This window comes from Paenibacillus sp. UASWS1643 (assembly GCF_008693195.1).
Taxonomy (GTDB): domain Bacteria; phylum Bacillota; class Bacilli; order Paenibacillales; family Paenibacillaceae; genus Paenibacillus; species Paenibacillus amylolyticus_B.
Genome location: NZ_VXKZ01000107.1, coordinates 1 through 57,671, shown reverse-complemented (window position 1 = coordinate 57,671; position 57,671 = coordinate 1). Strand labels below are relative to the sequence as shown.

General features: G+C 48.7%; 49 protein-coding genes, 2 tRNA genes and 1 pseudogene (1 of these 52 running past the window's edge). 20 read left to right on the top strand and 32 right to left on the bottom strand.

Annotated features, from left to right (window positions below; genetic code table 11):
* Positions 1-255, top strand: partial view of an MFS transporter gene (locus tag FE296_RS13655; RefSeq protein WP_150365266.1) — the 3' portion only. Its footprint begins 954 nt before the window's first position; only the last 255 of its 1,209 coding nucleotides appear in the window; the start codon falls outside the window, past its left edge; the stop codon is at positions 253-255.
* A gap of 143 nt (positions 256-398) precedes the next feature.
* Here FE296_RS13655 and FE296_RS13650 read toward each other — a convergent pair whose 3' ends face one another.
* A complete protein-coding gene (locus FE296_RS13650) occupies positions 399-767 on the bottom strand; it encodes a VOC family protein (RefSeq protein WP_124118045.1) in 369 nt (122 codons plus the stop codon).
* A 116-nt stretch (positions 768-883) separates the two neighbouring features.
* A complete protein-coding gene (locus FE296_RS13645) occupies positions 884-1,945 on the bottom strand; it encodes an oxidoreductase (protein WP_150365264.1) in 1,062 nt (353 codons plus the stop codon).
* A gap of 156 nt (positions 1,946-2,101) precedes the next feature.
* Here FE296_RS13645 and FE296_RS13640 point away from each other — a divergent pair, with 156 nt between their 5' ends.
* Entirely contained in the window at positions 2,102-2,965 is an 864-nt protein-coding gene (locus FE296_RS13640) for a LysR family transcriptional regulator (protein ID WP_150365263.1), read from the top strand.
* Positions 2,966-3,118: 153 nt separating this feature from the next.
* Here FE296_RS13640 and FE296_RS13635 read toward each other — a convergent pair whose 3' ends face one another.
* The 4 genes from FE296_RS13635 to FE296_RS13620 form a co-directional block, all read right to left on the bottom strand.
* Entirely contained in the window at positions 3,119-5,185 is a 2,067-nt protein-coding gene (locus tag FE296_RS13635) for a methyl-accepting chemotaxis protein (RefSeq protein WP_124118048.1), read from the bottom strand.
* Between the two features lie 233 nt (positions 5,186-5,418).
* The gene (locus FE296_RS13630) at positions 5,419-6,525 is read right to left on the bottom strand and encodes a Glu/Leu/Phe/Val family dehydrogenase (protein ID WP_017691060.1); all 1,107 of its coding nucleotides are present in this window, start codon (positions 6,523-6,525) and stop codon (positions 5,419-5,421) included.
* Between the two features lie 286 nt (positions 6,526-6,811).
* Positions 6,812-7,441, bottom strand: coding sequence for a sporulation-specific diadenylate cyclase CdaS (cdaS, locus tag FE296_RS13625; RefSeq protein WP_105601592.1), 630 nt, complete (start codon positions 7,439-7,441; stop codon positions 6,812-6,814).
* A 214-nt stretch (positions 7,442-7,655) separates the two neighbouring features.
* Positions 7,656-9,170 (bottom strand): DUF6359 domain-containing protein, encoded by a 1,515-nt coding sequence (locus FE296_RS13620; RefSeq protein ID WP_223868882.1) that lies wholly within the window; start codon positions 9,168-9,170, stop codon positions 7,656-7,658.
* Between the two features lie 224 nt (positions 9,171-9,394).
* On the opposite strand from FE296_RS13620, the gene FE296_RS13615 reads away from it, so the two are divergent.
* The 3 genes from FE296_RS13615 (at position 9,395) to FE296_RS13610 (ending at position 10,872) form a co-directional block, all read left to right on the top strand.
* On the top strand, positions 9,395-9,688 hold the full coding sequence (locus FE296_RS13615) for a hypothetical protein (RefSeq protein ID WP_150365260.1): 294 nt from the start codon (positions 9,395-9,397) through the stop codon (positions 9,686-9,688).
* A gap of 153 nt (positions 9,689-9,841) precedes the next feature.
* Positions 9,842-9,997, top strand: coding sequence for a hypothetical protein (locus tag FE296_RS32735; protein WP_167483798.1), 156 nt, complete (start codon positions 9,842-9,844; stop codon positions 9,995-9,997).
* Positions 9,998-10,314: 317 nt separating this feature from the next.
* Positions 10,315-10,872: a GNAT family N-acetyltransferase gene (locus FE296_RS13610; RefSeq protein WP_150365259.1), complete on the top strand. Its 558-nt coding sequence runs from the start codon at positions 10,315-10,317 to the stop codon at positions 10,870-10,872.
* A gap of 159 nt (positions 10,873-11,031) precedes the next feature.
* Here FE296_RS13610 and FE296_RS13605 read toward each other — a convergent pair whose 3' ends face one another.
* Positions 11,032-11,808, bottom strand: coding sequence for a Crp/Fnr family transcriptional regulator (locus FE296_RS13605; protein WP_223868873.1), 777 nt, complete (start codon positions 11,806-11,808; stop codon positions 11,032-11,034).
* Positions 11,809-12,181: 373 nt separating this feature from the next.
* Here FE296_RS13605 and FE296_RS13600 point away from each other — a divergent pair, with 373 nt between their 5' ends.
* The 6 genes from FE296_RS13600 (at position 12,182) to chrA (ending at position 16,393) form a co-directional block, all read left to right on the top strand.
* The gene (locus FE296_RS13600) at positions 12,182-12,613 is read left to right on the top strand and encodes a GAF domain-containing protein (protein ID WP_074093163.1); all 432 of its coding nucleotides are present in this window, start codon (positions 12,182-12,184) and stop codon (positions 12,611-12,613) included.
* A gap of 108 nt (positions 12,614-12,721) precedes the next feature.
* The gene (locus FE296_RS13595) at positions 12,722-13,372 is read left to right on the top strand and encodes a response regulator (protein WP_017691068.1); all 651 of its coding nucleotides are present in this window, start codon (positions 12,722-12,724) and stop codon (positions 13,370-13,372) included.
* Positions 13,365-14,480, top strand: coding sequence for a PAS domain-containing sensor histidine kinase (locus FE296_RS13590; protein ID WP_124118053.1), 1,116 nt, complete (start codon positions 13,365-13,367; stop codon positions 14,478-14,480). The genes FE296_RS13595 and FE296_RS13590 overlap by 8 nt, the downstream gene beginning before the upstream one ends.
* Positions 14,481-14,750: 270 nt before the next feature.
* Positions 14,751-15,245 (top strand): chromate efflux transcriptional regulator ChrS, encoded by a 495-nt coding sequence (gene chrS / locus FE296_RS13585; RefSeq protein WP_036616550.1) that lies wholly within the window; start codon positions 14,751-14,753, stop codon positions 15,243-15,245.
* 12 nt (positions 15,246-15,257) lie between these two features.
* Complete coding sequence (chrB, locus tag FE296_RS13580) at positions 15,258-15,845, top strand: chromate efflux transporter ChrB (protein ID WP_124118054.1); 588 nt, start codon at positions 15,258-15,260, stop codon at positions 15,843-15,845.
* A gap of 2 nt (positions 15,846-15,847) precedes the next feature.
* A complete protein-coding gene (chrA, locus tag FE296_RS13575) occupies positions 15,848-16,393 on the top strand; it encodes a chromate efflux transporter ChrA (RefSeq protein WP_017691072.1) in 546 nt (181 codons plus the stop codon).
* Between the two features lie 259 nt (positions 16,394-16,652).
* Here the strand turns inward: chrA and FE296_RS13570 are convergent, their stop codons facing one another.
* Positions 16,653-19,025 (bottom strand): Ig-like domain-containing protein, encoded by a 2,373-nt coding sequence (locus FE296_RS13570; protein WP_150365395.1) that lies wholly within the window; start codon positions 19,023-19,025, stop codon positions 16,653-16,655.
* Positions 19,026-19,236: 211 nt separating this feature from the next.
* Between FE296_RS13570 and FE296_RS13565 the strand changes: the two genes are divergently transcribed.
* Positions 19,237-19,842 (top strand): methyltransferase domain-containing protein, encoded by a 606-nt coding sequence (locus tag FE296_RS13565; protein ID WP_091019980.1) that lies wholly within the window; start codon positions 19,237-19,239, stop codon positions 19,840-19,842.
* 321 nt (positions 19,843-20,163) lie between these two features.
* Here FE296_RS13565 and FE296_RS13560 read toward each other — a convergent pair whose 3' ends face one another.
* The 7 genes and pseudogenes from FE296_RS13560 to FE296_RS13530 all read right to left on the bottom strand — a co-directional run bounded on the left by FE296_RS13560 (position 20,164) and on the right by FE296_RS13530 (position 28,524).
* A complete protein-coding gene (locus tag FE296_RS13560; protein ID WP_124118057.1) occupies positions 20,164-21,300 on the bottom strand; it encodes a glycoside hydrolase family 88 protein in 1,137 nt (378 codons plus the stop codon).
* Positions 21,301-21,373: 73 nt separating this feature from the next.
* Positions 21,374-23,326 (bottom strand): glycosyl hydrolase, encoded by a 1,953-nt coding sequence (locus tag FE296_RS13555; protein WP_150365258.1) that lies wholly within the window; start codon positions 23,324-23,326, stop codon positions 21,374-21,376.
* Complete coding sequence (locus FE296_RS13550) at positions 23,319-25,322, bottom strand: heparinase II/III domain-containing protein (protein ID WP_190945216.1); 2,004 nt, start codon at positions 25,320-25,322, stop codon at positions 23,319-23,321. Before FE296_RS13550 ends, FE296_RS13555 begins: the two co-directional genes overlap by 8 nt.
* Positions 25,323-25,605: 283 nt before the next feature.
* Entirely contained in the window at positions 25,606-26,262 is a 657-nt protein-coding gene (locus FE296_RS13545; protein ID WP_150365255.1) for an SGNH/GDSL hydrolase family protein, read from the bottom strand.
* A gap of 115 nt (positions 26,263-26,377) precedes the next feature.
* Positions 26,378-27,174, bottom strand: a pseudogene (locus tag FE296_RS13540) (NAD-dependent epimerase/dehydratase family protein).
* Positions 27,175-27,499: 325 nt separating this feature from the next.
* Positions 27,500-27,829, bottom strand: a complete 330-nt coding sequence (locus tag FE296_RS13535; protein WP_076319591.1) for an AzlD domain-containing protein — start codon at positions 27,827-27,829, stop codon at positions 27,500-27,502.
* Positions 27,820-28,524 carry an AzlC family ABC transporter permease gene (locus FE296_RS13530; protein ID WP_036616527.1) on the bottom strand — a complete coding sequence of 235 codons (705 nt, stop codon included), beginning with the start codon at positions 28,522-28,524 and terminating at the stop codon, positions 27,820-27,822. Before FE296_RS13530 ends, FE296_RS13535 begins: the two co-directional genes overlap by 10 nt.
* A gap of 430 nt (positions 28,525-28,954) precedes the next feature.
* On the opposite strand from FE296_RS13530, the gene FE296_RS13525 reads away from it, so the two are divergent.
* Positions 28,955-30,955 carry a methyl-accepting chemotaxis protein gene (locus tag FE296_RS13525; protein ID WP_150365254.1) on the top strand — a complete coding sequence of 667 codons (2,001 nt, stop codon included), beginning with the start codon at positions 28,955-28,957 and terminating at the stop codon, positions 30,953-30,955.
* Positions 30,956-31,090: 135 nt separating this feature from the next.
* Here the strand turns inward: FE296_RS13525 and FE296_RS13520 are convergent, their stop codons facing one another.
* Positions 31,091-32,287 carry a DUF2087 domain-containing protein gene (locus FE296_RS13520; RefSeq protein ID WP_124118062.1) on the bottom strand — a complete coding sequence of 399 codons (1,197 nt, stop codon included), beginning with the start codon at positions 32,285-32,287 and terminating at the stop codon, positions 31,091-31,093.
* A gap of 217 nt (positions 32,288-32,504) precedes the next feature.
* A complete protein-coding gene (locus tag FE296_RS13515; protein ID WP_124118063.1) occupies positions 32,505-34,478 on the bottom strand; it encodes a methyl-accepting chemotaxis protein in 1,974 nt (657 codons plus the stop codon).
* Positions 34,479-34,745: 267 nt separating this feature from the next.
* Between FE296_RS13515 and FE296_RS13510 the strand changes: the two genes are divergently transcribed.
* Positions 34,746-36,146, top strand: coding sequence for a serine hydrolase domain-containing protein (locus FE296_RS13510; protein ID WP_150365252.1), 1,401 nt, complete (start codon positions 34,746-34,748; stop codon positions 36,144-36,146).
* Between the two features lie 167 nt (positions 36,147-36,313).
* On the opposite strand, the gene nagZ is transcribed toward FE296_RS13510, so the two are convergent.
* Genes nagZ through FE296_RS34040 form a run of 5 tightly spaced genes read right to left on the bottom strand, consistent with a single transcriptional unit; the run spans position 36,314 to position 41,528 of the window.
* Entirely contained in the window at positions 36,314-38,032 is a 1,719-nt protein-coding gene (gene nagZ, locus FE296_RS13505) for a beta-N-acetylhexosaminidase (protein ID WP_150365251.1), read from the bottom strand.
* 31 nt (positions 38,033-38,063) lie between these two features.
* Entirely contained in the window at positions 38,064-39,260 is a 1,197-nt protein-coding gene (locus FE296_RS13500) for an exo-beta-N-acetylmuramidase NamZ family protein (RefSeq protein WP_150365250.1), read from the bottom strand.
* A complete protein-coding gene (locus FE296_RS13495; RefSeq protein ID WP_150365249.1) occupies positions 39,260-39,970 on the bottom strand; it encodes a hypothetical protein in 711 nt (236 codons plus the stop codon). The genes FE296_RS13500 and FE296_RS13495 overlap by 1 nt, the downstream gene beginning before the upstream one ends.
* Positions 39,971-40,018: 48 nt before the next feature.
* A complete protein-coding gene (locus FE296_RS13490) occupies positions 40,019-41,128 on the bottom strand; it encodes an ABC transporter ATP-binding protein (protein ID WP_150365247.1) in 1,110 nt (369 codons plus the stop codon).
* 49 nt (positions 41,129-41,177) lie between these two features.
* Complete coding sequence (locus tag FE296_RS34040) at positions 41,178-41,528, bottom strand: carbohydrate ABC transporter permease (RefSeq protein ID WP_411860582.1); 351 nt, start codon at positions 41,526-41,528, stop codon at positions 41,178-41,180.
* Between FE296_RS34040 and FE296_RS34035 the strand changes: the two genes are divergently transcribed.
* Positions 41,527-41,814: a hypothetical protein gene (locus tag FE296_RS34035; protein ID WP_411860581.1), complete on the top strand. Its 288-nt coding sequence runs from the start codon at positions 41,527-41,529 to the stop codon at positions 41,812-41,814. The genes FE296_RS34040 and FE296_RS34035 overlap by 2 nt on opposite strands.
* A complete protein-coding gene (locus tag FE296_RS34030) occupies positions 41,795-42,118 on the top strand; it encodes a hypothetical protein (protein ID WP_411860580.1) in 324 nt (107 codons plus the stop codon). The genes FE296_RS34035 and FE296_RS34030 overlap by 20 nt, the downstream gene beginning before the upstream one ends.
* A 131-nt stretch (positions 42,119-42,249) precedes the next feature.
* On the opposite strand, the gene FE296_RS13480 is transcribed toward FE296_RS34030, so the two are convergent.
* Positions 42,250-43,173: a carbohydrate ABC transporter permease gene (locus FE296_RS13480; protein ID WP_124118069.1), complete on the bottom strand. Its 924-nt coding sequence runs from the start codon at positions 43,171-43,173 to the stop codon at positions 42,250-42,252.
* A gap of 55 nt (positions 43,174-43,228) precedes the next feature.
* A complete protein-coding gene (locus tag FE296_RS13475; protein ID WP_150365246.1) occupies positions 43,229-44,581 on the bottom strand; it encodes an ABC transporter substrate-binding protein in 1,353 nt (450 codons plus the stop codon).
* A 360-nt stretch (positions 44,582-44,941) separates the two neighbouring features.
* On the opposite strand from FE296_RS13475, the gene FE296_RS13470 reads away from it, so the two are divergent.
* Together FE296_RS13470 and murQ are read left to right on the top strand one after the other, a co-directional pair.
* The gene (locus FE296_RS13470; protein ID WP_150365244.1) at positions 44,942-45,904 is read left to right on the top strand and encodes an N-acetylglucosamine kinase; all 963 of its coding nucleotides are present in this window, start codon (positions 44,942-44,944) and stop codon (positions 45,902-45,904) included.
* Positions 45,905-45,926: 22 nt separating this feature from the next.
* Entirely contained in the window at positions 45,927-46,832 is a 906-nt protein-coding gene (gene murQ / locus FE296_RS13465; RefSeq protein WP_150365242.1) for an N-acetylmuramic acid 6-phosphate etherase, read from the top strand.
* A gap of 151 nt (positions 46,833-46,983) precedes the next feature.
* Here murQ and FE296_RS13460 read toward each other — a convergent pair whose 3' ends face one another.
* The 6 genes from FE296_RS13460 to FE296_RS13435 all read right to left on the bottom strand — a co-directional run bounded on the left by FE296_RS13460 (position 46,984) and on the right by FE296_RS13435 (position 54,961).
* The gene (locus FE296_RS13460) at positions 46,984-47,823 is read right to left on the bottom strand and encodes a MurR/RpiR family transcriptional regulator (RefSeq protein ID WP_124118089.1); all 840 of its coding nucleotides are present in this window, start codon (positions 47,821-47,823) and stop codon (positions 46,984-46,986) included.
* Positions 47,824-47,949: 126 nt separating this feature from the next.
* Entirely contained in the window at positions 47,950-49,179 is a 1,230-nt protein-coding gene (locus FE296_RS13455) for an anhydro-N-acetylmuramic acid kinase (protein WP_150365241.1), read from the bottom strand.
* A 228-nt stretch (positions 49,180-49,407) separates the two neighbouring features.
* A complete protein-coding gene (locus FE296_RS13450; protein ID WP_223868872.1) occupies positions 49,408-51,042 on the bottom strand; it encodes an MBL fold metallo-hydrolase in 1,635 nt (544 codons plus the stop codon).
* Complete coding sequence (locus FE296_RS13445) at positions 51,039-52,709, bottom strand: ABC transporter permease (RefSeq protein WP_124118091.1); 1,671 nt, start codon at positions 52,707-52,709, stop codon at positions 51,039-51,041. The genes FE296_RS13450 and FE296_RS13445 overlap by 4 nt, the downstream gene beginning before the upstream one ends.
* Positions 52,710-52,797: 88 nt before the next feature.
* Positions 52,798-53,871, bottom strand: coding sequence for an ABC transporter substrate-binding protein (locus FE296_RS13440; protein ID WP_150365239.1), 1,074 nt, complete (start codon positions 53,869-53,871; stop codon positions 52,798-52,800).
* 73 nt (positions 53,872-53,944) lie between these two features.
* Positions 53,945-54,961, bottom strand: coding sequence for an ABC transporter ATP-binding protein (locus tag FE296_RS13435; RefSeq protein ID WP_124118075.1), 1,017 nt, complete (start codon positions 54,959-54,961; stop codon positions 53,945-53,947).
* 368 nt (positions 54,962-55,329) lie between these two features.
* On the opposite strand from FE296_RS13435, the gene FE296_RS13430 reads away from it, so the two are divergent.
* Together FE296_RS13430 and FE296_RS13425 are read left to right on the top strand one after the other, a co-directional pair.
* Positions 55,330-56,256: a LysR family transcriptional regulator gene (locus FE296_RS13430; RefSeq protein WP_124118076.1), complete on the top strand. Its 927-nt coding sequence runs from the start codon at positions 55,330-55,332 to the stop codon at positions 56,254-56,256.
* 128 nt (positions 56,257-56,384) lie between these two features.
* The gene (locus FE296_RS13425; RefSeq protein ID WP_150365238.1) at positions 56,385-57,245 is read left to right on the top strand and encodes a hypothetical protein; all 861 of its coding nucleotides are present in this window, start codon (positions 56,385-56,387) and stop codon (positions 57,243-57,245) included.
* A gap of 271 nt (positions 57,246-57,516) precedes the next feature.
* On the opposite strand, the gene FE296_RS13420 is transcribed toward FE296_RS13425, so the two are convergent.
* Together FE296_RS13420 and FE296_RS13415 are read right to left on the bottom strand one after the other, a co-directional pair.
* Positions 57,517-57,587: transfer RNA gene (locus FE296_RS13420), tRNA-Gly, on the bottom strand.
* Positions 57,588-57,599: 12 nt separating this feature from the next.
* A tRNA-Pro gene (locus FE296_RS13415) sits at positions 57,600-57,671 on the bottom strand.

Genomic DNA, 57,671 nt, shown 5'->3' with positions numbered 1-57,671 from the left:
GATATGGCTGTCTCGGGAAATCTGGTGCTGGGTCAACGCATCATCTACTCCTTAGGAAGTGAAGCGAGAGGGCGTGTGAATGGCATATTCATGTCGATCTTTTTTGTCGGCGGTGCGATTGGTTCATCTCTTGGAAGCTGGTCTTATGCTAACGGAGGCTGGAGTCTCACTACGCTGATTGGCCTGATCATGCCGCTGCTCGCTTTGGTGTATTACTTTACGGAAAAGAAAGCTGTAATCGTCAGCCATGAATAGAATGAATTGATCGTTTAATCCGAACGACCAAATAAGGGCAGACTGATCCTAAGGATCAGTACTGCCCTTATTGCTGTAATCAACACTTGGCTCCCTATGACAGAGCAAGATATGACTATGGTTAAGATGGATACATCTGCGTATCAGGCTTTACTGTGAAGGGTAACCTGGTACCCGTCCGGGTCGGCAAATGTAAAGGTTCGTCCGAATGGCCCATCTATAGGTGCAGATGTAATCTTTACGCCTGCCGCAGCAAGCTTGTCGTGAATGTCTTGCGTATCCGGGGCATGAAGCCACAGGGCGATACCAAGTCCTGGCTGAGTACCTGAACCGAGTTCGGTTCCTGGCAATAGATCACGTAGAGCAAATGTAATGGGCTTTGTTTCAAAAACCACCGCATGAGGTGGTCCCGCCTGTGAGCGTACCAGTCCGAGATAGTTTTGATAGAATTCGGCAGAGCTTTCAAGATTGCTAACCTGAAGTGAAATGAAATCGGGTCCAATTGCTGACATAATGTAATGTCCTCCTTAGTATTTGTATACCTTGATCATACAAGGACGCTCTTGCCAACAGTATGTCAGTAGCGTTCAGTCTTTTTTTGACTTTTCTTTGACTCGGTTTTCCCCTTTTACACCAACATGGGCAGATGCTTAGCTGCATCATACTCCACCAATGGCTCACCAGCATTCAATTTCTGCACCAGATCAGGGTTGGAGATAAATAGTCTTCCGAACGCGGCCAGATCTATGCTTCCCTTACCAATCGCTTGCTCTGCGGTCTGAACATCCAAATCCCCCACACCAATGATGATTCCATCCCACCGACTACGAATCCGCTCGTGAAAGGACTGCTCCCCTGCCCACGCTTTCGTATATTGATCTGTTGAGGGATGCAAAATCGTAATTCCCGTCTCGCGGAACAAGTTCAGATATGCATCGATCATTCCAGCTTTGTCTGCCCATGCATAGGATGCATCATCATCCTTTTTCTCGGAGAATCGTACCGATATTCGATCTACACTGATCTCTTCTTTCACAGCCACAATAAGATCCCGCAGGAACTGCAATCTGCCCGCAGTGTCTCCTCCGTATTCATCTGTTCTGTGGTTGGTCTTCTCATTGATAAACTGGTCGATCAGATACCCATGCGCAGCATGAAGCTCAATTCCGTCAAAACCTGCCAGAACTGCATTGCGGGCGGCCGTCAGAAAATGCTGAATCGTATCCGCTATATCCTGTGCACTCATCGCTTTAGGAACCTGATACGGCTTATGCAGCTTATGCACTCTTCCCTCTGCCGCAAGGCTGGAAGGTGCCACTGGAGTGGTTCCGATCAGATCGGAGTGGGACAACCTGCCGACATGCCACAGTTGAGCAATAATGGTTCCGCCATGTCTGTGAACAGCATCCGTTACCCTTTTCCAAGAAGCCGTCTGTTCATCTGTATATAAACCGGGGATGCCGTAAGTGCCTTTGCCTGCCAGATTCGGGTTGATGCCCTCGGTAATGATCAGCCCCACACCATCCCGCGCACGCTGCTCATAATACGCGACCATCTCATCCGTTACGGTCCCATTCTGATCATCAGCAAATCCTCGGGTCAGCGGAGCCATCACAATGCGGTTCCTTAATTGCCACTGATGAATTGTCACCGGGCTTAATAATGTTGAACGTGTATTTATGTTATCCATGTCATATCCCTACTCTCTTTGTCATTAAGGATATTGTACGGCGGCTCTTATATATCGTAAAATGATTGAAATATATAGTTGTATCTCTCAGAGAGATACCTAACATCACCATCTGCGGAAGTAATTGAAGTTAATCCACGTTCAGGAGGATACAGCATGGAACTTTCTGATATCGATATTGTTCTCGCGGTGGCGCGTTCAGGCAAAATCTCACAGGCCGCCAAAGAACTGAATTACGCGCAATCCAATGTCACTACACGCATCAAAAAACTGGAGCAGGAATATCAAATCCAGTTGTTCAACCGATTTCCCAAAGGTGTTGTACTGACCTCCAAAGGAGAACAGTTCGTACAGTACGCCACACAGATTCACAACCTTTTGCATGATCTGAAGCAGGATATGACCGATCCCGGTGAGCCTTCCGGCACGCTGAAAATCGGCATTGTAGAAACGGCGGCATCCAGCCGTTTTATGGAGATTCTGAATGAATATCAGATAACCTACCCGAAGGTGTCCATCTCACTCGTCAACGCCACTTCACCCAAAGTACTGCGCAAGAAAATAAAGGACTATGAGATTGATGGAGCTTTTATCAGCGGGGCTTGTGTGAAAGAAGGTTTGAAGGTGGAATATGAGATGCAGGACACGGTTCATATCATCTCCAAGCGGATGGATACACCACCCGCAAGCCTGTGCCAAGTATCATGGGTTGTTTTCCCGGAGGGCTGCCCGTATCGTGAAATGACTGAAGAATTCCTGCAGGAAGAAGGGTTGTCCGCACGCAATATCATTGAAGTGAGTACGATGGAAAACCTGCTCAGCTGTGTAGAATCTGGCATTGCTTTTACCATTATGCCGTGCAGCGTTATTCACAAGAAACCGGATGATTTCTCCGTATTTGATCTCGCAGATCGTTATACTCATACCACGACAACCTTTGTCCGCGGTGTGGATCGGTATGTCAGCAGTGCGCTGGATCAATTCATGAAGCTGCTGAATCAGAAGTGCATTACATTTTGATAAAGGTAACTTAGTACCCCTCTTTCAACCGCTGATCTTCTTGATCAATAAATGGACTAGAGCACATTGATCGAGACCCTAAAAAAACAAAGCAAAAGGCACTCATACAGAGTGCCTTTTGCCTTCCTTCCCTCTAAACCTATTCAACTAACCTTACTCCACCTTGAATCGCGCAGCCGATTCAGCCAGTTTTTGCGTCAATTGATCGATCGTATCGACCATGTTGGCCAACTGCTGTACCGTTGAAGATTGCTCCATCATGGTTGCTGTTACCTCTTCAACCGAAGCGGATACCTGCTCTCCTGAAGCTGACAAACTATGGGCTGACTCCAGTACATCATCCTTGTTCTGTAACATCTCCTGCATCTGTCCTGCCATCGTAGCGATCTGTTGATTAATGACCGTTACCTTCTCCAAAATTACATCAAACGCCTGACGAGTCTGCAAGACAAGCTCATCCTGTCTGGACGAGATGGTGTGAATTTCGGCAACACTTTGGTTGTTCTCGGCGACATCGGCCAGATTCTGCTCGATAATGCTGGAGATTTCCTTGGACTGGCGGGAACTCTGCTCTGCCAGATTGCGAATCTCCTCTGCCACAACCGCAAATCCTCTGCCATGCTCCCCGGCCCGTGATGCTTCAATGGAAGCATTCAATGCAAGCAGATTGGTCTGCTTCGCAATCTGGCTGATCGCTTCCGTGATCTGACTAATACTGCCCGAACTCGTTTGAAGTTTGACGGTAATCTCCGAGATCTTCTCCACTTCGCGCTCGTTCACCTCATTGATACGCATCAGCTCATTCACGACTTCATTGCCGTTGTGGAATACACTTTCGATCTCATCCGCTCTTGCCTTCACATCCTGTGCACTGCTGTTCATGGCAGCCACTTTATCACCAAAGCTGTTGAATTTGCCTGCAATCTGCTCGGTATCTTCCGATTGGGCCTCCATCGCCTTGGCAATGCCCATGGACGTCGCCGATGTCTCATCAATGGATCTTGCCGTCTGCCTGGATGTTTCCTCCAGCTCCTGCGTGCTGGCTTGAAGAACATGGATCGAGCTATTCATATCGGTGATCAGGTTTCTGTTCTGCTCCACCATGCCATTGAAGCTTTCCGCCAGATCCTTGAATTCACTGTTATATCTACCATTGGCCTTGACGGTCAGATTCCCTTGAGCAAGCTGTTGGAACAGCCCGATCAGACGAACGATAGGTCTCGTAATACTACGAGAGATCAATAATCCTACGCCAATAGCCAGAGCAATTCCGATCAATGTCACGATAACCATCTGGCGTTGCATATCCTCTAATGGACCTTTGATATCATCATAATCGTCAATAATGACCACGGAGAGATCTGCGTCAGGAATCTGATTAACACGGTAGTAGATATCATCTCGATCCATCGAAGTAATCTTGACTTTGTCGGTGGCCCTGGCCTGTATAAGCTCCATGGCATCTTTATCCTCTTCCAGCGTTTGCCCCACAACGGAAGGGTCCAGTGAATCATACATGATGATACCACTCCGACTCAGCACTTCAACTCTGCCTTGGCCATTAATTTTGATGTCGCCAAGTTGTCCAAGGAAGAAACTGCTGTCCACCGACATGGCGAACACCCCCAGAATATTGCCCTCTTCATCGGTGATGGGCTCCGAGAATACAATAATGAGCTTCTTGCCAGTCTTAGAGACGACCGCGTCACTGATGAAGGATTTCCCCTGTATGGACTCCTTAAAATATTCCCGATCTCCCCGTGACTGCCCAATGACATCCGGCATGGTTCCCGCCACCATGGTTCCTTCCTTGTCAAACACGAACAGGTCCGGCTTGCTCTCGACCTTGTCGGATATACTGTCGGTGAGAATCGTATTCGCTCTGTTGAAATATGGATTCTCATCCGTCAAAAAGGCTTCATCTGTCATTTCGTTGCTATCACGTAACTTCAAAAGTTCTTTGAACGTGTTATGTACGGATATTGCATGACTCATCTGTTGCTGAAGCTGCATCGCTGTCCAAAGCCCTTCCCCAAGGCGGTCAGCCATCACATTAATCTCATCTTTGCTTTTTCTGACCACAACATCAGATGAAATCATATAACTTGTGGTCGTTGCACCAAGCAGAACCAAAACAACCAATACACTGATCATGAAAGGCAGCTTGATTTTAAGCGACACATTTTTAAGCCTGTGTGCTACCCCTTGACTTTTCCCCATTTTCACTTCTCCCCACTTCCCTGAACCATCTGCATCTGAACGATGTACATACATTATCGGAAAAATACATAGTGGAGTTGATCAATTAGGGAGATATTGCCACTGTTTTTCTTTTTTTTATTTTGGATAACAACATAAAAAATGGCCTGTTAGATCGACACTATCCATTTTAGGAATGGACGTTGCCGTTATCTAACAGACCGTTTACAGATTTGGTAATGATTCAATACTGTTTACTTGCGCAATCTCCGGGAACTCAGCGCGTGGTGGCCATTCTGCAAGAATGTACTGCGCGTATTCTTCATCTGTTCGATCCGTCGCTCAGCCAGACGATCTGCGGCAACATAGGTAGCGATGCCCTCGGTACGTGAGCTTTCGAATATTTTCTCCAGATTGGAATAGATCTCTCCGATCTTGCTCCACGCCCGATCCGCGTTGTAACCATTCAGCTCATCCGCAATGTTAATCACGCCACCTGCATTGATAACATAGTCAGGCGCATATACGATGCCCATATCATATAACTGATCCCCATGACGGGTCTCCAGCAGCTGATTATTGGCACAGCCCGCTACAACCTTCGCCTTGAGCGTCTTGAGTGTATCGTCATTAATCGTGCCGCCCAGTGCACATGGTGCATAGATATCGCAATCCACACTAGTGATGTCTGCGGGATCAACAGCTGTTGCGCCAAAGCGATCCACAGCCTGTTTCACCGAGTCCTTATGGATATCCGTAACGATCAGATGTGCACCTTCCTCATACAGATATTTGCACAGATGCATCGCCACATTGCCGACACCTTGGACCGCTATCGTTTTACCCTCCAGCAGATCGGTACCAAATGCTTCTTTGGCTGCTGCCTTGATCCCCCGATATACACCCCAAGCCGTTGCAGGTGATGGGTTACCGGATGAACCATAGCTCGCCGAGATGCCTGTCACATAATCGGTTTCCTGATAGATCAGGTTCATGTCCTCTTCCGTTGTTCCTACATCTTCGGCCGTGATATAACGTCCGTTCAACCCTTGAATATATCGTCCAAACGCTCGAAACATCGCTTCGTTTTTATCCCGCCTTGGATCTCCGATAATAACGGTTTTGCCACCGCCCAGATTCAGGCCGGATACCGCATTTTTATATGTCATACCACGGGCAAGGCGCAGGGCATCTTCAATGGCTGCTTCTTCTGAAGCATAAGTCCACATCCGGGTGCCTCCCAGCGCAGGGCCGAGTGTTGTGTCGTGTATGGCGATAATTGCTTTTAACCCTGAATTTCGATCCTGGCACAGAACCAGTTCCTCATAATCGTGATGCTCCATTGCTTCAAACCAACTCATGTGCTAACCGTCTCCTCCAACCATTTTTGCGATCCAATCGCATTGTTCTCTATTCATTGACCATCCTCTATTGTACCCATGAATACCCAGTTTGTGCAAAATCACATCGCAATGTCAGAGAAGCATCGATCGATGTTTCTCATGTGGCGAGAGCAAAGCTGTCAAATTTCAGATTATAATTTTATCGTCTAGCAATAGAAAAACCTCTCTCCCTTACAGGAGAAAGGTATACTTCCCTCAATAGCCTCATCTTAATCGCCCCAAGTAGGCACTTGATCGTTCACATTTAAGGGAGCGTTTCAACCACATTGATTGGATGTAAATCGCCATCTACAGCAAATGAAGCCTGTCCTGTCTCCTCGGAGACAACCAGTACAACCGCATCCGTCAATTCACTGAGTCCCAGTGCTGCCCGATGACGAGTGCCTATTTTTCGTTCATGCACTTCCGCTTGCGACAACGGCAGCACATTACCAGCGGATACAATTTGATTGCCACGAATCAACACAGCCCCGTCATGTAATGGCGCACCGGGAATGAACAGTGATTCAAGCAGCGCATGGGTGACTCTTGCATCCACTGCCACCCCTGAGTGGATGATCGACTCCAACGGAATCTCCCGTTCAATCACAATTAGTGCCCCATATCTCCGGTCAGATAGATGCTGTACGCTCGATGTTAATTCGGCAAACTTCTCGGTAAAGGGTGACAGATAACAATCCAGATAAAACGACGAGGCGAGCACCTCGATCTGCTTGATCTCCGCTCGAATCTCTGCAAATTGCCCCAGCAGACAGGCACTGTCATTGTCAAACCGGGATAACGTCAGATTCATACGTTCTGCTACACGATGGAGGTCTGCCTTGAGCTTGTGTCTCATCGTGGAACTGTCACAGTCTGCTTGCCGATTCATCATACGTCGCCTCCTCCTTTAATTCGATTAATGCCTCGCACACATCCTGAATACCCATACCTTCCCCTCAGGAGCAAGTATATATACAATGACAGTGCGGTGTGAGCTAATCACGGGCTTCAATTTAACTGATATAACAAGCAAAAAAGAGCCTGTCCGCGAACAAACTTCCACGGTCAGACTCTACTCGCATTATTTGATGTCCTGTCTATTTCACTTATTGCGCTTTTCCGTATGAACCTGCCTTAAATGTAGTCGGGTCATACCATTTGTACCCTGCCGCAGGTGCAGCCCATGGCTCAAGTTGCGGCTCGGTTGATGCAGCCGGAGCTTCGATAGGAAGCAGGCTTGTGGCTGTATCCAATGTCAGTCCTGGCACTTGCGCCAGACTGGTGTAACTCTCTTTGACCGCGAGCCATTTCACAGTATTCACAAGGAACGTTGCATCATCCACTTCTTTGAATCCATCATAGGTCTTCTTGGTAGCACCTGTCTCTTCACGCAAATATTTCGGAGTCGCGTCTTCCACCGGTGAAGAGTCGCCGATAAATGCGGCTTTGCCCGCACCAACCTTTGCAATGGCTGCATAGGCTCCTTCAGCTCGTCCACCACCATTATATACGCCCTGATCCACGGCATTGCCCCACTTGGACACACCACTTGGTACATACACCAAGCCTTTGGCCTTGTTAGGGTCTATAATCGCAACAGTCGATCCCGCATGCATGGCTACAGAATTAACACCAGCCGTAATGCCGAAGGATTGTGCAGGTGCAACGATATCCGATGCATTTACATCTCCAAGAGCATTGTAACGGAAACGGACACCAAAGTTCGTCGCCAGCCAGTCTGAACTCGTCACACTCTGCATCGCTGGTGATTCTGCTTCAGCCGAAGACATGCCTTTGGCCGGATTCAGGAAGGCACCGCGGCGATAGCCGTTGAATACTTCGGAAGAATCCCAGCGGTTTTTGTTGCGGTCTGCATTATAGTGGTCGGAGATGAAGAAAACACTTCCTCCGTTCTGCACGTACTGCACCAGCGCAGCCTGCTCTGTCGCTTTGAACGGCACGTTGGCTTCGCCAATGACAAAGACGTCGTAATCTTTCAATTTATTATAGGTGATGGCTTGCTCACCGAATGTATACGGGATGCTGCGTTCCAGCTGATCTACGGCAAAGCCTGCGCTTCGCAAACCATTGGCAAAATCCGAAAATGCCCCGTCAATAATCCAGTCGGCAGCACCTGCTGTCTGGGCGTGAGTATTATCGAACAATACTTTCTTGCCGGTACCGTCCGGCAGTGTTGTGCCCGGGTTCGGTTCTGGATCAGGATTGGTTGTTCCGGAGGAAAGTGTGATGGACGTTGGGTTTTTGATTCCTGCATAGCTGTTGTAGGCACCGAGGGTTCCGGTTACGATGATCTTTTTGCCCACAAGACTGGGGTTGGAGGCCAATCCATATTGCGAACGGAAAGATGAGGGAATCTGTACATCCAATAATCTGGCGTTGGTTCGCTCTGATGCTGAATCTGCAATCAGAACATTAAAATCATTGGCATACGGAGATGTAAACTTCGCGGTAAGTGACCCGGTAGCATGTCCAACAATGATTCCTTCAACCGTTGCTGTTCCTCCACCGCTCTGGGCAGCGATGGCCTGAGATACCGTAAGTGGTGCTGCAGCTTGTACCGGACTTTGCGAACCCGGCCCCAGCAGTGCGGTTGCCATCATGATAAAGACCAGGAATGCCCCGATCCAGTGCTGCCATAACGCCTTTTTCATATTCCCTTTCTCCTCCTCCAAATTACCTGATATTGGGTTATCCTCCTTTAATTTAATTGTTCATATGCTGAATTCCTCTTTCTTTTTGTAAAGTTTATGAAAAAGTTTAGAAGTTGAGTCTATTGGCCCATACTGACTATCATTAGAATTCCATTTACCGAAGGAGTACAACGATGATGAAGTTGGTATTTTTGTTGCTCTTGTTAATTGTTCCGCTAATTATGGTTTATGTTGCTCTTCGTTCCCGGATGGTCACCCGAGTATTCCATATTCTTGCGCTACTCTGTTTCTACATTGCGGCAACTGTTATCGCTGGTGATGTGTATGCTACGAATGCTCATATGACCACATTCACTACCGAGATTCACCATTTCCTATTGAATGGCTGGTTCTTGTATCCGTCCGCATATCTCGGTGTATACATTCCCTATGTGCTGTGGATGAGCCTATTTTCAGAAAAAAGTTAAATTTGATGCGGACTTGGGATTGCATTTTGCCAGCGTTCATTGCATAATGAATATATAAACGTGATAATGATTATCATTATTGAACTTGTCTCTTTGTAACTTTCTACTGCATATGATTTTACGATTTTATAGATAAAGGGGAACGAACATCGAATGAATACAACTCTGCAAAAGGCTGACCTGCAGCTTGACGATTATTTGGATCTTCTGAACCTGGCAACCAACCTGGGTGATACGAGATGGCAAAAGGAAATCATTCGTAAGCTGGCGTATACTTATCCCTCAGTTCAATGTAAACAACCACAATAGCATTCCACATACTTACATAGCCCAATAACCCATTCTTTACATGAATCGGTTATTGGGCTATTTTTATTTTACAATATAATTGATCTAAACATTTACACGAGAAACGGAGAGGACAGAAATAACCTGGAGAAGCGGAGCTAAAAGCTTTCTGAAAGAAAGCTGCTTCGGAAGCATACACCTCGCCTTTATCCCCGGATTTTCCCCTTTGAAAAAGGGAAGCAAAAAAATCTGGGGGTAACAGCAATCGGAAGGTTGTTCTGTCATCGGAGTGGCAAGTGTAATATTCTTTAGTTCAATTGATATAGGAGTGAACAACGATGCAACTGGAGACTGACAGATTGATCATCCGGGAGATTCGGGAGACCGATTGGGAGAGGATTCATGTTTACACATCCATGCCTGAAGTCACACAGCATACGGCGTGGGGGCCGAATACCGAAGAAGATACACGAGCTTATGTGGAATTTGTGTTGGACATGCAGAAGACAAAACCACGAGAAGGCTATGAACTGGCGATATGTTTGAAAAGTGATGGAACTCTCCTTGGCGGAGTAGGTATTCACGTGATGGAGAAAACCAATGCAGAGATCGGTTACGTCCTTAATCCCGCCTATCAAGGGAATGGTTATGCCGCCGAAGCAGCCAGTGCTCTACTAGGCTTTGGCTTCAATACACTTGGTGTACACCGCATCTACGCGAAATGCCGCCCGAACAACAAGGCTTCCGAGAACGTTATGAAGAAGATCGGCATGCAGCGAGAAGGGCTATTACGCGAGCACTGGTTCTACAAAGGTTCCTTTCATGACTCTGTGATCTATTCGATTCTCTCCAGTGAATATGCACATGAACAATTTCAAAGAAACACAAAAAGCTGACTCCCATATATGGGAGCCAGCTTTTCTTTTACTCCGTAACGACCCCAATCGCCAATGGAGGTGAAGCCTTGAAGCTCATTTGGAATCCAAATCGAATTTGTTCCTCGGGAATGCAACCGTTGTTCTTCCCTCAACTCGTAACACCCGGAACAAGCTATGTTACAGTCGGCACAGCTCTACCGGACAGCTCGGGAATGTCGGACATCCACACATACAGCGCAGGGCCGCCAGATCCCGAATCATCAGTTTGCCGTCCATCATATCCAGCGTACCTTGTTCCTTCCATGCCCCCAGCATCCGCGTTACGCTCTCCCGGGTAGCTCCAATCATCTCAGCAAGATCGGTATGGTTCAGCTTCATGTCCAGCACGATGCCATCCGGTGTAACCCTGCCATACGAATTGCTGGCACGGATCAGTGTCGAAGCGAGCGCACCCGCCTTGCCATAGAGCAGCAGATCACGGAATCTCGACTGGGTGATCCGCTGCGACAGCGCCATCCATTGCAAGAATTTCAAGGCGAGATCACCATGTTTGCTGAGTATACTTTCCAGATCGCTAAGCGAGATAATGGCCAGTTCCCCTTTTTCCGCCATCTCTGCACTGTAGCTATGATTCAATCCGCCGATGCCGCCGAATTCACCGATGAGATCGCCGCTTTGCTGAATGGATAAAATAATTTCCTTGCCATCCTCCGTCGACTTGGTCATTTTCACTCGTCCCGAACGAATGTAGTACAGATATCCGGCTTCATCGCCTTCGAGAAAGAGACTATACCCCGACTTCACCCGTTTGGGCTGCATTTTTGCTTCAATCAGGTCCCATTGCTCAGGTGTAACGAACGAAAGGATTCCGCCTGTTTCCCGTGTCATTTTGCCCGCCTCCGTTTGTTTCTGCTCTGCTCTTTGGGTTGTTCTTTCTACAAATACTGTACCCATAACCTTCGTCCCCCTCGGTGATTCCTTATGTATCCATCATACCGCGAAAGTAGCGCGAGGGTTATCGGGGGATTACCTGATCCTTATCGAGAAACTCCCTGAATTTGCTGTGAGAAAAGTCACATTTCACCGATATGCCTCATCCTTCGCATTTCTTCAATCCCTTGGTGCACCTGAATCAGGAGCCCTCCACTGCCCATGTTCAGTAAATTATAGAACGGAAATAGGGGTTTTCCCTGAATTACAACGTACGAGAAAGGGTCTACAATAGAACTAACATTGTAATACCCTTACTTTAAGATGATCCTAAAAGGTTAATGATAATAATTACACGTCACGTACGTTATAATTTCGAAAAAGGAAGTGTCCTCTCATGCATGATGAACTGCCATCTGGCATTCAGGAGATGATCGACGGCCTGCGCCTGAACACATCCAGCGACTTCTGTGGACTTGCCTGTCTGAATGGGACGATGCTACGCTGGAAGTACACCTCTGGGGCTAGTAATGAACGGGTGAAACGCATGGAAATGCGCCCCGGACAAGATCTGGTGGGCACAGCCCTTCGGACTGGACGCACAGCTCGATCTGATGCCCAATCCACCGGGGAGCATACACCCGGTCGTTGCCCGTTAATGCTTGCTGAGCGGCTGGTAAGTGCCATAGCGGTACCTGTGTTCCAGGAAGGAAGCGTGCCTGGCGCCGTGCTGCTCGTTGGCAGCAGATTGCCTTGCACCTTCTCACCGGACATGATCCGGCAGACGGAGCAAGTTGCTCTACATCTTCAGCCGAAGGTGTTTGGTTAAAGTTTGAACTAGAGCGTGAGAGAAGCTATTCGGAGATTAAAGCTCTGAATGGCTTCTTTTTTTGTTATGATATAGATAGAACTAAGGAAGCGGACAGGGGGAAATCATGTGATTCAACTATTAGTTGTAGACGACCATGTTGTCGTGCGTTCCGGGCTGATCGCCTTACTTGAAGGAAAGAATGATATACATATCGTTGGAGATGCCGCAGATGGCGATGAAGCCATTGCCAAGGCTCAAGAGTTGAAACCAGACGTAGTCTTGATGGATTTCAGCATGCCACCAGGCAAAGACGGTCTGACCGCTACCGCTGAATTGAAGAAATTGATGCCGGATGTCTCCATTTTGATACTGACCATGCATGACGATGAAGAATATCTGTTCCGCGCCATCCACGCGGGAGCATCTGGATATATACTCAAAAGTGCACCGCATGAAGAATTGCTTGCCGCAATTCGTTCCGTAGCAGAGGGTAGCGCCTATCTGTACCCAAGTGCGACCAAGCGGCTGATGAGTGAATACCTGGACAAAGCCAAACAGGAAAACGCCGGACCGTATGACACGTTATCCGAGCGGGAGAAAGAGATTTTGTCCTGGATTGCCAAAGGATACGCCAACAAGGAAATCGCCGAACATCTGATCATCAGTGTCAAAACGGTCGAATCCCACAAAAGCAACCTGATGGAGAAGCTTGGCCTGCGCACACGACCGGAACTGGTGAAGTTTGCCATGAAAAAGGGGTTGCTGAACTTTGAGTAGTGCACGCAAGAACAGACTAAGTGGACTCGCAGACCAGCCTGTACGCCTCCTGCTGAACGAAATCGATAATCACATTACGGATAATGAATTTCGCAGCAGGTTGAAGGGTTCCCTGCATCAACTGAGTGATCTGAAATTTGCCCTGGATGAATCCTCCATTGTAGCCCTGACAGACCGCAAGGGGAAAATCCAGTATGTGAATGATAAATTCTGTGAAATTTCGCAGTATGAGCGCGAGGAATTGATCGGTAAGGATCACCGAATCATTAATTCCGGATACCATGGCAAAAGCTTTATGAAAAACCTGTGGGAGACGATATCCTCAGGTAAAGTCTGGAACGGGGAAATTCGCAATCGGGCCAGAGATGGCAGTCATTATTGGGTCAACACTACCATCGTGCCTTTCCTCGATAACGACGGGGAGCCATATCAATACCTGGCTGTACGTAGCGAGGTCACCAAGCTGAAATCCGTCGAAGGTGAATTGCAGAAGATGATGTCCCAGGTCATGAACATTCAGGAAGAGGAAAGACGCCGGATCTCGCGTGAACTGCATGACGGGATTGGACAGAGTCTCTTCTCTCTGGTGATTCAAATGGACCGACTGCTGGCAGAACAGTCTCACGCCGGAGTTGAGGCACTGCGTAAGCAGGTCACGGGTATTATGGAAGATGTACGTGGTATGGCATGGGAGCTGAGACCATCCGTTCTGGATGACCTGGGTGTTGTTCCGGCGATTCGTACGTATATCGAGAATTACACCCGTCACTACGGAATCGAAGTTGATCTGGAATGTAATTTGCGCAAACGTCTGGAGATGAACCGGGAGATCGCCATCTACCGGATTATTCAGGAAGCCTTAACCAATGTCGCGAAGTATGCCGATGTTGCCGAGGCACGTGTTACTATAGAAGACGCTGAGGACATGACGATGGTTATTATTGAAGACCAGGGTGCCGGATTCAGCGAAGCAACTGCTGGGAATGGCGTTGGATTGTTCAGTATGGAAGAGCGTGCCCGTGGTGCAGGAGGAACGTTAAGAGTGTCTTCCGAGCCTGGCGAAGGGACTACCGTTACCCTTTTACTGCCCAAGACAGCACAGGGATAATTGGACATGCTTCGTATCACAATTTGCGCTTCACTCCAGCTTATCTATTAATTAACGGCTGCTCGCTATTGGACTGTGCGAGTGGTCTTTTTATTTCCGATTGGTCGAAATGACAAAATGAAGGTTCAAAATCGGTTAAATTCAATAATCATGATAAATAGATTGACTCCAGTTACGATTCGTCATTAAACTATGAATGCCACATACACATTGTATATTCAGTAAAATTTCATTGTTCATTTCATATAGCGAGAGAAAAGGATGGTCAACATGTCAGAGAAACGCTCCTCCAAAGGAGGAGAAATTCCACAAATGTACAATCTGGACGAGATGGATCGCAAAATCATCGCCGCGCTTCACCACAACAGCCGGATATCCTATACGGATCTGGGCACACAGATCGGGTTGTCGCGTGTAGCCGTTCAGGCGCGCATTAATGCGTTATCCGAAAAAGGAATCATCGAACGCTTCACCGTTGTAATCAACCCTGGCAAAGTTGGGCTTCAGGTCTCGGCTTTTTTCAATGTCGATGTTGAACCGCCCTTCCTGGATGAAGTCGCGGAGAAACTGGATGAAGAGCCAGCCGTCACCAGCCTTTATCATATGACAGGCCCGAGTACCCTGCACATGCACGGTATTTTTGCGGATATGGAAGAGATGGAGCAGTTCTTGCTGGAGAAGCTCTATAAGATGCCGGGTATCGTCAAAGTGGAATCACAGCTATTGTTGAAACGTTATAAAAGCCGGATGGGCATGAGACTCTAGGAGGAAATCAGCATGGGTTGGAAAGATTACAACGGTCTCGTCATCGGAATGGTACGGACCGGAATTCTCGGATATGGCGGTGGCCCTTCGGTTATTCCGTTAATTCGTTACGAAGCCGTTACGCGTTACAAATGGGTCAGTGATGAGGAGTTCGGCGAGATTTTGGCTATCGCCAATGCCTTGCCGGGTCCCATCGCGACCAAGATGGCCGCATATCTCGGTTATAAAACCAAAGGTGTGCTGGGTGCCATCGTGTCCGTACTCGCTCATATTTTGCCAACAAGTATTGCCATCATTGCTCTGCTCGGTTCCATGTACGCGCTACGCGAGTCGAAAGTGGTAGCAGGCATGGTAGCCGCTGTGCGGCCTGTCATTTTTGTCATGCTGGGCATGATGGCTTATGAATTTGCCATGAAAGCCTGGAAGGGACTCGGTAAAGTTTTTGCCGTCCTATTCGGCGTAATTGCCTTTGTACTATTGCAGCTGCTGGATATCCATCCGGGGATTGTGATCGCGGTTTTCCTTGGATATGGTGTCTTCCATCTGGAGCTAGTCCAGCGCTTCAAGTCCAAAGGCAAGTCCGATAAGGGGGTGTCCTAAGGATGCTCCAGACCTGGTGGGAATTATTTTGGGGATTTTTCGTAGCAAACATCTTGGGATATGGGGGCGGTCCGGCTTCGATTCCGCTCATGCAGGAAGAGATTGTGAACCATTACCAATGGATGACCACAGAGCAATTCGGGGATGTACTGGCGATTGGTAACGCCCTTCCCGGGCCGATTGCAACCAAAATTGCTGCATTTGTCGGGTATCACGTGGCAGGCTGGTTCGGGGCATTTATCGCAAGTTTTGCCACAATCGTGCCTTCCGCAACCGCACTAATTATATTACTTCGTCTATTGAACAAACATCGCACGTCACCGAAAGTCAAAGGCATGACCCTACTCGTGCAGCCTGTTATCGCTGTACTCATGATTCTGCTTACATGGGAATTCGGGCAGCTATCCACTGATTCCATCGGCATCTGGCAGACGTTAATCATTGCAGGCATCTCACTCTGGGTCATGACCAAGACCAAGCTGCACCCAGCCATTCTGATCGTGATCGCTTTTGCCTATGGTGCGCTGGTACTGTCTCACACGATGTAGTTATAGAACATACAGGGAACGTCATAGAATCTCTTGGTTATACATCTGCAATGGGTGTATGCGGGGGTTCTGGATGGATGCCCGTGTTTAGAAAGGCATTCTCAAAACTCATAGTAGGTACCTTTGGCGAATGGTGGACTTTCAGCAGCATTGAAGAACGCTCCAGTTTATATACAAAAAAACGGTGATTCCAGCTATTAAACTGGGATCACCGTTTTATGATATTACGCGTTTCACGCTCACACATTTGGAAAAGCAATTACTTCGCTTCAACCACTACCGTTACTTTGGTTTTCACACCTGCAAATGTCACCGTAATTGTTGCTTTACCTTTGCCGTTCGCCTGAATGATTCCATCTTTCACCGATGCTGTTGCAATACGGGAAGATTTCCAGAGAGCCGGTTTGGATACATTAGCTTCACTGCCATCAGCATACGTTGCAGTAGCCGCCACAGTTACCTTATCACCAGGTTTCATGGTCAACGTTACTTTATCCGTCTGCAAGTATTTCAGTGTATCCACATCTACAGCAATTGTTACAGACTTGCTACCGTATTTTGCTGTGATTTTGGCTTTACCCGAACCTGTAGCTTTGACTTTACCTTTGGTCACTTGAGCTACTTTGTAGCTGTTCGTTTTCCATTCAGCTTTGTCCGTAACATCACGCTCGCTACCGTCGCTCAAGAAGGCAGTTACCGTCAGATCAGCTGTATCGCCTGATTTCAGGGAAAGGACCGGCTCGGAAGCTTCAATACGTGTGATGACATCCACTTCAACTTGGATCGTCACTTTTTTGGAGCCATATTCTGCTGTGATGTTGGCTTTACCACTGCTGTTACCTGTGATCACGCCTTTTTTCACATCCGCTACACGTGCATTGCTGGATTTCCAGGTTGCTTCGGATGTAACATCCAACGTGTTGCCGTCCTCATCCGTACCTGTTAGAAGGATCGTCTGAGTTTCTTTGGCAGACAGAACAACGAAGTTCACATCTGCTTCCAGTCCACTAGCCATACCTACTTCAACTGGCAGAGTCAGTGTTTTGCCTTCAATCTTCGCGGTAATGGTTACTTTACCTGTAGCAACACCTGTGATAACCCCTTTGCTATCTACCTCAGCGATTTTGTCGCTGCTGCTGCTCCAAGTTGCATCTTCAGATACATCTTTGGATGTTTCACCATACAACGCCAGCACTTTGGCCGAAGTCGTTCCACCAACGGCTACCGATGCTTTTTTCTTGTCCATCTCATACTTGTCTGCTACGTCTACATTCACTGTAAACTTAGCTGTTTTACCACCATAAGCTACAGTGATCGTAGCCGTACCGGATTTGTATGCAATCAGATCGCCGTTTGATACATATACGACATCTGGATTGCTTGAAGTCCATGTTGCTTTGGAAGTTACATTTTCTGTACTGGCATCAATATATTCGGCATTGGCTACCAATGTCTTGGACTTGTTATCTCCCGTAACACTCATGGCGAGTTTGTCATTTACATCTTTGATATCCAAATATCTTGCCGTATCTACATCTACAGCAATTTCTACAGTTTTTCCACTATAGGTTGCTTTGATCGTTGTAGAACCTGCACTAATGGCTGTGATCTGTCCCTTGAACACCGTTGCAACCTTCTCGTTGCTGGATGTCCATGTTGCCTGATCCGTTACATTCACATCGCTGCTGTTTGGATAAGAAGCCGTTACAACGACATTAGCCGTTTTGGTTGTCTCGCTCAAACGGAAGAAAATACTTTGTTTCTCCACACTCAGCTTGCTGGTCAGATCTACATCCACGTCAACGGATACGGATTTCGTACCGTATTTGGCTGTGATCTTGGCAGAACCTGCCGAGTATCCTGTAATTTCGCCTTTAAGAACGTCTGCAACTTTCTCATTGCTGGACGTCCATTCCGCCAGGTCGGTTACATCTTTGGTTGTGCCATCTGGATACGTAGCCGTCACTTTCACACTTTCACTTTTGTTCAACAACAGGTTAACCTGTTGTTTATCTACATCTACACGTTTAACCACTTCAACGTTAACATCCACCGTCACGCTTTGGCTGCCAACTTTCGCAGTAATAACTGCCGTACCCGCGCTTTGTCCAGTTACTTTACCATTCACAACGGTAGCAACCTTCTCATCACTGGTAGACCATTCTGCCGTACTTGCTGCTGCATTATTTGTTTCATTGTCACTATAGGTTGCTGTCAAAATAATTTCTTTTGTATCTCCCGTGCGCAAATCCAGACTTTGCACGTTTTTCGAAAGGGCTTTGACCTTCTTTGTCACTTTCACTTGAACGGTCTGGCTCTGACCCTGGTAAGCTGCGGTAATCGTCGCTTTACCTTCCTTTTTGGCCGTGATTGCACCATTATATACAGTTGCTATCGAAGTATCTTCGCTACTCCAGGTTGTACTAATCGTTACATTAGCCGAGGTATTATCTGAATATACCCCGGTCACCGTAACAGACCCAGAATCACCAACTTCGAGCGACATCTCATTCTTGGAAACCACAATTTTGGACAGTTCTTTGTCTGCCGCAGCGGCCAAGCCTACGTTGGAAATACTCAGCATCAACACCAGCATCATCACCATGTACTTGGTCAATCTTGGCTTTAACATCATTTCCCCCCGATTATCATCATTTTTTTCCTTATGTTTAATGTCGGCAAGTCCTTTCCAGATGTTTAGACTTTCAGGAAATTTTCAGGGAATTCTATGGAAATTAATTTATCTTCTATTCCTGTTTCAACCGATCATACCTGCGAATATTGCGCATACCTATGTATATTGACTGTCTTGAACTTCTTTTAACAGGATTGGAGGAAACATAATGCGTCAGCCTTTTGATTACATCGGGTATTGGGAGGAAACATATCGTTCGGGTGAAACTTCCGGGAGGGGTTCATACGGGGTTTTGGCTGAATTCAAGGCCGAGGTCGTGAACGGACTGATTCAACGTGAAGGGATTCATCGTGTCATTGAGTTTGGATGTGGGGATGGCAACCAGTTGCAATACATGAATTATGAGGACTACCTGGGCGTGGATGTAGCGGCTTCTTCAGTAAAGCGTTGTGCTTCCCAATTTGCCAAGGATTCTTCCAAGAGTTTCATGCTGTATACACCAGGACTATGGATTAACCGAGGTTTCCTGCAAGCCGATCTGACGGTCTGTCTGGATGTGTTATATCACATCACGGATGAAACAGATTTTCGTAATACCCTCTATGATATTCTGCACTCCTCAACAGCATGGGTGGTGCTTTACACCCGTTTGAAAGAAAACGGCAATCCGGGGATTGATACAATCCAGGACCGTAATCTGTTCGAATATCTCTTCGACTACCCTGATTTCAAAGTTCATGAGATTATTCCGCAGCGCTATCCAGATCAATCTTCTGCCGACTTTGTCATCCTGAGACGTACGCCTTCGAAGTGAAAAGCGATTTTTTCAGTAAAGCATAACCAAGTCTGCACCCCAACTGGACCCGCAAGAATGAGTATTCATAGGCCAGATATTCTTTGTCCTCCTTCGATTATGTACACCATCCGCCTGTCCGCTCACCTTGATTCTCTATTCAAAACTCAAACTTAGATATACTCCGTCTCCAATAGAAGGAATATCGTTCCTGATACTGGAGACAGCTCTATGCGGACAGGTGATGATGGTTTGCTAACAACTCGAAGGCTCATAACACTAATACCTTACTAATCCGTTCTCACCTTCGGTTCTTCCAACCCGTAGTTCTCAATTCTTCTTTTAAAATAACCCCGCATGTCCACGCAGCTTCGCCAGCGCTTCCATATAGAAATAATCGCCGTATATAATCGGCACATTCAACCCTCGCCCTTCCGGGTAGTGCACCGTTCCCTGCATGATCAGACCTTCTTCCGCTGCCGAGTCGCCGGAGCTATAGTGCTCATGCAACCCGCGGACGATACGTTCTCCCGCGGCGGCATAGGTTTCCCCGCGTGGCGACAGCTTCGCCAGCTCAAGCAACCCGCTCGCGGCAATCGCCGCAGCGGACGAGTCCCACGCCACCTGATGCTCCGCAGGTGCGCGGAAATCCCACACCGGCACGATCTCTTCGCCAAGCATGGCGAGGAAGAAATCGGCCGCACGCTCCGCTGTCTCCAGATATCGGGCTTCGCCCGTATACCGGAAAGACAGCGCAAACCCGTGCAACGCCCAGGCGGTGCCCCGCGCCCAGGCGGAACCTGGAGCATGGCCCTGTCCGCCATGCTCTCGCAGCTTCTGCCCCGTGTGTGGATCGAACTCCACCACGTGGCAGATGGACCCGTCAGCGCGGATGAATTCGCGCGCCACGGTGTCTGCATGCGCTTCCGCCAGCCAGCGGAAGCGAGGGTCGCCGCTCTGCTCGGATGCCCAGTAGAGCAGCGGAAGGTTCATCATGCTGTCAATGATGGCTACGCCGCGCGTATCCATTGCTGACGAGCTGAAGTTCCAGGCGCGGATGAACTCACCGCGCACGTGGAACCGGGCAGCGAGCAGGTTGGCGGCAAGCATGCCACGCCGCCGTCCATCCATGCTGCCCGTCTGGCGGTAGTTGGCTACGCCACTAAGCAGCCAGATGAACCCCAGATCGTGATCCACCGATTCGGGATCACGTAGACAACCCTCCAGTTGCCGCTCACAGCTTTCGGCAATGCGATGTAGCGAAGCCGCCGCTTCACTTTCCGGCGCATCCCGATAGACCAGCCATAACAATCCAGGCCAGAAACCTGCTGTCCACCATTCCGGATCATTCCGATCATACATCCCTTGTGGGGCAATGTGTGGAAATGTATCCTTAATGCGCTTTGCATTCCGAATTGTCTTGGCAGTCCCCTGTTGCCACGCTTCCTCGAGCCATTTTACCGACGTTGATGTGTTCATGAACATATCCCTCCTCGATTCAATACCAGACATCTATGCTTGATGCTCCAGCTCATCCTCAACCTCAACACCTTCAGTTAAACTCGCCCAATCGGATCGAAAATGTCAGACTACGGGCTCCGCTCACTTCAATTCGCGCTTCCTTCAGCAACCCATTACGGGAAGCCACAGCCTGCTCTTCCAGATGAATAATGGCTCCCTGATCCAGCGCTGTAGATTCTACATAGGCCCCCCGATACGCCGTTCGCACACTATGATCCGTATGGGTAATCACCGCCTGTTCACGGCCATCATGGAACATCAACGGAATGAGTGCACCTGCCGCCGTGATCTCACCTTCGAATTCATACGTTATGGTCAGCAAGTCTGCCTGCTGCACATAATGAGTGCGCAATGTTTCCACGCCAGGCAAGGGACCAACCCATGTCACAGCAAAAGAATTCTCGGAGGTGTTTACTCTCTCTTCCGCCGCTGTTTCCGCCAGATGTCCCTCTACTTGATTCGGCGTATCCTGGCCCACTTTTTCATACACGATTGACCCACCTCCCTGAGCAGGGTCTAATCCAGCATCCCGATCATATGCACCACCGGATGGAATACCCTCTGCAAGGCTGTGCCATACCCCATCTGGTGTCTTCCAAGCAGGACAGTAGCTGAGCGGACGGACCACCCCTCCGGCAAATTCCGTGAATCCGGCCTGCACATGGCTGGCAGCCGACGGACCAATCAGACCAGGTAACCCTGTCTGCTGAATCCGCACCAAACCAGGGATCGTATACGGATCATTCATCGCTGTGTGTACTACCAGTTGCTGACCAGGTACGGATGCGATCACGGTTTCGAACCACCCGTCGGTCTGCAACACTCGGCTGCCCACCTCGGAAGGAAGGTACACATCGCTCACATCATCTCCCGGATCACTGAGACAGGCGTGGGCCAGTGCTGCTGCTGTCCACAGGTTGTAACACGTATGGTTGGTATAGATCTCATACCCGTGGCGATCTTCTGGCGCGTATTCATTGCGCACGATTTTCAGGCGCCCATCATCCATTTTCCAGCGCTCCACAGCAGCAAAACACCGATTGGCCGCACGTGCGAATGCACCCGCCATCACGGGATCTCCCGCCTCCAGAGCCTGCGTTGCATGTGTAGAACATACATAAGCTGCTGCCGCTTCATTCCACTGGTGCTGGGAGCTGCGGCCACGCGGTGGAATCTCACCTAGCGGCGAGAGCGTCAGTAGCGAGCTAAAGGCACCATGGCGCAGCTGCTCACGTAACCTATCGGCAGTGGCTCCCTCGTAACCCGCCTCAAGCATCACCCCAAGGTGATAACGGGTGGCAATATCATAGGAAAATGGACAATTCGGACGGTCCAGCGGTCCATCCTGATACAAACCAAGTGCAGTAAATCGGGGCAGATGATAGGCTTCCAGATAACGATCCATCCACGCTGTATCCTCACTTGCCAGCTGTTCATGCCACCGCAAATATTCGCCAGAGATCATAATGGCGTTCCAGTTAATCATGCGGTTAGGATTATTCATTTTGCTCATCGTAAACACATAATCTTGTTCAGGATGGATCGTCTTGAGTGCCTCAGCCCAGATGTTTGCTTGCTCAGGCAGATGTGACTTCAACAACATATAGGCTCTCATCATGAGCACCGGAAAAAAATCGGGGTGATTGTCAGGTGCGCTACGTTTGACCACGGCATCAATGCTCTGAGAGAGGGCTGCCGCTGCGGAGTCAAGCAGATCTATACGCCCGCCATTAACCAGAACTGCCGCAGCCATCGCATAGGCCGGTGTAGAATAATATCTCTCCACACCCGAGAACGGGTCGATAATTGCACCTTGGCTGTCCTGATATGGTGTGTAAGCGCGAACAACACTCTCAACAAGTGCCAACTTGCGCTCCCTATTCCAGCCGTCTGTCGGAGGGGGACCCGCTTGTTCTGCCAATGTACGGTAATGTTCGAGTTCGTCTTTCCATGGATACGTGGACGCAGATGTATATTTACTCACGCATGCTCACCTCGGTTTCTCCCATTTTCGGTTCAATGATGAAGCGTACCTCACATACCGTTTCAAGCGGATTATGGCGTTCTGTCCGAACATCCGTCTCATCGATCACACCTGTCCATGATATTGACGTCCGATAGAATGTGACGGGAACATTGTCATGATCAACTGTGTTCATAACCTCCGTAAAAACCTGCCACTGGTTCGCATCATACGTCATATGGATCGTTCCATGCACACCTTGCCAGCGAAGGTTACCGCTCTTCACCACCTCAGGTTGTACTCTGCTCATCCAGCGCTCCACTACGCTCGAACATCCTGCATCTGAATCATCCACCGAAGAGAATCGTTCTGCCGAAAGCACCATCCTGCTCTTCCATTGAAAACGGTCAATGAGACGCAATTCCGCCCCATTCCCGCTACCTTCAGAAGCCATCTTCCAATGAAATTGGCGCGTATAACGAGCCAGTGAAGCTGCCCCAGAGTAAGCGGCTGTCAGATCCAATGTTGTATTCAGCTCACCGCCACCCTCTGCCAGCTTTGCCTCTAACACACGGGCCTGTGCTTGCCGACCGGAGCATTGCTCCTGGCCTTCAATGAGCGGAACGTTATGACCGGATGACGAGATGTGGAACAGTTGCTCCCTGCCTGGTGCAAAATACGCTTGGCTGTACAACCCTGCTCCTGGATCACACAGAATATTCTCACCACCGCAATGGATAATGAACTGCCCCAGATCATTATGGTTGTGAGGTTCATCGTTATGCCCGCCTTTAACGGAAATAGCCACATGAAGGGGCACGCCACTGGAACGTTGTTTACCCGGAGAATGAAGCACACCCTTCGCAACCAGCCAGCCCAGATTTTGAAAAATAAATCCACGTTCAACCTGTCCAGAGACTCCTTCATCACCGTATACTGCCGGATCGCTCCACATCACGTTCCGCAATAGATGAGCCCAGCGATGACAGGGATCATCGGTAAGCAGTGGAATATGAAGCGGCAGATCCACCTGCAACCCAACTCGGGATGCGAGCAGGGAAAGCAATCCGGAAGGAATCTCTTCCTGCTCTGCACTGTCTGAATAATTTACGAATGTTCCGCCTGACAAGTGAACTCGCAGCGGGAAGGCTGCGATGTCTGCGATTTTGGAACCTGTCAGCAGATCTAGTTCGCCCTCACTATATTCACGAAGCATCTCGGCATAATAGGTGAAATAACCAAAGCCATATACCCAATATCCAATACCTTCGGCGCAGCCGCCATCCTCGCCATAACCGCTCAAGAATGCATTCATACAGCTGACCGTATGGGAGATCGATTCCTGTAGTGTGGACTCATCTTCGAGCAGTAACAATGCGGCCATGCCACAGCAGCCACCACAGACCGCCGACCAGTTGTGATCCGCTGTCTGCCAGTGAAACTTCCGTTGCTCCCGGTATAGCGGGATGAAGATTCGCCGCTCTGCCTCAGACCTGATTCGCTCTATGACAAGGCGATCCAGCCGCTCGGCGTGAATGGTCACAATCTCGGCCAGCATATGTACTGTCTCTGCGGCGAACAGATCGATGTTCCCATTCACCTGCTTGACCTCTCCCGTACCCAGATGCGCGGGCAAACACCACGTATACTCACCACACACGTCCCACAACATTTCTTCCAGCGCCTGCAGTGCATCCGGCCTAGCCGTGTCCAGGGCGAGCATCGCCACACCAGCCAGCCTGCCCCTTCGATCGAAATAAGTCTGCTCATATGCTTGGCGCTCACCCGTACCGCTGAACTGTCGATATAGACGGAACGACAAGGAAGGCATGGGTTCTTTCAAGGCACGTTCAGCGTAATTCTTCAAGTCTGTGTATAACGTAGCCAATTCAGGCCGGGATAACTTCTCCAAGAGTCTGTCGGCACTTAAGAAACTCAATGTTCTGCTCTCGTTTCCACGTTGGTTTATATTTTCATTTTCAACTTCGTGAATGGAATCTTCCACTGGATTCACCACACTCCGTTAATGGATTGTCATACCCATTATAATGTAATCGATTTCATTTTACTGGATATGATAGCGCTTTTGAAAAATTATCCATTACAAACCTTTCCACGACGTTACGTCCTTCTCCTTCCCAACACAAAAAAAACGAAGAACCTTCGTCAGGTTCTCCGTTGCATTCTGCCTGTCCACAGGCTTTTTATAGCTATCTCATATTCTTAACTATCTTATATCCTCAACTAATCCTGTATACCTAAAGTGCTGCTGCCCATATCGCAACTGTCCGCTGTTGTTATTACACAATCGCAAGCGATGAATTCTGTACAACAGACAACCATTGGCGTGCAATCAGCTCATGACCTGCTGCGGTTGGGTGTACGCCATCCCATAACCAGTACGCTGCATCCGCCTGTTTCAGAGCGTCATTAAACGTCTGCTGCAATGGCACCCACACAGCTCCAAATTCCTCAGCAAGACCTTGGGCCAGTTTCTGATATTGACCGATATACTCTTCCCAGGCTTCCCATTTCTCCGCGGTCGCTCCGGTTCTCAGAATAAACGGCTCCATCAAAATCAGCCCCGTGTCCGGCATCACTTCCCGAGTTTCTTCGAGCAAATGGCGATACGCCCGTCCGAAACGATCCGTTACCCCGCTAGGTTCACCATTCATCGTGCGCCAGGCATCATTAACCCCAATCAGGATGCTGATCAGGTCCGGTTTTAGACTAATGGTATCCTCATTCCAGCGTGCGTACAGATCGGATGCCCGATCCCCGCTGATGCCTCTGTTATAGAAGGTCTTATGCTTGCCCGCCAGTTCCATACCCAGTTTGCTGGAGATTAGATACGCATATCCGTGTCCGAGAAAATGATTCGGATCATCATTGCGTGATCTTCCCCCATCTGTAATCGAGTCTCCCTGAAACAATATAACGGATGGACTTGTACTCATGATTAAAATCGTTCCTTCCTCTTGTGCAAAATGGAAACACTGAACACCTCAGTCTCCATTTTATCCCTTTCGGCCACAATAGAAAATAGCGTTTTCATCACCGAGTGTCGCCATCTTATGAATCTTTCGGTTCTTTCTCCACATGGCCTCCGCCCTGATAGGCTGTCTCATCCTGTTTGTCGGGTACGCCTCTAAGCTTTGCCTCTTCCCACAACTCGGCTGCATCATCCTGTGGGCGGTATCCAATCTCCTGCGCCAGATAGCCAATATCATAGTAATTATCTGTATTCGCAGAAGTCCCGTACAAATTCAGATACTTCATATCTGGATCGGCTTCAATACAGCACTCAACGAGCTGGACCATGTCCCTTGGTGATATCCAAATATGAGCCGAGCGCTCTGAGTGCGGGTATGTACACCTGAGAAGTTTCCAATCCGAATGTTGAATGAGGACAGGTCATATTTGTCAACGTAATAACGTCCCAGCAGTTCAATATAACATTTGCTAAGTCCATAGAAACTGTCCGGTCGGTACGGGTCATCTACTTCAATATCTTCACCAGTAGGATAGAAGCCTGTTGCATGGTTGGAACTTGCGAAGATCACCCGCCGAACACCATTCAACCGAGCTGCTTCATACACATGGTAGGCTCCGGTTACGTTGATCGGCAGAACTTTGCCCAGAAAATCTTCCTCATCCTTGGCCCATGCAATGTGCAGAACGGTGTGAACCCCCTGCATCAGTTCCTTCAGGCGTTCCCCATCTGTCACATCCATGGCTACAATGCCAGCTTCCTCGTCTTCACGCAGATCAGCCGCAACGATGTCATACGCACCCTTGGCTCTCAGCCCCTCCAGCAGACTGCGACCAATGACTCCTGCAGCTCCCGTAATTAACAGCTTGCGCTTCAGTTCACTCATGAATCCAGCTCCCTTCGCTTAGATAGGCTATCTGCCCTTTATAGAACAGTATTAACCGATCAGGCGAAGGAATTACCGGATGTTATAATTCAACTTATATAAGTTGAACCAGCCATTTACACGAGAACGTAGAGGACAGAAAGAACCTGAAGAAGCGAAGCGTTCGCCTGAAGGCTTTCTGAAAGAAAGCTGCATCGAAAGCATACGCTATCCCAAGATTTTCACCTTTATAAAAGTGAATTAAAAAATCTGGGGATAACAGTGATCGGAAGGTTGTTCTGTCATCGAAGTGGTTAGTGTAAATATTTTAGTTCAACTATCCGATCCAGTATCGCAAGATCATCATAGCCACAATACCAACCAATACGGTTCCCAGCAGACTGCGTGTCCAGATGGCTACTGCAATCGTAGGCAAAGATGCCCACAGAGCTGCATTTTGCGTAATCGGCACTAACTGGTTGTCCGACATGAACAGTTCCTGACCAATCAGCGCTGCCATGACTGCTACGGGTACATACTCCAGCCAGCGTAACAACCACATTGGAATCTGTATCTTGCTGAACAGCATCAGTGGCAGTACACGCGGAATAAATGTTAACAGCGCTGACCCCATAATAATCCAGAATACATCCCATCTTACTTCCATCGTTCCATGAACACTCCCATCGTTGCCGCAATGACCGCAGCCACAATGACACTCATGCTGCCAAGTGAAGCCATGCTGGCGAAGATTACACAGACCACAGCGATGATCGCCACATTAATGTGTATTTTTTTGTTTTTGCGATGCACCAACTGGAGTACAACCAGTCCAATAAACATCGCTGGCAGGGCATAATCCAGGCCCAGTCGTTCCGGATTGGTGATCCAGCGTCCAAAGTACGCTCCCGCCATATTAGCCACGAACCAGTTCAGATATGCGGTAATATTCAGACCGTGCATCCAGCGTTCACTGAGCCTTTCCCTGCCAATCGCACGTGTCATCGCCACACCGAAAGACTCATCCGTAAGCAATGAACCGATCCACATATTTTTAAGCGGGGTCAGATGCCGAAAATACGGTGATACAGCTGCGCTAAGCAGCAAATGACGAAGATTCACAAAAAATATGGTGAACATGATAGCTACTGCTGACCCATTCGATGCGAGCATGCCCGCTGCAATGAACTGAGCTGATCCTGCATATAAAATCAGGCTGAGCAGCGCCGTTTCCGCCAGACTCAGACCTGCGGTCATTTCAATGACACCCGCTGCAAAACCTATACTCAAATAACCAAGCAGGGTTGGGATACAATCTTTGACCCCCTGCATGAATGTAGCCTGATCCTGGACCTCTTCCATGTTCTCCTGTCCAGATATCTGTAGTGTACTTTGGTCCAACTGCCGTACAACCCCTCTCCAATTTCTATCTCCATAAACCGATATATATGGATGTAGCTCCATCCAGGTCCATTCTTCATAAAAACAACTATTCAACATGATCAGGTACGTGCCTTGTGGATTTCACAATTTGCAAAATTCATTTCACATTAATTCAGAAATATACCACAAGATGTGCACTAAGGGAGAGACAGTTTAATTTTTATAGAACAGATGTAATTCTAAATACCTATAAAACCGAAAAATATTTTCACAAAACGCATAAATAATGTTGAATAAACTCGAATTTTGTCATACGATAGCACCAGAAACTTCTGGAAGTGTTGGAAACTTTACCAGATTGGATATATCCACCAGGGAAATGGTTGGATGACACAGAGGGGGAATGTGTATGAAGAAGATTCGTAAACAAGGGGCCAAAAGAACGCTGCAGATGAGAGAGAAACTGATTTTGTCATTTGCCATCGTACTACTCATTCCCACAATCAGTCTGGGCATTATCTCGTTTCAAACAGCCGATGCCAAGGTCGAAGAGAAAATGTATGAAAACGCAATTAGCAATGTTACTGTGCTCAACCAGACCATTGACCAGATCATTGGTGCAACACGCAAAAATGTTGATTTCCTGGCAAGTCAGCTGGATGCAGGCAATGTCGGACCCAATCAGGGTGACGAGACAGATACCATCCGTACCTTACTCGACGCGTATAAGGAAACCCATGATGACGTGGAACTTGCCTCCATCGGTACCGATCAGGGCGTGTATATTAACTCCCCTGTAACTGCGGTGAACAAAGAAGGATATGACCCGCGCGAACGCCCGTGGTATCAGGCTGCTACGCAAAACAAAGATGTTCCTACCGTAATCACCCCCTACTTATCAAGCAATACCGGCAATGTTGTTGCTTCAGTAGCTCAGACCTCAGCGGATGGCCATGGTGTCGTCTCTGTCAGCCTGTCGCTTGAAGCCCTCTCGAAGACGGTTAATTCCACCAAGATTGGCGAGAAGGGTTATGTCTATATCATTGATAATGCCAATAAAATCATTGTACATCCTACCGAAAAACCGGGGACCGAAGGAACCATGGCACCCTATAAAGATATTTTTGCACAGAAAAACGGAAGTTTGACCTATACACTAAATGGAAACCAGGAACACGCCTTTTTCTCCACCAATGAAACGACGGGCTGGACCGTGGTTGGTGTCATTGACAGTGGGGAAGTGACGGCTTCTGTCCGTCCGATCCTATACACCACACTTATTGTTGTAGCGATTGCAATTGCTGTTAGCTCCATCATTATTTTCTGGATTGTGCAATCCATCACCAAACCGCTGAACCGCTTGGTGAAGGCATCTGACGAAATTAGTAATGGTAATCTGACCATCGAGGTTGCTGTATTGGGACAGGATGAATTCGGCAAGCTGAGCACCAGCTTCAATAAGATGAGCGAATCCCTGCGAACCGTTATTCAGGACGTGCGACACACGGCTGACGAGTTAACCGCCTCATCCACACAATTGGCAGTCAACTCATCGGAGACAACCAAAGCAACAGAGCAAGTCGCCCTGATCACGGAAGAATCCGCAGCTGGACTTGAGAAACAAACAAGCAGCCTGAAACATACGGCACTACAGATGAATGAGCTTGCTGGAGGTGTAGGACAGGTAACGAACAGCACACAGCAAGTATCCGAAGCTGCCATGCAAGCAAGTGAGCTCGCGGATAAAGGGAATGCAACCATGCAGACGGCCGTATCCGAGATGAGTTCCGTGAGTCGCTTTGTGCAAGGGATGGCAGATACTGCTGGACGACTTGAACAGCATTCCACATCCATTGGTGAGATGGTATCTGTGATTACAGATATCGCTGCACAGACCAATTTGCTTGCTCTCAATGCTTCTATAGAAGCAGCACGTGCAGGTGAGCATGGACGTGGCTTCTCTGTTGTTGCCAGCGAAGTCCGCAAGCTGGCGGAACAATCGAGCCTGTCCGGCCAAAAGATTGTAGAGATGGTCGGAGCGATTCAACAGGAGATTTCAATGGCCAATCACAATGTACAGATCGGGCAACAGGATGTAAGCAACGGCATTCGTGCCGTTCAGTTTGCAGATGAAGCTTTTGCCCAGATCAGTGAGGCTGTTGGGGTCGTTAATCATCAGCTTGAGAACATTGCAGCAGCCTCACAACAGATGTCTGCAAGTACAGCCGAAGTGGTGCAGTCCATTGATCAGATCCACGCCATATCGGAAACCAATGCCGATGGAACAGAGAACATCTCCGCTGCTACGGAGGAGCAGGTGGCGTCCATGCAGGAGATATCTTCCTCTGCTGATTCCCTTGCCCATCTGGCTCACAAGCTGCAGAAGCTGGTGGAACAATTCAAGCTGTAATCGTTATCGTGTAAAAGATTAGTTCAACTTATATAATAAGTAGTCTGTAACACCCAAAGCCCCTTTGCCATCATATTGGCAAAGGGGCTTTGGGGTTATAAAAGGTCAGGCATTTTAGAGAGGAAAATGTCCCGATTAATCAGCAGATGGCTTTTTATCTCCGTGGTACCCTTGATCTCCGTATGGCTCTAACTGTTCAAACCAGCGATTCAGACATTTGGCGAGTGCGTCTTTGGGATCGTAATACGGGTTGTCATCTTGCTTCAATGTCTCCAGCACTTCGATCACAAACGCATTCTCTCCATATTCATTCCATTCAGCCTGCAACCTTCGATTCAGATGGCTACCCATCTGTAACATAAACCGTTGTCCGTTAATGGTTTTCAGGTTAAGTGTGCTGTCGATATAAACTTTGCCGTTACGTTCATTTCGAATCTGGTAGACGCCTGCTTCCGTTTTGACTTCTTTGGCCTGTTCCTGCAATTCTTTGCGACGATTCATCTTCTCCTGCTCCCCCTTTTCTTTACGTTCCTGTTTTCCATCTCCGGCGCTCTGTTGATCTGCGCGGCTTCCCACCCAATACTGACTGCCGTCTGACTCACGTACCAGCAAACCATAATCGATGAGATACCTCCGTATTTCCACGTAATCATCATTAACTTCCTTCAGCAGCTCATTGACCTGTTTTTCGGAATATTGGCGCTCTGTCTCGAATCGTTTGGCAATTTCGGTGAGCACGATATATTTATGCTTTTGCTGTATATGAAACGTCGTCAGCGGACCGCCGGTACCCTCTGGAAAATACTTTTTCAGCACCTTTTCCCGATCATGTTCTGTAATATCAAATGAATCACGATGGATCGTATGTCCATGTCTTGTCACCGGCGACACCCATTCGGCTGGAGCCTGGGTATCCTTACTTTTGAGAAGTTCCATTAATGCCAGGAATATCTTGGCCTGCCGTTCCTTCTCCTTTAATACAAACCGATGATTCCGGATCGTGGAGGCACTCCCTATACCAAGGGCCTTCTGTACTTCAACATCCTTCTTTCCTTCATGAAACTGGGCCAGCAAGCCCCGCTGGACATCAGACAATCCGGTTACGCTTTTATCCAGCTCCAGCAAATATTCAAATACCGATCCATGAACCTTCTCAATATGCACTCGCATATAACGGGCTGCCTCATAGAGCACTCCTTCTTCAGGATAGATAATCCCCGCTTCCGTCCTGTATCCGCAGCAGACGCATGTATAGGCAGCACCCTCCTCCATATAACCACGCTTGATCTCTTCCAATGAAGCGGTTTGCAACCAGGATTCCGATGATTTCATGACAAAGCTCCTTTTTATCATTGTTATGGTCATTTCAACCGTATAATAATCAAATATTTTATAATTATGTTTGTTCATTTATAGACATAATATAACTTTGTTTATTATATGTCAATATAATGGAAAAGAATGCTGTGTTTAAAGACATAACGGATGCCCCTTGTTCAAAGAAAAAAGACTGCAGGGTCGCAACCCTGCAGTCTCATTTCAATCCTTGTTACAACTTAAAACGTTCAATCATGCTTTGCAGATCTTCAGCCATACGTGACAATGCTGCCGAAGAAGCTGCAACCTCTTCCATTGTAGCCAACTGCTCTTGAGCCGCCGCTGATCCATCTTCCGTTCCAGAGGCAATTCTGTCCGACAGAACCATGGTATCACTTACTGCCTTGTTGACATGACTCATGCCACCATCAATTTGACGGGAAGCCGCGGATACTTCTCCAGCTTGTGCAGCCACCAACTGTACCGCAGTGCGAATGTTATGGAATGCTTCGCCCGCTTCTGTAACCATCTGCGAACTCTTCACCATACCTTCTCCCGTACGGGCAAAAGTGGATTGCACCGCATTGGTTTTCTCCTGCATCTCATGCATAAGCTCATTAATCCGCTCGGCTGAAGCACCTGAACTGTGAGCCAGTGTCTTCACTTCGTTGGCTACGACCGCGAATCCGCGCCCTTGCTCGCCAGCTCTTGAAGCTTCAATGGATGCATTCAATGCGAGAATGTTCGTCTGCTTGGCAATGGCCGTAATCTCGGCCACAATCACCAGAATCTCTTCATTTTTCGCGCGCAGATCCTCAATGACCACAGACATGGCTTTGCTCTCGTCATTCACCTGCTGAATATGGGTAACCGCTTCTTCCACTGTCACCATGCCCGCTTCCGACTTGGTGGAAGCATCCAGAGCGATACGAGCGGTGTCTTCAGCACTTGATGAGATTTCTTTGACTCCAATGGACATTTCGCCTACGAGTTGGCCTGTAGCAGCAAGACTATTGTTCTGCAAAGTCGTTCCCGCAGCTGCATCCTGCATCAGTTCAGCCACCTGTTCTGTGGCTTTCGATGTCTGCTCCGAACTTGCCATCAGCTCTTCCGAAGATGCCGCCAGCTGGCTGGACGTATCATGTACCTCTCCAAGCACATTACGCAGTGAAGTCGTCATCGTGTCGAAGCTTTCTCCAAGCAGTCCGAACTCATCCCGGCGCTGCAAACCTACCCGAACGGTGAGATCCCCGGCACTTACTTTCGATGCTGCCTGTGTTAATTGCAGTAATGGCCGATGAATGCTGCGAATAATGAAAACAAGCAGAATCAGCCCAATAACCAATGCAGATGCCACAATTGTAATGGAACGAATCAAAATAGGCATTACGGCTTCAGTTGCTTCGGAAGGAACCATCTCGCCAACAATTTTCCAGCCTGTCACCGGATTGGTGAAATACACAGCTTCCACTTCGTGACCATCATATGTATACTTCACGGTTCCGCTTTCTTTCGTATACATCTCATTAATGTAAGGTTCATCCGACTGTGTACCGGATTCAATATTGTAATGGAACAGGAACTTCCCACCGTTATCCAGCATGTACAGTTTGCCTTCTTTACCGATGCGTATCTGATCTACGGATTCTTTCAGATGATTGAGACTGACATTGGCTCCGAATACCCCTTTGCCGTCAGCCAGCTTGGCTGCCGCGGTCACAACCCATTCACCCGTCGAAGCCGACTGGAACGTATCCGAGATTACAGTTTCATCCTGAGACATGCCCATCTTATACCATGAACGTTCTCGAGGATCATAATTCTGTTCCTCGGATTCTGGGGATTTCATCCAGCTGCCATCTTCGGCACCTGCGGTGAGTACACCCAGCTCCTTATGATTCTGAGACATCCGATCCATCTGCCTTTGCAGTGCAGGGGATTTATTAATGATATCGTTTGAAGTAATACCTGCAGCCATCTGTGCTGCGTTATCCTTCTCCATATCCAGCATTTGATTTATTTGCAGACTAAGCATTTCTGTTTTGGCCTGTGCGGAACGAATAATTTCCTGCTTAACCTGGTCAGCAGCTTTTTGATAAGACAACCAACCCACGGTAATGCTCGGAACAATCAAGAACAGGAGCAATGCAGCGATCAGGCGTTTTTTTACGGTTAAAGTAAACCAGTTTCGAATCCTTTTCTTCATTTAACTATCCCCCATCATAATCTTCACCCATCCTTTTATCGGACAATCGCTGTAAAAATATTATGTATAGATACTAAATTAGTACAAATTTAATTTAAATGATCTGATCAGATGATATGGATTATATCCGCTTAATCGTTTTGACCCTCTACGCGAGATCGTTTACAATGCTCATAAGCTGGCTATTCATGAAACGATTGGAAGGAGAGGATTCAAATCTTACGCAAGTCAAATGAAAGACAACGTATTTCCACGTTATATTCATCCATGTTCCGCATTCTGTTAGTGCTCATCCTGTGCGCAGGCCCGATTCTGGGACAAGCTGGTATTACGGCATCCGCAGCGCAGGCGACGCAAGCAGTTCACATTGAAGTGAATGGTGAGCAACAATCCTGGAAGAACGCACCACTTATAATCAAAGGCTCAACGTTTGTTCCACTACGGGATGTGGTCACATCGGTTAAAGGCACGTTGAAATGGGATAATCGCACCAAGACGGCTACCATTACCGTTGGCAGAGACAAGCTGATCCATCAGGCTGGTAGTAATTCCATTAAAGTAAACAAGGTCGATCTGGCTACAGGTGTGAATTCACGTACCGTTAACGGTACGTTGATGGTACCTATCCGGGCCATGGCTAATGCAATCAAGGCAGACATCAAGGTCCATCGCACAGCCACGGGGCAGATGAGTGTAAAAATGGTCACTGATCAGGTCAGCCTGCTGAATAGCAAGGTTGCCAGCGTGGATACATATCTGCGCGAGATCAACTATCCAGGTATGGCTCTGATTGCCCGCGATGGTGAAGTGCTTCTAAAGCAAGGCTACGGACTTGCCGATGAGCAGACGCTGAATCGCCCGGATCAGAAGACCCGAATCGCATCGCTGAGCAAATCCTTTACGGCCGCGTCCATTCTGAGTCTCGTGGAGGATGGTAAGATTAATGTGCAAGATCCAATCTCCAAGTATATTTCTGGTATACCGAAGGGAGATCAGATCACGCTGCATATGCTGTTATCCCAGACTTCAGGTCTGCCATCCGCATTTGGTCGGGGTGAAGGAACTTCCATGGAAGAGACTGTAGAAGAGATTCGCCACAAAACGTTGAAGTTTGAACCGGGGAGTGCCTATCTATACAGCAACAGCGGTTATGTTTTGCTTGCATACGTCGTTGAACAGGTATCTGGCATGAGTTATGCCGACTACGTGCAACAGACGATATTGAAACCACTTGGTATGAAGAATTCGGGAGAGGCTTCCCGTAAAGTGCACACGATTAGTGGTTTTGTTCAACAAGATAACGCATGGGTAACTGCGCCTTACTATGTGTCTCAATCCGGATCAGGAACCATCTATTCCACGGTGGACGATATGCTGAAATGGGATCGTGCGTTGTATACGGACAAGATTCTAAGCCAGGATACGATTGAACAGATGTATGAGCCTTACTCCGATAAAAACTATGGCTACGCCTGGATTCTCAAAGAGAAAGGCACCAACCGTACCGTCTTCCACAACGGTAGTGGCGGTGGGTTCGCTACAGCCTTTTCACGTAATCTGTCCGATGATATCACGATTATCCTGCTCGGTAACCACGCAGGTATGGACATGACTTCACTTTTGGATCAAGTTGAGGCCAAGACAGCCAAAGCATTGCAGCTGCAATAATTTATAATTATTCGTTTATACAGAGCAAAGAGACGGTCCATGAAGGATCGTCTCTTTGCTCTGTATATGTTTTCATTTTTACGGCCCATGATTCCACTTCACTCAACCCACAATCCATCTCTTCTCCATCCTGCAAAAGGCAGATGTACTCATATTCTTATTACTGCCTAGGAGACATCCGCTCTTTGATCAGCTGTCTGCTTTAACGTTACAGGAAGTTTCCCCGCAAAAGGAATGCGCCCCATCAGCGCCTGAGCGACGCTATCCATGGCAAGTGGCCGGCTCTCGTAAGCCGCTACATAGACCTGGGCATCCGGAAGCGCCAGCAGATCATAGGGGCTTCGCAATGCCACAACAGCCAGTGGTTTACCCAATTGCTGTATCCAACCAATCAGCCTGCACTGTGGATCGCCGGAGGGACTTCCCGCATTGTAGGTTCCCACCACAATCTGCCGAATGTCATCTGCTTCCGCTGCCTGAAGCAGACGTGCGGAACGAATGGCGACTTCCTCGGGCGTCACCGTCAGATCGACAACATCCAGACCATAGATGGATAATGCTGAGCCCAAGGTGAACGTCTGAGTCAGCTGTTCGTCTGCAATTGTCGTCACGGACGTGGCAACCGTTATGACCAGCGTGCGTTCCGGCTTCAAAGGCAGCATATTCAGCTGATCGCGCACCAGTGTGATACTATTCTCGCTAATACGGCGGGCAACTTCTTGGTGTAAAGAATTGTTGCGCTCAGACCCGCTGGAATGTGAAAGATCCTTTGATGAATTCAGGGAGGGTGCATTTGAGAATACACTATTCACTTCATCATCACCAGCACCGCCCATTCCACTCTCCAGCAAACCACGTTTCGCCTTGTACATCAGCAGGCGATTCACCGACTCGTCAATACGACTTTCGCTAATCCGCCCGCTCCTCACAGCTGCTAACAACGCTTCAAATGCCTCTGCCTGAAGCTTGGCCGTATGGCTAATTAACACCAAATCCGCTCCGGCCTCTACCGCCATCACAGTTGCATCGACAGTGCCATAATTCACGGCAATCGCGTCCATCTCCATACAATCCGTTACAATCATGCCGTCATAGCCCAGTTCCTGACGAAGCAATCCACTTAACACGGTTTGTGATAGCGTTACGGGCAGACGCTCTGGCTCCAGTGCAGGGAAATAAATATGCGCCGACATCATGGCATCGACACCTTCGGCGATAGCGGCTCGGAATGGAATCAACTCCAGGCGCTCTACCCGTTCACGATCATGAGTGATGATCGGGAGGTCAAGATGGGAATCGGTATCCGTATCCCCATGCCCCGGGAAATGCTTGGCTGTCGCTGCAATCCCAGCGTCCTGTATTCCCGCAATGGTCCTGGCCCCATATTCTGCAACCGATTGTGGAGATTCGCCGAATGATCGTACACCGATGACCGGATTGGCCGCGTTATTGTTCACATCCAATACCGGAGCAAAGTTCATGTTAATGCCCATGGACTTCAGCTCCAACCCACTGATGTATGCCGCCTGATACGCATCGTCAATGGAACTAGCAGCGGCAATAGCCATTGGTCCAGGCATCAAGGCGATTCCTTCGGTAATTCGTGCAACCATGCCGCCCTCCTGATCAATGGATATCCAGAGCGGCACATTACCGCTGCTTTTGGCAATCTGTTGTAGCCCCGACGTTAACCGCTCTACCTGCTCTGGCGACTCAACGTTGCGCGCAAAATAGATCAAGCCACCGATTGGATACTTTCGAAGAAAGGGTTCCACCTCGCCAGCAGCTTCAGTGCCATGAAAGCCGCAAAGCAGCATTTGCCCAACTTTCTCGCGCAAGGTCATTTGTTTCAGATGAGACTGGTATAACTCTTTTTGCCCAATCATTTCATGCCTCCTTCCGATGACAAACATCCGTTTATGGATATAACAAAAATGGCTTTCGCCGCTCCTTCCATTCTGCTGCCTGTACATTCCATGCTTCCATTAAACGAACGAATTCCGTAAGGTTATGAATGGTTTCCCTAACTGTCTTCCCCCCTGCCAGCAGGTCGATAAAGTACCTCGAACCCGGCTCTGGTGGCTCCAGCCAGCAGAATTGCTCCGGATAGAGTAAAACCAGTTCATGCAATAGCACTAGCCCTGTCTCTACCGCCCGGAATTTCCTGCTGTCCGTTACAAAGATCCTTACGCCGCCACACAGCTCACCTGCATGTTTGGAGAATGTTGGCGACATGTACACCGGATGCACATGCACACCTTCCAGCTTGTATTCCCGAAATCGTTCCGCCAAACGCTCACCCTCAACCCAGGGTGCCCCAATCCACTCGAATGGGCGGGTCGTGCCCCTGCCCTCCGATACATTCGTGCCTTCGAACAGGCATGTGCCCGCATATACCTGCACGCTATCCAGCGTAGGCATATTGGGGGAGGGCAACATCCAGGGAAGCTGACAATCCGTGAACCTCATGGAACGCTGCCAACCTTCCATCGCAACTACGTCCAATTCGCAAGGTACATCCATCTCGCTGTTGACCATCAGGGCGAGTTCACCTACCGTCAATCCGGTACGTACAGGGACACGCCAAGCGCCAACGAGTGATTCATACCCCGCGTTCAGTACACCGCCTTCCACAACGTTTCCACCCAGCGGATTGGGACGGTCCAGAATCAGCATACGTTTGCCTGCTCCAGCGCAGACCTCCATCATATAGAACAGGGTTGAGACATACGTGTAATAACGGATGCCCACATCCTGAATGTCAAACAGGACCGTATCGACTCCAGCCAGCATTGCAGGCGTAGGTTTCTTGTGATCTCCATACAGGCTGAACACCGGAATGTCCAAACGCGGATGACGCATGTCTCCGAATCTGACACCCGCCTGAAGTTCTCCATCCAGTCCGTGCTCACAGGCATAGAGCGCTGTAAGCTCGGCATTAGCCAGTCCCGCGCACACATCTATGGTCGATACAAAATCTGCTGTAATTCCAGTCGGATTCGTAATTAGACCGATTCGAGCACCTGTTAACCATGGATGCGATAACCCTCTCGACAGAAGGTCAACTCCCGTTTTTACAGCCGGAATCTGCTCGGTCCCATTCAACCGATCCATTACACATTCCCCTGGCTGATCCAGCCTGTATGCTGGTGATCATTACCTCCTGTTACGACAGGCACTTCTTTAGGCTCCAGCACATTAAGAGCAACCTTATGCTGATAGATGGCAAACATACCTCCAAACAGCGCTCCGAAACCAACGACAGTCAGCATCAGCAGAGCAGTCAGGCACATGGCCTGAAAACAAGCGCCCATCGTGTACCCCGGGTGACGGAAGAACAGCTTTACACTTTCCCCCATCGCCTGAAGGATGCCCATGTTTTTTTGTAAAACAAGCTGCCAGGTATAGAACTGTGACATCAGCGCCATGAGAACAAAGAACGTCTGGAATACACCCACTGCTGTACCTGTAATTCCACCCTGTCCACCGTAATACCACCAGGTTGACCATAGAATGAAGCCAAGCACGGCGAAAAGCACACCTACTGCCCCTCCCGGGATGAATCCATGCATCGTTCCGTTCCAGATATCCTTAAGCCCATTGCGGCGTTCCTTGCGTTCCAGCCTGTGATGTACGGCATAACTGACACCGAACAGGATTGGCATATAAATCAAGGCCAGAAGCAGCACCGCGATCGGCAGTGGAGCAAACATCAGAATGGGAACCAATATGATGGAGCTAACGACACTGTACAAGGCTACCGGAATAATATCCCGATAGATTTCTGCACCTGACTTGATCAACACTTCACTCAGCTTACGCATCTTCACCCTCCCCTTTCTAACCGTTCCTTCTTCGCCAAGCCTCGTCTTTTATTCCCGCCCAATCGCAAGCTCCGTCTCTGGATCGAAAAAGTGCGCCTTACGCAAGTCCAGCACAAAATTTTTGTCCATTCCTACATACGCATGTGTTTCCGGGTGAACCTTGGCCGTGACCGTACGGGCACCCGAATGGAAATACACCAAATTCTCGGAGCCCAGATGCTCTACAACCTGAACTCGCGCCTGCAGCATATGGTCTGTCGGGATATTCGGAGCGACGTCGTCACCAAAAATATGCTCTGGACGCAGCCCCATAATCACCGGCTTGCCCTGATGGCTCTGCAAACGAGCAAGTACATCCGCCGGCAAGGTGAATGAGGCTCCCTCGATGACAACCTGTGTGCCTTCAATCTGCGCATCAATGAAGTTCATCGCCGGGGAACCGATAAATCCGGCAACAAACATATTCCGCGGACTCGCATACAGTTCTTTTGGTGAAGCCACCTGCTGAATATCTCCATGATTCATGACCACGATGCGTTCCCCAAGTGTCATGGCTTCTACCTGATCATGCGTCACGTACACAATCGTGGCACCGAGACGTTTATGCAGTTCGCCCAACTCCACCCTCATCTGCACCCGCAACTTGGCATCCAGATTGGACAGTGGTTCATCGAATAAAAATACCTGCGGATCACGGACGATCGCCCGTCCCACCGCAACACGCTGGCGCTGACCACCAGACAGCTCGCGTGGTTTGCGCTCCAGCATCGCTTCCAATCCCAGAATGGAGGCGGCATTCTGTACCTGTTCATCAATGTAGGACTTTGGCTTTTTCAGATTTTTCAGGCCAAAGGAAAGATTCTCACGGATGGTCATATGCGGATAGAGTGCATAATCCTGAAACACCATCGCAATATCCCGATCCTTCGGATGCAGATCGTTAACAAGCCGGTCACCGATCACAATATCACCGCTCGTTTGCTTTTCAAGTCCGGCAATCATCCGCAGTGACGTTGTCTTGCCACAGCCCGAAGGACCCACAAAAACCACGAATTCCTTATCTTCTATAACAAAGTCCGAGCCGGCCACAGCCGTGAACGTTCCTTTATGATCGTCTTTGAATTCTTTGCGCACTTGGCGAAACTCCACGCGTGCCATAGGTAGATCCCCCTTTACGTTGTCGCTTGTCCTGAACTAACAGTTCAACTTAACCTTTTACCGCACCAATCGTAATACCCTGTAGGAAATAACGTTGCAGCGAGAAAAACAGAATGATCATCGGCAGTGCACCAATCGTTGCCCCTGCCATCATGGCACCGAAATCCGTCGATTCGGCAAATACGAACGAGGCCAGCCCCACCTGAATGGTACGCATCTCGTTGGAATTGGTAATGAGGAACGGCCAGAAGAATTCGTTCCACGAAGCGACAAACGTGAATATCGCCAGCACCGCGATTCCCGGCTTTGCCATCGGCAGAATGACTTTCCAGAAGATGCCGAACTCGCTGCATGCATCGATACGTGCCGCATGAATCAGCGATGTGGGCAGCGTAGACATGAACTGTTTCATCAAGAAAATGTTGCCCGAAGAAAATGTTGCCCACACTAACGGCAGCAGGCAGGATAATGGCCGTATACGTATCTCCCAGGTCAAACACGTTGACCATCAGAATGTACAAAGGAATCAGCGTCACCTGTGCCGGAATCATCATGGTCCCCAGCAACGTCCAGAACACCGCCTGACTCCCCGGAAACTTCAGTTTGGCGAACGCATATCCCGCCAGGGAGGCGAAGAATACATTTGTTACGGTCAGAATGATCGAGATGAGCAGCGAATTGTATAACCAGCGCCAGGCATCGGTTTTGGCAAAAAAGCGCTCATATGGTGATAACGACAACTGCTCCGGAATCATCTGTGGTTTAAACGAAGCCGACATCGCACTATCCTGCACCGAACCAACGAGCATCCAATACATCGGAATGACCGTCACCAGCGCCCAGACCACCAGCAGAATGGATGCAACAACAAGCAGTATCTTTTTCTGTGTTGATTTCATGGATTTCATTCACCCCCGGATGCTTAATGCAACGTGCTCTAATCGTACGTGTTCAAAAAGGTCGGTTTTCAGTACCGAGAAGATGGGATGAAGCTAGAAATGGAGTAGCGGAGCGTAGGGAAAACTACGTGAGCAACGGACATTTCGGCTAAATTCCATATTCGATGCTGATGATGCCGCTAGGCATCCTTCGTAATCAAAAGCGGACTTTTTGAACTACATCTAATACTCAATATCGCTGGAGAAATATTTGAACTGTATGACGGAGATGACAATGATGATAATCGCCAATACGAACGACTGTGCCGAAGCCAATCCGAATTCATAGAACTTGAATGCAGTCTCGTAGATCAGATAGGCAATTGTAGTTGTCGCAAAGTTTGGACCACCCTGTGTCATCAGATATACCGAGATAAACACCTGGAAAGACGTGATCACACCTGTCACGAGCAGATACAGCGTTGTTGGTTTGAGTAGCGGCCATGTAATCTTGCTGAACTGGGTCCAGCCGCTGGCATGATCAATATCTGCCGCTTCGTACAGGGATTTCGGAATACCGCCCATGGCTGCCAGATACAGAATAATGCCCGCTCCGTGCGATCCGAGCCAGTTCATCAGAATGAGTGAAAATAGTGCCGTTCCTGACTGACCCAGCCAGATTACCGGATCAAGGCCGAACAGGCCGAGGAAGCGGTTCAGCAGTCCTGAATCCGTCGGGTCAAAGATCGCCAGCCATACGATGGAGATGGTCACCCCGGAGGCTACCGCAGGCAGATACATGGTAGCTTTGAAAAATGTCTGCCATTTGCTTTTCATTTGATAGATGAAATAGGACAGTACAAAGGTAATGAGAATGTTGACCGGTACCGTACCTACGGTAAAGATGAGTGTATTTTTAATCGACTTCCAGAACGTCTCATCTTTCACCAGTCGCTCGTAGTTATCCAATCCAACCCACGTCGAGTTCATAATGTTGTATTTCTGGAAGCTCATCACAAGAGCCGTCAGAACGGGGTACAGTGTGAAAATGAGAAACAGCAGGACAGGCGCCAAAATAAACAAATACGCCCACCCGTAATCTCGCCAAAACCGGGCAGCCCGGGAAGTCCGGGGCGCAGACGGTTTTGGCGCAAGGGCGGTCTGCATGGCGAATCCTCCTCTCCTAATCAGTGTGGTTATACATTATGTTTGATTGTCCACGTTATTGTCCGAACATCTGCTGGCCTTTGCTCTTGAAGTCTTCTGCGATCTGCTCCGGCGTTTTCTCACCCGAGAACAGCGCCTGAATGTTAGGCTTCACTACTTGTTCCTTGAATTGTTTTTGCTGAGATGCTTTGTCGATATCCAGTTCCAGTACAACCGGCATCGCAATATCCTCTGCCATGACCTTCGCAGCAGCCAGATTATCGGCTTGACCAAGTTCTTTTCCTTTAAACAGATCCACCTGGGACTGTCTTACGAATGGAAGAGCCAATTCATTGGCGGAGTTCCCTGCTTTGGCACCACTGAGCGCCTCCATCACCAGGAACGTATTTTTGGCATGCTGCTCGCCTTTGTCCTTTTTCTGTTTGAAGGCTACATACCCTTCGCCGCCCATCGTTGTTGCCGCAGGTTGATCATCATTATGCGGTACAGGTAGCAGGACAAAATCAATCTTCTCACCCTGTACCTTGCCATCATCAATATCCTTATTGCGGTTCTGAATCATCACATCATAATAAGGAATGGCTTTGGAGATGATCGCCGTTTCCCCTGCGTAGAACATATCCGTCCGTTTCGCTGGAGCGAGAGCCGCTGTTTCCTTCGGCATATACCCTTGATCCATCAGGTTTTTGATAAAAGAGAGAGTGTCCAGAATGCGCCCATCATTCCATTGGAACGTGCCAGCTTTATCGAGAACGTCAATCATTCCGTTGTTTCGGGACAGCATTTCAATGAAATCAAGCGAGGTTCCGTCGGTAACCAGTGCATATTGTTTAGCCCCGCCATCCAGCGTTTTGGTCATCTTGGCTGCGGCAGCGTTGAATTCGGACCAGGTCCAGCCGTTTTGTTGAATGGATTTCCAGTCAATGCCCGCTTCCTCCAGAATACGTTTGTTGCCACCCCACGCCCATTGGAATTGATACAATGGCAGTCCGTACTGTTTCCCTTGGATCTGACCTAATTCAAGCGTACCTGGCAGATAGTCATCCTTGATCTCAGGTGTCAGGTAGCTGTCCAGCTCAAGTGCCAATCCTGTATTCACATACGTGCCGTCTACACTATGAAAGTAAAGATCCGGCGGATTGCCCGCGTTCAGAGCGACATCGAATTTTTTGGGCCCTTCCGCCCAGGAGAGCATTTCAGTCTTCACGGTAATGTTCGGGTGTTCCTTATTGAAATCAACGATTAGATCCTTCAGTTCATCTTCATATGTTCCATGTACTGGATACGTCCATACGGTCACCGTATCTTCTGCATTGGGATCATCTGAAGCAGCACCCCCGCTATTCCCGCAGGCAGTAACCATGACCATCATCAACAACAATGCCCACACTAGACCCTTCTTTTTCATGCCTTCATCTCCTTCACGTGTCGTCTCCTGATAATTGCATTGCTTAACCATGCTACCCCTTTTGAAATCATCCATCCTTAAACGGCTTAACAGACTATTGTGCGTGGCAGTAAGGAAAATGCACCTCCCTTATGGATTAGACCTGAACGTACGCAGGATTAATCTCTTAAATGCAATATAACGTCAACTTAGTTGACATTAAGAGTATTGATTCCTTCCAAAATTGTAGATTGAGTTCATTATATGAGCTCTGAAATAAAAATTCAACATTATTTTTTAATATAAAATTTAATTTTACTTTTTCATTTTATGCCTCTATACTATGTAAAAAGAAAACTCAAGCAATCGAGGTGAGCCACTTTGCGAGTATATGTTGGCGTAGATGGAGGCGGTACCAATACTGATGCAGCAATCATTTCTGAATCTGGCGAGATTCTCGCCCGGCTCAGCGGAGGCCCCACGAATCCTCACAGCGTACCCCTGGAACAGGCCCTTTCCGAACTGCAACGAGTGCTGGAACAGCTATTCAATCTAAAAAGTGATTTATCGACAAATTGTGAAGGTATATGCCTCGGTATGTCAGGTGTAGATACCGTGCAAGAACGGCAACTTATAGCCGACGCAGTAAATAACTATATGAAGAGTCGTAATCGACAGGGATCAGAAAGCTGCCCTGTCTGGGTTGTATCCGAAGGAGAGATTGCCCTGATGGCCTCTCTCGGACATACTCACGGTGTATTGTGCATCTCTGGAACAGGGTCCATCGTGTACGGATTTACGCTGGAAGGAGAACGATACCGTGCAGGAGGCTGGGGTCATCTGCTAGGAGATGAAGGGAGCGGCTATCGTATTGGACAACGTGCACTCCAAGTGGTCATGCAGAGCTATGATGGTGTTCTTCCTCCAACCCGTTTAACCCCGCTTCTTCTAAAGAAACTGAACCTTCGGGATATATCGGAGCTAAAGTCGCTGGTCTATCAGACGAATTGGGGCAAAAGCGAGACAGCATCCATCGCCCGCCTTGCTATAGAGGCAGCTGAATCCGGGGACGAGGCTGCCCGGGCACTAATCATCGATGAGGCCGCACAATTGGCGGATACCGCCAAAGCGCTGATTGCCCGTCATCCCGAATTTGCATCTACTCAGGTTGTCCTGTCCGGGTCGCTGTTTCGATACGCAGCACTTTTCCGAAATACATTTATCCAGAAGTTATCGGGATATTATGGAGAGTTGGAATTTGTATATCGTGAAGATGCCCCTGCTCCATCGGTAGGTGCAGCACTGCTGGCAAGAAGACGCCGTTCCCTGAATGTATCATTTTAAAAGAGAGAAGGAGGCCGTACAGATGAATCACATGTTGAACTCATTAGTAACAGAACAACCCAATCCACTAACGGATCATATAGATGAATTGCCATCGGCAGAAATTATGGAACTGATCAATAAGGAAGATCAACGGATTGCAGAGCTTATTCAACCCCTGATTCCGGTCATTGCCCAAGCAGCGGATCGGATCTTGGAGGCCTTTCAGTCTGGCGGCAGGCTATTCTATGTAGGTGCAGGCACCAGTGGACGATTGGGGATACTTGATGCTTCGGAATGTCCGCCTACCTATGGAACCCCTCCCTCCATGGTGCAGGGTATTATTGCAGGGGGATTCCGGGCAGTGAAGGACCCCGTTGAAGGTGCTGAAGATAGTGAGGAATTGGGAGCGGCGGACCTTGATGAACATGGATTAGACGAAAACGATGTCGTGGTTGGCATTGCAGCCAGTGGACGAACGCCGTATGTGCTGGGTGCGATGAGACACGCCAGGGAGATCGGAGCTACGGTGATCAGCCTGAGTAACAACGCAGGTACGCCGATGACCCTTTTGGCTGATGTAAGCATCGAGGCTGTTGTCGGTCCAGAGGTTGTCATGGGTTCAACACGTATGAAGGCAGGCAGCGCCCAGAAAATGATTCTGAACATGCTCACCACTACCGCCATGATTCGTCTGGGCAAGGTTTACCGTAATTTCATGGTCGATCTGAATCCTTCGAACGAAAAGCTTGTCCATCGGGCCAAACGCATGATCCATCTGGCAACCGGAGCGAATGAAGCGGACATTGAACAGGCCTTTGCCAGTGCAGACGGTCATGTAAAAACGGCAATCGTCATGCTGATGGCTGGTGTGGACGCCGTGGAAGCTCAGCGAAGACTGGATCTGGCTGACGGATTTGTACGCAGCGCCATTGCCGGTCCTTCCTGAACCAATCAGGGCGCATCGTCCTTGAAGTTGAAAGAGCCTGACATCAGTCTAGGCTCTTTTTTGGGCTTTTTTTATCGAAAAGCGGATATCATTCACGTCAAAAAATCCCCTCCTGTATGATAAACAGAAAGGGGATTCATATGATTCTACTTCATTTATGCTCCAGAATAGCCTGCCGGCTCTTCTCCAAATACTCCACCGACTGGTTGTAGTCGCGGCTGGCAATCGCCAGATACAAAATGTCGATCACGTTCAACTGTGCAATCCGTGACGAAGTTGCTCCACTCCGAATATCACTTTCGGTGGACGTAATCATCAGGGGCACATCCGCCATACTGCTGAGCGTATTGCTGCCCCACTTGGTAATGCTAATCGTTGCAGCGCCGCCTTCACGAGCATGCTTCAGACAGGAGATCACGTTCGATGTCTCTCCTGAATACGAGATACATACCACTGCGTCATCTTCGCGGAGCGTCGTTGCGGACGAAATCTGCATATGTGGATCGGTGAAAGAAAAGCTTGTGCGATTGATTCGCATGAACTTGTAGTGTGCATCCAGCGCAATCAGGTTCGAGGCCCCTACCCCATAGAAAAAAATCCGGTTCGCCCGATGAAGTACATCCACAGCCTTTTCCACCATACGTGGGTCCAGAATATGAACCGTATCCTTCACCGATTGAATATTATTTGCGGACACATGCTGAATAATGCTCTCCATGGAGTCCTGGGGACGAATCTCCGTATAATTATATTGCTCATCCGTCTGCAAATCTCCGGCGATCTTAAGCTTCAGTTCCTGAAAGCCCGCTACCCCCAACGATTTGCAGAGACGAATAATAGCTGCCGGGCTGCCCCCGCTGCGTTCGGACAACTGTGCCACCGATGACTGGACGGTTTCTTGTGGGTGATCGAGAATATAAGCTCCGATCTTCCGTTCCGATGGGGTCAGGTCATCCATTAATGCGCGTAAACGTACAAGTCCACCTTTCATGCTCTCCATTCGCTCCTCCTTTCCATACTGCATTCATGTACAAGCATTTTATCTTATAATTTCACTCGCGTCTAATTGAATTCCTCGTCCTTCCATAACTGAACTCCATTCGAAGGTCAGGTCTTACTAAAGTGTCAGGTTGCCTGAGATTACGGCGTTTCTCGCGCCAGTTACTGCCGGGAGTGTATTGGTTCTGCCCATAAGTGCCTCATGGCCAAGTAAAGCAAATCCAATGGCTTCCCGGGCATCATCCGGTAAGCCGTAATCTGCTGTTCGTTCCAAACGGATATCTTTCGGAAGTCTATGACGGATCATCTCCATTAACGTGGCATTGGAAGTGCCACCACCGCAGGCGAGCATGGCCGATATGTGGACCTTGGGCAGGATAAAATCCTTCACTGCACGCACGATAGTCTCCGCGGTCAGACAGGTGGCAGTAGCCAGCGTATCTTCCAGCGTTAAGGAACGTGCTGCGGCCATCTCCATCAGTCTCACTGCATAAGCGGCGCCATATACTTCCCGCCCGGTACTTTTCGGCGGTAGTCGTTTGAAATACTCATCCTCCAAACACAGGTCTACCAGACCCTGATCGACCTTCCCCTGTGCGGCAATGCTTCCACTCGGATCATAATGCTGCCGCCCATCCGTTGCCTGCCGCACAATGGCATCCATCACCATATTGCCCGGTCCCGTATCAAAAGCCGAAATACCTTCGGTAGATGACTCGGATGGAAGCACCGTTACATTGCCAATGCCGCCGATATTCTGCACCAGCCGCCCTTCCGTCGGACTGCGGAACATCAGAGCATCCGCATAAGGCGTAAGCGGAGCACCCTCCCCACCAGCTGCCATATCCCTTGCTCGCAGGTTGCCAATCACTGGCAGTCCTGTCCGTTCTCGAACGACAGCACATTCACCGATCTGCAAGGTCGATACCACATCAATACTTGCCCCCGTTGGCCCTGGAAATGCAGATGCTACAGGAGCATGCCATACCGTCTGTCCATGCATGCTAACCACATCCACCTGCTGCGTTGAGATACCGGCAGACCGCATCAGTTCCGTAACACTATGCGCATACCACTCCGATACACCAAAATGCGCGGCTGTCAGCTCGTCGATACGAGCTGTCCCCGGTGAACATAATCGGATCAGTACGTTTCTCAATCCATTCGAATACGGCACACATACGAAATCAACCAGCTCGATCTGCTGTAATGCCCCGCTCATATCGGTTTGAATACGCACCAGCGCCGCATCTGTTCCGTCCAGAGACGTCCCTGACATTAGTCCGATGACCAGATGCTCCTGCTTCAAACGATACTTCTCCCACATCGGATAGCTGCCTGTATCCATCCATTTCCAACCTCCTGCAAGACCCGATGATCACGTCATCTGCCAACATTTTACCCAGTATATGATATAAAATTTCACAAGTCAAACTATATGTAAAATTAAATTACAACATATAAAGGTTAACCACTCTCTATATATCTTTTCCCACTCTTACGGATATGAAGGCAAGAACGGCACGCCAAAACAGGCTCTCGCCCTCAGCGAAAACCTGTTCATTCTTACCCCCTTTTAAAAGGATAACTCATCTCCTGGAGACAACGCATAGATATTAGCTTCCAGAGATGAGCCTTCATCAAGCAAACCTTGTCTCAACCGTTCCGTCTCCATAAGGTCAGTATGCACAAGCACCGTATGACGTGCCGAGATCCGGCCCAACATCTGCTCGACATCCCTCCAACCCTGATGAACTTTGTAACGCAATTTCTTAACTTCACATTTGCCATACTCTTCCGGATTTTTCAATAACGCATGGGCAAAAGTTCCGGCAGCAACATGCCCGGTGAGCAGAATCAGATTTTTTTCATCCGATGCCCATCTCTCATAGTACCAACGTGCAAGTGAGGACTGCATCATGCCGTCCGGTACAAACCATAGGGAAGCATGATGTTGTTCCAGCAACTGCAGACGTTCTTCCTCGGTAGATGTCTTTGCCCAACCTTCTCCGCTCAGAAAATGATTGATGCTGTCCGCAGGCGAACCTTCCTGAGTCAGTTCTCCCTTCCTGAGCCAATAGGGAACACGATGTAACTGAGTCATCCCATCCACCAGTTTCTGTTCCACTATAATGGGAATGTCCTGAAAACATTGCTGTGCCCATAGGATCATCTCCTGGCCACGGCCCACTGCAGGCATGGGTAACAACACCTTGCCTCCCCGAGTAATCGCACTGCTGATCGCGCTCTCCAGTTGTTGCAGTTTATCGGCCTGCGTATCCTGGTCCGTACCATAGGCAGCATCCACGATCGCCAGATCAAGCTTAACCTGGGATGAGTTAGACATGGATGCCATAGCTTCTATACTTTCTCTCATGTGCATTTGCTCGGTAAGGATGTTGCTGTGTATCACTGCAGATGAGCTTAGTGCTGTCTCTGATCCGGTAGATCCTGTAGCAGCAAGGGTCTGAGCATATACTGCTTGATCAACCAGCGTTTGTCCCATAGCTTGGCCCATTACCAACTCGCTGGCCTGTTCGCTGTTCGCATCCGTTTTTGCATTGGGCGCGTTGGAGTTGGACATATCCTGAAGGCTTTGAATTGGAACAGGAACAGCCCATACGCGGCTATGGCGATTCAGGTCTGCCCGCCGGAATCCGTCGGCCACATCGTCATACTGTAGAAGCATGGACTCGGACGTATAATCGCCGGAGTACAGAACCCGCTTGCCCTCCATCTCCAGACCGAACCAGACCGAACCCGCCAGATGCCCGCTACGCCCCCAGACTGCCGCCACCCCAGGTATAATTTCAAACCAATGGCCTCGCTCTGCTTCATTCTCTAGGAACCTGTATCGAATACGCTGCTCATCAGCTTTGTCATATGGTATTACATGTCCTGCTCGTTCCATGTTGCTGCGCCATGCCCGAAAATACGTACCCAACTGCTCCCTCGTCTCCCTTGTCGTCCACACTTCACCCTTGTAGCCCATCTTATACAGCAAAGGGATAGCGACCGAATGATCCTCATGGGCGTGAGACAAGAGGACCGCGTCCAGTTGTGGTACAATCTCCGGATCAATCAGCGGATACTGGCCCATGCCTTCTTTTTTGACACCACAATCCAGCAAAAGGTGGAACCGGCTCCCGCTCAGGAGATAGGCGGAACGTCCATGTTCCCCTGCACCGCCCCATACGTTCAGTTTGATCATGATGCATTCCACTTTCTCTTTGAATTCAGCAGTTCAATTCCAAGCAGCATGAGCACCGTCATGCCTACGGTAACTACGGCCATCGCCATTCCGAGTGACACCTGACCTTGTTCAAACTGGGCAAAAATATACGTCGCTGACGTCTGCATGGACGGCGGAAGAATCAATAACGAACCTACCAGCTCTCGGGTAGCAATCGTAAAGGTCATCATCCAGCCCGCCAGCATGCCGGGCAGGATCAGTGGGATCAGGATACGCCGCAGAATGTACAGCGGCTTCCCGCCAAACACTTGCCCAGCCTGGAACAATGTTCCGTCAATCTGGGTAAAGCTCGATTTTACATACTGCACGGTGTAAGGCAAGAAGAGAACAACGTACGTGAGAACAACCATGCCGTAGGTGTTATACAACGTGACTGGCATCCAGGGGGAGTTCCAGAAGAGAATCAGACCTACAACCATCACGATACCTGGCACCGTATTAGGCAACAGACTGAACAAGTCAATCACACGCTGCATGAATGAAGATGATCTGCCGATCGCGAGCGCAAACCCCGTACCGATAATAACAGCAACGGTTGAAGCCGCGAGGGATAATCCCAGACTATTCCCGATGGCCTTCATACTCACCGATCCCCAAGATAACAGCTCCTTGTAATGATCCAAGGTCAGGTTATCAAATGCAATTCCTGATCCCCGTAGTTTCATGGTCGAAGCGGCGATGATGGAGAAATACGGGATACCTATCGACAGGATCAACAGGATTACAAGATACACCCCACACAACCAACCTGCTCCTCCACGAAGAGAATATCGCTTCGAACGTTGCCCTTTGCCACCAACCAGACGATACGTGAACTTTCGACTCATGGCAGACTGCATATACCACATCACCAGACAGACGGACAACAGCACCGATGCCAGCGAAGTCGCCTTGCCGAAATCAATCGGCCAACTGGAAATGTACTTATGAATTTCGGAGGTCATGACATAATAGCCAATTTTGCGCCCGAAGGTTGCCGGTGTTCCGAATTCCGCAATCGTTTTGACAAAGACCAGCATGATCCCCATGCCGTAGGACGACAACAGTAAGGGTAAAATAATGCGTCTGAAACGGTACCCTGCACGTGCACCGTGCACAGCCCCCGCTTCTTCCAGATTGCCGCCGATGCGGATCAACGCATCTCGAAGCAGCAGATACAGGAACGGGAACAGGTGCAAGCTCATGATGAGCACCATGCCCCAGAAGCTGAAGAACAGCTCACTCCAACTTGCAGATGAGGGCACCCACTGCTGGAGATATCCCCCTTTTTGCATAAACAGAATCCAGCCCATCGATCCGATATACGGCGGGGTCATGAACGGAATCATCAGGATTACATCGACCCAGCGATGCTCGCCCATCCGAGTCTTCGCCATCATCCAGGCCAGCGGCAGCGCCAGCAGCGTGGTTACCGCTACAACGCAGATGCCAAGCCAGACGGAGTTCAGCAACACACCTGATAGATGATGACCCGTAATCGTGCGAATCGGTGCCATCCAGTCCCACTGTCCGTTCACATACACACTTTGCCAGAAGATCAGCAAGAGCGGCACGCCAATGCTTATGGTCAGCAGAAAGAGGGCCAGAATCACGCCCACTCTCCGAAAAATTCGGTTGTTGTCCATTCCAACAGGTTTCACTACGTTCACCTCACATGACTTTCCACAGACAGCAGGTATTCCTTTTGCCTAATTGTCTCAATCCTATTGTTTCTTACTTAAACGTCTCGGAAAAACGCGCTGCTGTCTCTTCGCCATGTTCGCTCATCCAGTTCCAATCCACTTTAAGTTGTGGAATATCCTTCACATTGGCACGGTTAGTCGCTTCAATGTCTTCGCGGCCCGGGATTAGATAAGCATCTGCAACAAGCTTCTGTGCTTCATCAGACAACAAGTAGTCGATGAACGCTTTGGCATTCTCTACATTCGGACTGGATTTCAGAATTGCTGCCGGTCTTGGGCTGATTACCGTGCCTTCTTCAGGATATACGATATCCAGTGGTTCACCTTTTGCCTTGGAGGAATACGCCATGTAATCCACACCTGCAGCTACGATGCTTTTGGCACCCGTAATGACCGGATCAAGGGCTTCCTGATTGGCTCCTGCCATCGCTACACCATTGGCTTTATAGGCACTCAGCAGATCCCAACCTTTTTCACCATTCGCACTCAGGTATCCTGTGATGAAGTCGAGTGCTGAGCCTGATAATGTAGGGTCGGGAATGTTCACTGCATCTTTCCATGCAGGCGTAGCAAGATCTGCCCAACTTGTTGGTGGTGTAGATACCAGTTTGGTGTTATACACAATACCCAGTGCGGAAGCACTGCTGCTAAAATAGTTGCCCTCTGCATCCGACCAGTCCTTGTTCAGCTTGTCTGCATTGGCTGCTTCAGGGTATCGCATAGTCAGTCCATCGGCTTTCAGAGCCTGTGCGGAAGGTAAAGAGGCCAGGATTACAACGTCTGCAACCGGATTGGATTTCTCTGCTTCCATACGAGCCAGAATTTTGCCTGTCGTTCCCTGGAACATCTCGACTTCAATTCCCGTTTTGTCCGTAAATCCGCTCACGATGTTATCCGCCAGCTTCTGTGGACCAGCACTGTACAAGACAAGCTTGCCACCAGCCGGTTTCGTTGTTTCCGCCGCCGCTGCTGTGTTTCCTTCACCGGCGGGTTGTGCCGCGTTGCCTGTGGTTGAGTTCCCTGTGCTACATCCGAACAAACTGATACTCATTACCGCTGTTAATAACAGCATTGCGCTCTTTTTCCGTGTTTTCATACCCAACATATTCGTCCATCTCCCCTGGTTTCTTATAAAAAAATGTGTACTCCTGCTTACAACTGCGTGCTTGTTCACCAATTTAATATGCCACTGCGATCGCTTCGTTCTGCTTCATACTCGGGTGGTCATAACCGTCCATTCGGCATATCCGCTCAGGGGTTACATAGAGCTGCACCCGCTCCCCGACGCGCGCCCTTTGGTTCATATAGGCTGTCCATACGCCCAGCCCTTCCATCTGCACTCGTACTTCATAACGTTCACCTACATAGCTGACACTAAGTACCGTCCCCGGATAACACAGATCATCATGACCTGTTTTGTTCCAGGTGACATGCTCTGGTCGCACCATCGATTGATTAGGCGTGAGCCAGTTGGACTTTCCGATAAATGAAGCGACATACGGATCACTTGGCGCCGAGTAGATCGTTTCCGGGCTTCCCTTTTGCAATATCTGCCCCTTCTGCATCACCACAATCTCATCCGACATCGACATCGCCTCAATCTGATCATGTGTGACGTACAGCGCAGTCAGCCCCATATCCCGTACCAAGGACATCATCTCAATCCGCATCTCTTCCCGGAGTACAGCATCCAGTGCGCTCAGTGGCTCATCGAACAGGATCACACCAGGTCTGACCGCTACGGCTCTGGCAAAAGCAACTCGTTGCTGCTGTCCACCAGACAGCTGATGAGGATATCGATCTTCCATGCCTTGCAGGCGGACCATGCCAAGTGCTTCGTTCACCTTTTGCCGTAGATCGGATTTCTGTTTTCCGGCCTTCAGGCCAAACGCTACATTTTCGTATACGGTCATATGCGGCCATAATGCAAAATCCTGAAACACCATGCCCAGATTACGCTTGTATGTCGGTATATCAATCCGCTTCGCCGCAGAGTAGATACACTGACCATCTGCACGAATCTCCCCCGCGTCCGGCTGTTCCAGCCCGGCCAACATGCGGAGCAGTGTTGTTTTGCCACAGCCCGACGGGCCAAGCAGTGTCGTGAACTTTCCATGTTCAAGCGTTAGATCTGTCGGCAGCAGTGCGGGTGTTTGATTAAATGATTTTTGAATTCCCGTTATCTCTAATTTCATAAGCATCCCTGCCTGTCTTCTGTTACTTGATCTCTTGCACTGTTCTCAGTCTAACGTCCGCTTTCGCGAGTTGTATGTCTTGTATGTAAAATTGGAATTAACTTTTTAGATGAATTCTGTTGATGTTCATAGATTAAATCTATAGTAGGTGAACTAAATTAATTTTCATGTTTTCGCTTCGATTACAGCACCATCTTCCGATCGCTGTTATCCCCAGATTTCTTATACTCCCTTTTTAAAGGGAGAAATCCGGGGATAAAGGCGAACGCTTCGCTTCTTCAGATTGGTTCTGTACTCTCCGTCTTTATGAAAAACATTAGATCATCTTATATATTGGGGTTAGTAGAAGTGAGAGGAGTGTTGAGACATTGAATCTGATCAAATTGCAAATTGTTGAGCTGATCGACAAGCATCATCACATGACAAGCGTGGCCGAGTTACTGGGGATCAAGCAACCTACAGTTACATTTCATATGAAGTCGTTGGAGGAAGAGATGGGCGTGCGATTATTCGAATCGCGCAGTGGAAAGACATTTTTAACCGAAGCCGGTCAGGCTTTGCTCCACTATTCCGTCAAAATCAATGCTTTGACCCAAGAGGCAAGGCGGGTAGTGAAGGAATATGATAGTCTCTATCGGGGCACCCTGCACATTGGGGCGAGCTATGTACCGGCTACATATCTGCTGCCCGCCATACTCAATACCTTTTCTCAGGAATTTCCTGGTATTCGTATCGTCTTATCCGTCAAACCATCACCTGTTATTCGCGAAATGTTAATTCGACATCAGATTGATCTGGGGGTGATCTCTTCGGAACCGTTTGTCGGACCCGCGCTGCAAGCTGAGACGTTATGTGAAGATGACTTGGTATTAATCTGCTCTCCGCAGCATGGTTTGGCCCAGAAGGATGCATTAACACCTGATCATATCGCACAGATTCCTTTTGCCTTACATGGCAATGAATCCAGTACTCGTCGGTTAACCAATCAATGGCTTGCGCAACATGACATTCGTTTGAGGAGCACCGTTGAGATGGATTCCCTGGAAGCGATCAAACAGCTCGTGTTAATCGGGGGGCATGTCTCATTCATGTCTCGGATGGCGGTACAGTGGGAGGAACAGCACGGGCTCATTCAGGTTCTCCCCATTCCCGGAGAGCAAGCGCCGCGCCATATCTATACGGTACATAACAAGGACCGCCACCCTTCAGTTCAGGTAAACCGCTTCAAAGAAGTGCTGCGAGAGGTGAGTCAAGGCTTCCCCCTTTCTATGGCTGATTGCCCTGATCCGCTATAAACTATCGTTTGCCATTCATCAAATCTATGCAGGGTTAACGCAATGTGCGCTCCCCGTTAATCGCTTTCAGATACTCGGGCGATAAAGTGGGATCTGTACGTTAATCCAGATTAGGAGAGTGATTGATTTTGAAAAAGTGGAAAAAGGTAACCGCCTCATTGATGCTGAGCATCGTAACATTGGGAAGTGGAATGACATTTCTGGGAGCACCCCAGGCTTCAGCTGCTGCCAATGCCGTTCCTGCTTATGAAGTAAAGTTTCTGGCCAAGCCGGAACTTGTATTGAATACAGATGGGACACCACGCAGTGAAGTGATTCAGACACTCGGCCTGAGTTCCACGCCAAGAAACATTAACGTAGAGTACTTTGACACCAATGCTCTCGGATTGGATCAACAAGGATGGAACGTTCGTTTTCGCAAAAAGGATGACAAGAATAACTACGAATTGACTTATAAAAAGCGCTACCCTGTAATCAATGGCGACATCAACGGTGCGCTGACCCTGGCTAACCAAGAGGGATTTGATCAATCGGATGATAATTACGAGGCTGAAATCGATTGGGGATATGGCAAACAAACCCTGAGCTTCTCCAACACCAAAAAAGTCGATACCAAGGCAACAGGTGTCCAACTTCCTTCTGAAAAAGAAGCCTTGAACATGTTACTGGACAAGCTTCCAGGCAAATTGAAAAACTGGACTTCCTCCAACTGGGGCAAGCAGCAACTGACTCAATCCCGTGCATATGGTCCGATCACATTCCAACGATATGAAGGTACATGGAATGGACAAGAACTTACATTCGAAGTATGGCCGATCCGCAACGCAGCAGGTACAGGTATTGAGAATATCGTAGAGGTCTCTTTCAAAACCGATGATGCTGTAGCCGTATCCGGACTCCGTACCCAACTGCTGCAATTGCTGGAGAACAACAACTGGCTGATTCCGGCCGATGGCTTGAAGACACAGACTATTTTGGAAAGATACTAATCGCTGGCTCTAATTAAACAGACAAGCTCCTCTTCCTGCGGATATCGTAGGAGAGGGACTTGTCTGTTTTTGGTGTAGAGAACGAATTAAAATCAGTTAATTAAGTAATTCTACGTTTATCAACAGTTAAGATTTTTGCTTATCTATTTCATCTGTTCATCTCGAGTTGTCTACTCACATTAAACTCTGATTTCTGAAAATCACCTCTTCTTATAGAAGAAAACAAAAAAGCCTTTGCTATAAGCAAAGACTCTTCTATATGTTACTAGGAAGCGGGTGATGGGAATCGAACCCACGCTATTAGCTTGGAAGGCTAAAGTTCTACCATTGAACTACACCCGCAAATAAAAAAAATCGGGATGACACGATTTGAACATGCGACCCCCTGGTCCCAAACCAGGTGCTCTACCAAGCTGAGCTACATCC

Excerpts from the sequence above, each read along its gene's own strand:
- FE296_RS13650 (WP_124118045.1), bottom strand. The coding sequence starts at position 767 with ATGTCAGCAATTGGACCCGATTTCATTTCACTTCAGGTTAGCAATCTT.
- FE296_RS13645 (WP_150365264.1), bottom strand. The coding sequence starts at position 1,945 with ATGGATAACATAAATACACGTTCAACATTATTAAGCCCGGTGACAATT.
- FE296_RS13640 (WP_150365263.1), top strand. The coding sequence starts at position 2,102 with ATGGAACTTTCTGATATCGATATTGTTCTCGCGGTGGCGCGTTCAGGC.
- FE296_RS13635 (WP_124118048.1), bottom strand. The coding sequence starts at position 5,185 with ATGGGGAAAAGTCAAGGGGTAGCACACAGGCTTAAAAATGTGTCGCTT.
- FE296_RS13630 (WP_017691060.1), bottom strand. The coding sequence starts at position 6,525 with ATGAGTTGGTTTGAAGCAATGGAGCATCACGATTATGAGGAACTGGTT.
- cdaS (WP_105601592.1), bottom strand. The coding sequence starts at position 7,441 with ATGATGAATCGGCAAGCAGACTGTGACAGTTCCACGATGAGACACAAG.
- FE296_RS13620 (WP_223868882.1), bottom strand. The coding sequence starts at position 9,170 with ATGATGGCAACCGCACTGCTGGGGCCGGGTTCGCAAAGTCCGGTACAA.
- FE296_RS13615 (WP_150365260.1), top strand. The coding sequence starts at position 9,395 with ATGATGAAGTTGGTATTTTTGTTGCTCTTGTTAATTGTTCCGCTAATT.
- FE296_RS32735 (WP_167483798.1), top strand. The coding sequence starts at position 9,842 with ATGAATACAACTCTGCAAAAGGCTGACCTGCAGCTTGACGATTATTTG.
- FE296_RS13610 (WP_150365259.1), top strand. The coding sequence starts at position 10,315 with ATGCAACTGGAGACTGACAGATTGATCATCCGGGAGATTCGGGAGACC.
- FE296_RS13605 (WP_223868873.1), bottom strand. The coding sequence starts at position 11,808 with ATGGGTACAGTATTTGTAGAAAGAACAACCCAAAGAGCAGAGCAGAAA.
- FE296_RS13600 (WP_074093163.1), top strand. The coding sequence starts at position 12,182 with ATGCATGATGAACTGCCATCTGGCATTCAGGAGATGATCGACGGCCTG.
- chrS (WP_036616550.1), top strand. The coding sequence starts at position 14,751 with ATGTCAGAGAAACGCTCCTCCAAAGGAGGAGAAATTCCACAAATGTAC.
- chrB (WP_124118054.1), top strand. The coding sequence starts at position 15,258 with ATGGGTTGGAAAGATTACAACGGTCTCGTCATCGGAATGGTACGGACC.
- chrA (WP_017691072.1), top strand. The coding sequence starts at position 15,848 with ATGCTCCAGACCTGGTGGGAATTATTTTGGGGATTTTTCGTAGCAAAC.
- FE296_RS13570 (WP_150365395.1), bottom strand. The coding sequence starts at position 19,025 with ATGTTAAAGCCAAGATTGACCAAGTACATGGTGATGATGCTGGTGTTG.
- FE296_RS13565 (WP_091019980.1), top strand. The coding sequence starts at position 19,237 with ATGCGTCAGCCTTTTGATTACATCGGGTATTGGGAGGAAACATATCGT.
- FE296_RS13560 (WP_124118057.1), bottom strand. The coding sequence starts at position 21,300 with ATGAACACATCAACGTCGGTAAAATGGCTCGAGGAAGCGTGGCAACAG.
- FE296_RS13545 (WP_150365255.1), bottom strand. The coding sequence starts at position 26,262 with ATGAGTACAAGTCCATCCGTTATATTGTTTCAGGGAGACTCGATTACA.
- FE296_RS13535 (WP_076319591.1), bottom strand. The coding sequence starts at position 27,829 with ATGGAAGTAAGATGGGATGTATTCTGGATTATTATGGGGTCAGCGCTG.
- FE296_RS13530 (WP_036616527.1), bottom strand. The coding sequence starts at position 28,524 with ATGGAAGAGGTCCAGGATCAGGCTACATTCATGCAGGGGGTCAAAGAT.
- FE296_RS13525 (WP_150365254.1), top strand. The coding sequence starts at position 28,955 with ATGAAGAAGATTCGTAAACAAGGGGCCAAAAGAACGCTGCAGATGAGA.
- FE296_RS13520 (WP_124118062.1), bottom strand. The coding sequence starts at position 32,287 with ATGAAATCATCGGAATCCTGGTTGCAAACCGCTTCATTGGAAGAGATC.
- FE296_RS13515 (WP_124118063.1), bottom strand. The coding sequence starts at position 34,478 with ATGAAGAAAAGGATTCGAAACTGGTTTACTTTAACCGTAAAAAAACGC.
- FE296_RS13510 (WP_150365252.1), top strand. The coding sequence starts at position 34,746 with ATGTTCCGCATTCTGTTAGTGCTCATCCTGTGCGCAGGCCCGATTCTG.
- nagZ (WP_150365251.1), bottom strand. The coding sequence starts at position 38,032 with ATGATTGGGCAAAAAGAGTTATACCAGTCTCATCTGAAACAAATGACC.
- FE296_RS13500 (WP_150365250.1), bottom strand. The coding sequence starts at position 39,260 with ATGGATCGGTTGAATGGGACCGAGCAGATTCCGGCTGTAAAAACGGGA.
- FE296_RS13495 (WP_150365249.1), bottom strand. The coding sequence starts at position 39,970 with ATGCGTAAGCTGAGTGAAGTGTTGATCAAGTCAGGTGCAGAAATCTAT.
- FE296_RS13490 (WP_150365247.1), bottom strand. The coding sequence starts at position 41,128 with ATGGCACGCGTGGAGTTTCGCCAAGTGCGCAAAGAATTCAAAGACGAT.
- FE296_RS34035 (WP_411860581.1), top strand. The coding sequence starts at position 41,527 with ATGAACTGTTTCATCAAGAAAATGTTGCCCGAAGAAAATGTTGCCCAC.
- FE296_RS34040 (WP_411860582.1), bottom strand. The coding sequence starts at position 41,528 with ATGTCTACGCTGCCCACATCGCTGATTCATGCGGCACGTATCGATGCA.
- FE296_RS34030 (WP_411860580.1), top strand. The coding sequence starts at position 41,795 with ATGAGCAGCGAATTGTATAACCAGCGCCAGGCATCGGTTTTGGCAAAA.
- FE296_RS13480 (WP_124118069.1), bottom strand. The coding sequence starts at position 43,173 with ATGCAGACCGCCCTTGCGCCAAAACCGTCTGCGCCCCGGACTTCCCGG.
- FE296_RS13475 (WP_150365246.1), bottom strand. The coding sequence starts at position 44,581 with ATGAAAAAGAAGGGTCTAGTGTGGGCATTGTTGTTGATGATGGTCATG.
- murQ (WP_150365242.1), top strand. The coding sequence starts at position 45,927 with ATGAATCACATGTTGAACTCATTAGTAACAGAACAACCCAATCCACTA.
- FE296_RS13460 (WP_124118089.1), bottom strand. The coding sequence starts at position 47,823 with ATGAAAGGTGGACTTGTACGTTTACGCGCATTAATGGATGACCTGACC.
- FE296_RS13455 (WP_150365241.1), bottom strand. The coding sequence starts at position 49,179 with ATGGATACAGGCAGCTATCCGATGTGGGAGAAGTATCGTTTGAAGCAG.
- FE296_RS13450 (WP_223868872.1), bottom strand. The coding sequence starts at position 51,042 with ATGATCAAACTGAACGTATGGGGCGGTGCAGGGGAACATGGACGTTCC.
- FE296_RS13445 (WP_124118091.1), bottom strand. The coding sequence starts at position 52,709 with ATGGACAACAACCGAATTTTTCGGAGAGTGGGCGTGATTCTGGCCCTC.
- FE296_RS13440 (WP_150365239.1), bottom strand. The coding sequence starts at position 53,871 with ATGTTGGGTATGAAAACACGGAAAAAGAGCGCAATGCTGTTATTAACA.
- FE296_RS13435 (WP_124118075.1), bottom strand. The coding sequence starts at position 54,961 with ATGAAATTAGAGATAACGGGAATTCAAAAATCATTTAATCAAACACCC.